The sequence below is a fragment of the Ruegeria sp. C10 genome (assembly GCF_056537805.1).
In genome coordinates this window covers 630,717-686,366 of the sequence record NZ_JBQFSC010000001.1, presented here as the reverse complement: position 1 = coordinate 686,366, position 55,650 = coordinate 630,717, and the positions used below count along the sequence as shown (strand labels likewise).

56 protein-coding genes and 1 riboswitch (2 of these 57 running past the window's edge) are annotated in these 55,650 nt (G+C 57.1%); of the genes, 16 read left to right on the top strand and 40 right to left on the bottom strand.

Going from position 1 to position 55,650, the window contains the following annotated elements:
• Nucleotides 1-898, bottom strand: the 5' portion of a protein-coding gene (locus ACR0DE_RS03075) for a threonine/serine dehydratase (protein WP_480751767.1). Its footprint begins 14 nt before the window's first position; only the first 898 of its 912 coding nucleotides appear in the window; the start codon lies at nt 896-898; its stop codon lies beyond the left edge, outside the window.
• Nucleotides 899-976: 78 nt separating this feature from the next.
• Here ACR0DE_RS03075 and ACR0DE_RS03070 point away from each other — a divergent pair, with 78 nt between their 5' ends.
• Together ACR0DE_RS03070 and ACR0DE_RS03065 are read left to right on the top strand one after the other, a co-directional pair.
• Nucleotides 977-1,819: an LOG family protein gene (locus tag ACR0DE_RS03070; RefSeq protein WP_480751765.1), complete on the top strand. Its 843-nt coding sequence runs from the start codon at nt 977-979 to the stop codon at nt 1,817-1,819.
• A 3-nt stretch (nt 1,820-1,822) separates the two neighbouring features.
• Nucleotides 1,823-2,920, top strand: a complete 1,098-nt coding sequence (locus ACR0DE_RS03065; protein WP_480751762.1) for a cystathionine gamma-lyase — start codon at nt 1,823-1,825, stop codon at nt 2,918-2,920.
• Here ACR0DE_RS03065 and ACR0DE_RS03060 read toward each other — a convergent pair whose 3' ends face one another.
• Complete coding sequence (locus tag ACR0DE_RS03060; RefSeq protein ID WP_170694016.1) at nt 2,921-3,304, bottom strand: hypothetical protein; 384 nt, start codon at nt 3,302-3,304, stop codon at nt 2,921-2,923.
• A 157-nt stretch (nt 3,305-3,461) separates the two neighbouring features.
• On the opposite strand from ACR0DE_RS03060, the gene ACR0DE_RS03055 reads away from it, so the two are divergent.
• From ACR0DE_RS03055 to ACR0DE_RS03045, 3 genes are all read left to right on the top strand, one after another.
• Nucleotides 3,462-4,379 carry a DnaJ C-terminal domain-containing protein gene (locus ACR0DE_RS03055; RefSeq protein WP_480751760.1) on the top strand — a complete coding sequence of 306 codons (918 nt, stop codon included), beginning with the start codon at nt 3,462-3,464 and terminating at the stop codon, nt 4,377-4,379.
• Entirely contained in the window at nt 4,376-4,720 is a 345-nt protein-coding gene (locus ACR0DE_RS03050; RefSeq protein WP_170611369.1) for a hypothetical protein, read from the top strand. Before ACR0DE_RS03055 ends, ACR0DE_RS03050 begins: the two co-directional genes overlap by 4 nt.
• A 63-nt stretch (nt 4,721-4,783) precedes the next feature.
• Nucleotides 4,784-6,442: a U32 family peptidase gene (locus ACR0DE_RS03045; RefSeq protein ID WP_480751757.1), complete on the top strand. Its 1,659-nt coding sequence runs from the start codon at nt 4,784-4,786 to the stop codon at nt 6,440-6,442.
• Nucleotides 6,443-6,445: 3 nt separating this feature from the next.
• Here ACR0DE_RS03045 and ACR0DE_RS03040 read toward each other — a convergent pair whose 3' ends face one another.
• From ACR0DE_RS03040 to ACR0DE_RS03020, 5 genes are all read right to left on the bottom strand, one after another.
• On the bottom strand, nt 6,446-7,069 hold the full coding sequence (locus ACR0DE_RS03040; protein WP_170406837.1) for a cytochrome P460 family protein: 624 nt from the start codon (nt 7,067-7,069) through the stop codon (nt 6,446-6,448).
• Nucleotides 7,070-7,294: 225 nt separating this feature from the next.
• The gene (gene rlmN / locus ACR0DE_RS03035; protein ID WP_170562225.1) at nt 7,295-8,482 is read right to left on the bottom strand and encodes a dual-specificity RNA methyltransferase RlmN; all 1,188 of its coding nucleotides are present in this window, start codon (nt 8,480-8,482) and stop codon (nt 7,295-7,297) included.
• 77 nt (nt 8,483-8,559) lie between these two features.
• Nucleotides 8,560-8,880, bottom strand: coding sequence for a lysozyme inhibitor LprI family protein (locus tag ACR0DE_RS03030; protein ID WP_480438911.1), 321 nt, complete (start codon nt 8,878-8,880; stop codon nt 8,560-8,562).
• A gap of 157 nt (nt 8,881-9,037) precedes the next feature.
• Entirely contained in the window at nt 9,038-9,208 is a 171-nt protein-coding gene (locus tag ACR0DE_RS03025) for a hypothetical protein (RefSeq protein ID WP_170399076.1), read from the bottom strand.
• Nucleotides 9,209-9,384: 176 nt separating this feature from the next.
• Entirely contained in the window at nt 9,385-9,918 is a 534-nt protein-coding gene (locus tag ACR0DE_RS03020; RefSeq protein ID WP_170399079.1) for an invasion associated locus B family protein, read from the bottom strand.
• A gap of 179 nt (nt 9,919-10,097) precedes the next feature.
• Between ACR0DE_RS03020 and ACR0DE_RS03015 the strand changes: the two genes are divergently transcribed.
• Complete coding sequence (locus ACR0DE_RS03015; RefSeq protein ID WP_480751754.1) at nt 10,098-11,096, top strand: asparaginase; 999 nt, start codon at nt 10,098-10,100, stop codon at nt 11,094-11,096.
• A 3-nt stretch (nt 11,097-11,099) separates the two neighbouring features.
• On the opposite strand, the gene ACR0DE_RS03010 is transcribed toward ACR0DE_RS03015, so the two are convergent.
• The 8 genes from ACR0DE_RS03010 to hutI all read right to left on the bottom strand — a co-directional run bounded on the left by ACR0DE_RS03010 (nt 11,100) and on the right by hutI (nt 18,387).
• On the bottom strand, nt 11,100-11,420 hold the full coding sequence (locus tag ACR0DE_RS03010) for a YciI family protein (protein WP_480751752.1): 321 nt from the start codon (nt 11,418-11,420) through the stop codon (nt 11,100-11,102).
• Between the two features lie 22 nt (nt 11,421-11,442).
• A complete protein-coding gene (locus tag ACR0DE_RS03005) occupies nt 11,443-11,871 on the bottom strand; it encodes an SRPBCC family protein (RefSeq protein WP_170399086.1) in 429 nt (142 codons plus the stop codon).
• Nucleotides 11,859-12,188: a metalloregulator ArsR/SmtB family transcription factor gene (locus ACR0DE_RS03000; protein WP_170399088.1), complete on the bottom strand. Its 330-nt coding sequence runs from the start codon at nt 12,186-12,188 to the stop codon at nt 11,859-11,861. Before ACR0DE_RS03000 ends, ACR0DE_RS03005 begins: the two co-directional genes overlap by 13 nt.
• Nucleotides 12,189-12,227: 39 nt before the next feature.
• Nucleotides 12,228-13,106, bottom strand: coding sequence for a phosphoserine phosphatase SerB (serB, locus tag ACR0DE_RS02995; protein ID WP_480751750.1), 879 nt, complete (start codon nt 13,104-13,106; stop codon nt 12,228-12,230).
• Between the two features lie 68 nt (nt 13,107-13,174).
• The gene (gene hutU, locus ACR0DE_RS02990) at nt 13,175-14,857 is read right to left on the bottom strand and encodes a urocanate hydratase (RefSeq protein ID WP_170818383.1); all 1,683 of its coding nucleotides are present in this window, start codon (nt 14,855-14,857) and stop codon (nt 13,175-13,177) included.
• A gap of 1 nt (nt 14,858) precedes the next feature.
• Nucleotides 14,859-15,650: an N-formylglutamate deformylase gene (hutG, locus tag ACR0DE_RS02985; RefSeq protein ID WP_170399094.1), complete on the bottom strand. Its 792-nt coding sequence runs from the start codon at nt 15,648-15,650 to the stop codon at nt 14,859-14,861.
• Complete coding sequence (gene hutH, locus ACR0DE_RS02980) at nt 15,650-17,185, bottom strand: histidine ammonia-lyase (protein WP_480751747.1); 1,536 nt, start codon at nt 17,183-17,185, stop codon at nt 15,650-15,652. Before hutH ends, hutG begins: the two co-directional genes overlap by 1 nt.
• Nucleotides 17,182-18,387, bottom strand: coding sequence for an imidazolonepropionase (gene hutI, locus ACR0DE_RS02975; RefSeq protein WP_480751745.1), 1,206 nt, complete (start codon nt 18,385-18,387; stop codon nt 17,182-17,184). Before hutI ends, hutH begins: the two co-directional genes overlap by 4 nt.
• An 81-nt stretch (nt 18,388-18,468) precedes the next feature.
• On the opposite strand from hutI, the gene ACR0DE_RS02970 reads away from it, so the two are divergent.
• The 3 genes from ACR0DE_RS02970 to ACR0DE_RS02960 all read left to right on the top strand — a co-directional run bounded on the left by ACR0DE_RS02970 (nt 18,469) and on the right by ACR0DE_RS02960 (nt 22,131).
• Nucleotides 18,469-19,824 (top strand): formimidoylglutamate deiminase, encoded by a 1,356-nt coding sequence (locus tag ACR0DE_RS02970; protein WP_480751743.1) that lies wholly within the window; start codon nt 18,469-18,471, stop codon nt 19,822-19,824.
• A gap of 6 nt (nt 19,825-19,830) precedes the next feature.
• Nucleotides 19,831-20,535, top strand: coding sequence for a GntR family transcriptional regulator (locus tag ACR0DE_RS02965; RefSeq protein WP_170399103.1), 705 nt, complete (start codon nt 19,831-19,833; stop codon nt 20,533-20,535).
• A 78-nt stretch (nt 20,536-20,613) separates the two neighbouring features.
• Entirely contained in the window at nt 20,614-22,131 is a 1,518-nt protein-coding gene (locus ACR0DE_RS02960; protein ID WP_480751741.1) for a malonate--CoA ligase, read from the top strand.
• Between the two features lie 3 nt (nt 22,132-22,134).
• Here the strand turns inward: ACR0DE_RS02960 and ACR0DE_RS02955 are convergent, their stop codons facing one another.
• From ACR0DE_RS02955 to glyA, 11 genes are all read right to left on the bottom strand, one after another.
• On the bottom strand, nt 22,135-22,863 hold the full coding sequence (locus ACR0DE_RS02955; protein WP_170596724.1) for a metallophosphoesterase family protein: 729 nt from the start codon (nt 22,861-22,863) through the stop codon (nt 22,135-22,137).
• A 124-nt stretch (nt 22,864-22,987) separates the two neighbouring features.
• Nucleotides 22,988-24,583: a phosphoglycerate dehydrogenase gene (serA, locus tag ACR0DE_RS02950; RefSeq protein WP_170399107.1), complete on the bottom strand. Its 1,596-nt coding sequence runs from the start codon at nt 24,581-24,583 to the stop codon at nt 22,988-22,990.
• Between the two features lie 58 nt (nt 24,584-24,641).
• On the bottom strand, nt 24,642-25,796 hold the full coding sequence (locus ACR0DE_RS02945) for a phosphoserine transaminase (protein ID WP_480751737.1): 1,155 nt from the start codon (nt 25,794-25,796) through the stop codon (nt 24,642-24,644).
• 198 nt (nt 25,797-25,994) lie between these two features.
• Nucleotides 25,995-28,850, bottom strand: coding sequence for an aminomethyl-transferring glycine dehydrogenase (gene gcvP / locus ACR0DE_RS02940; protein WP_170596853.1), 2,856 nt, complete (start codon nt 28,848-28,850; stop codon nt 25,995-25,997).
• Between the two features lie 111 nt (nt 28,851-28,961).
• Entirely contained in the window at nt 28,962-29,327 is a 366-nt protein-coding gene (gene gcvH, locus ACR0DE_RS02935) for a glycine cleavage system protein GcvH (protein ID WP_170393732.1), read from the bottom strand.
• A gap of 17 nt (nt 29,328-29,344) precedes the next feature.
• Nucleotides 29,345-30,439 carry a glycine cleavage system aminomethyltransferase GcvT gene (gene gcvT / locus ACR0DE_RS02930; RefSeq protein WP_170732594.1) on the bottom strand — a complete coding sequence of 365 codons (1,095 nt, stop codon included), beginning with the start codon at nt 30,437-30,439 and terminating at the stop codon, nt 29,345-29,347.
• Between the two features lie 16 nt (nt 30,440-30,455).
• On the bottom strand, nt 30,456-30,878 hold the full coding sequence (locus ACR0DE_RS02925; protein ID WP_170776276.1) for a universal stress protein: 423 nt from the start codon (nt 30,876-30,878) through the stop codon (nt 30,456-30,458).
• Between the two features lie 75 nt (nt 30,879-30,953).
• Nucleotides 30,954-32,327 (bottom strand): alanine/glycine:cation symporter family protein, encoded by a 1,374-nt coding sequence (locus ACR0DE_RS02920; protein WP_170393738.1) that lies wholly within the window; start codon nt 32,325-32,327, stop codon nt 30,954-30,956.
• A gap of 25 nt (nt 32,328-32,352) precedes the next feature.
• Nucleotides 32,353-33,297 carry a lipoyl synthase gene (lipA, locus tag ACR0DE_RS02915; RefSeq protein ID WP_480751733.1) on the bottom strand — a complete coding sequence of 315 codons (945 nt, stop codon included), beginning with the start codon at nt 33,295-33,297 and terminating at the stop codon, nt 32,353-32,355.
• Nucleotides 33,298-33,311: 14 nt separating this feature from the next.
• The gene (gene lpdA / locus ACR0DE_RS02910) at nt 33,312-34,691 is read right to left on the bottom strand and encodes a dihydrolipoyl dehydrogenase (protein ID WP_480751729.1); all 1,380 of its coding nucleotides are present in this window, start codon (nt 34,689-34,691) and stop codon (nt 33,312-33,314) included.
• Nucleotides 34,692-34,702: 11 nt separating this feature from the next.
• Nucleotides 34,703-35,956: a serine hydroxymethyltransferase gene (gene glyA, locus ACR0DE_RS02905; protein WP_480751727.1), complete on the bottom strand. Its 1,254-nt coding sequence runs from the start codon at nt 35,954-35,956 to the stop codon at nt 34,703-34,705.
• Nucleotides 35,957-36,103: 147 nt separating this feature from the next.
• Here glyA and ACR0DE_RS02900 point away from each other — a divergent pair, with 147 nt between their 5' ends.
• From ACR0DE_RS02900 to ACR0DE_RS02885, 4 genes are all read left to right on the top strand, one after another.
• A complete protein-coding gene (locus tag ACR0DE_RS02900) occupies nt 36,104-36,706 on the top strand; it encodes a helix-turn-helix domain-containing protein (RefSeq protein WP_480751725.1) in 603 nt (200 codons plus the stop codon).
• 62 nt (nt 36,707-36,768) lie between these two features.
• Nucleotides 36,769-37,728: a dihydrodipicolinate synthase family protein gene (locus ACR0DE_RS02895; RefSeq protein ID WP_480751723.1), complete on the top strand. Its 960-nt coding sequence runs from the start codon at nt 36,769-36,771 to the stop codon at nt 37,726-37,728.
• Entirely contained in the window at nt 37,719-38,651 is a 933-nt protein-coding gene (locus tag ACR0DE_RS02890) for a 4-hydroxyproline epimerase (RefSeq protein WP_480751720.1), read from the top strand. Before ACR0DE_RS02895 ends, ACR0DE_RS02890 begins: the two co-directional genes overlap by 10 nt.
• On the top strand, nt 38,648-39,166 hold the full coding sequence (locus ACR0DE_RS02885; protein ID WP_480751717.1) for a putative molybdenum carrier protein: 519 nt from the start codon (nt 38,648-38,650) through the stop codon (nt 39,164-39,166). The genes ACR0DE_RS02890 and ACR0DE_RS02885 overlap by 4 nt, the downstream gene beginning before the upstream one ends.
• Here ACR0DE_RS02885 and ACR0DE_RS02880 read toward each other — a convergent pair.
• Genes ACR0DE_RS02880 through thiB form a run of 3 tightly spaced genes read right to left on the bottom strand, consistent with a single transcriptional unit; the run spans nt 39,154 to nt 42,336 of the window.
• Nucleotides 39,154-39,846 (bottom strand): thiamine ABC transporter ATP-binding protein, encoded by a 693-nt coding sequence (locus ACR0DE_RS02880; protein WP_480751714.1) that lies wholly within the window; start codon nt 39,844-39,846, stop codon nt 39,154-39,156. The two genes, ACR0DE_RS02885 and ACR0DE_RS02880, sit on opposite strands and share 13 nt — an antisense overlap.
• Nucleotides 39,833-41,380, bottom strand: a complete 1,548-nt coding sequence (locus ACR0DE_RS02875; RefSeq protein WP_170635730.1) for a thiamine/thiamine pyrophosphate ABC transporter permease ThiP — start codon at nt 41,378-41,380, stop codon at nt 39,833-39,835. The genes ACR0DE_RS02880 and ACR0DE_RS02875 overlap by 14 nt, the downstream gene beginning before the upstream one ends.
• Nucleotides 41,356-42,336 carry a thiamine ABC transporter substrate binding subunit gene (thiB, locus tag ACR0DE_RS02870; protein ID WP_480751711.1) on the bottom strand — a complete coding sequence of 327 codons (981 nt, stop codon included), beginning with the start codon at nt 42,334-42,336 and terminating at the stop codon, nt 41,356-41,358. Before thiB ends, ACR0DE_RS02875 begins: the two co-directional genes overlap by 25 nt.
• Nucleotides 42,337-42,368: 32 nt before the next feature.
• A riboswitch (TPP riboswitch) is annotated at nt 42,369-42,474 on the bottom strand.
• Nucleotides 42,475-42,653: 179 nt separating this feature from the next.
• Between thiB and ACR0DE_RS02865 the strand changes: the two genes are divergently transcribed.
• Nucleotides 42,654-42,884, top strand: a complete 231-nt coding sequence (locus ACR0DE_RS02865) for a type II toxin-antitoxin system CcdA family antitoxin (RefSeq protein ID WP_170511663.1) — start codon at nt 42,654-42,656, stop codon at nt 42,882-42,884.
• Nucleotides 42,884-43,183, top strand: a complete 300-nt coding sequence (locus ACR0DE_RS02860) for a CcdB family protein (RefSeq protein ID WP_480751709.1) — start codon at nt 42,884-42,886, stop codon at nt 43,181-43,183. The genes ACR0DE_RS02865 and ACR0DE_RS02860 overlap by 1 nt, the downstream gene beginning before the upstream one ends.
• A gap of 70 nt (nt 43,184-43,253) precedes the next feature.
• Here ACR0DE_RS02860 and ACR0DE_RS02855 read toward each other — a convergent pair whose 3' ends face one another.
• The 4 genes from ACR0DE_RS02855 to ACR0DE_RS02840 all read right to left on the bottom strand — a co-directional run bounded on the left by ACR0DE_RS02855 (nt 43,254) and on the right by ACR0DE_RS02840 (nt 46,764).
• On the bottom strand, nt 43,254-43,664 hold the full coding sequence (locus ACR0DE_RS02855) for a universal stress protein (RefSeq protein WP_170393765.1): 411 nt from the start codon (nt 43,662-43,664) through the stop codon (nt 43,254-43,256).
• A 13-nt stretch (nt 43,665-43,677) separates the two neighbouring features.
• Nucleotides 43,678-44,985: a TRAP transporter large permease gene (locus ACR0DE_RS02850; protein ID WP_170393768.1), complete on the bottom strand. Its 1,308-nt coding sequence runs from the start codon at nt 44,983-44,985 to the stop codon at nt 43,678-43,680.
• 160 nt (nt 44,986-45,145) lie between these two features.
• On the bottom strand, nt 45,146-46,195 hold the full coding sequence (locus ACR0DE_RS02845) for a TRAP transporter substrate-binding protein (RefSeq protein ID WP_170393770.1): 1,050 nt from the start codon (nt 46,193-46,195) through the stop codon (nt 45,146-45,148).
• A 68-nt stretch (nt 46,196-46,263) separates the two neighbouring features.
• Entirely contained in the window at nt 46,264-46,764 is a 501-nt protein-coding gene (locus tag ACR0DE_RS02840; RefSeq protein WP_170393772.1) for a TRAP transporter small permease subunit, read from the bottom strand.
• Nucleotides 46,765-47,380: 616 nt separating this feature from the next.
• On the opposite strand from ACR0DE_RS02840, the gene ACR0DE_RS02835 reads away from it, so the two are divergent.
• Nucleotides 47,381-48,862, top strand: coding sequence for an aminotransferase-like domain-containing protein (locus ACR0DE_RS02835; protein ID WP_170393774.1), 1,482 nt, complete (start codon nt 47,381-47,383; stop codon nt 48,860-48,862).
• Nucleotides 48,863-49,172: 310 nt separating this feature from the next.
• Here the strand turns inward: ACR0DE_RS02835 and ACR0DE_RS02830 are convergent, their stop codons facing one another.
• The 7 genes from ACR0DE_RS02830 to ACR0DE_RS02800 form a co-directional block, all read right to left on the bottom strand.
• Nucleotides 49,173-50,447 (bottom strand): hypothetical protein, encoded by a 1,275-nt coding sequence (locus ACR0DE_RS02830; protein WP_170422523.1) that lies wholly within the window; start codon nt 50,445-50,447, stop codon nt 49,173-49,175.
• Nucleotides 50,448-50,493: 46 nt separating this feature from the next.
• Nucleotides 50,494-50,736 (bottom strand): hypothetical protein, encoded by a 243-nt coding sequence (locus ACR0DE_RS02825; protein WP_170393778.1) that lies wholly within the window; start codon nt 50,734-50,736, stop codon nt 50,494-50,496.
• A gap of 144 nt (nt 50,737-50,880) precedes the next feature.
• Complete coding sequence (locus ACR0DE_RS02820) at nt 50,881-52,110, bottom strand: AGE family epimerase/isomerase (protein WP_480751707.1); 1,230 nt, start codon at nt 52,108-52,110, stop codon at nt 50,881-50,883.
• A 170-nt stretch (nt 52,111-52,280) separates the two neighbouring features.
• Nucleotides 52,281-53,312 (bottom strand): putative sulfate exporter family transporter, encoded by a 1,032-nt coding sequence (locus ACR0DE_RS02815; protein WP_170596697.1) that lies wholly within the window; start codon nt 53,310-53,312, stop codon nt 52,281-52,283.
• A gap of 69 nt (nt 53,313-53,381) precedes the next feature.
• Nucleotides 53,382-54,389, bottom strand: coding sequence for a phosphate acetyltransferase (pta, locus tag ACR0DE_RS02810; RefSeq protein WP_480562262.1), 1,008 nt, complete (start codon nt 54,387-54,389; stop codon nt 53,382-53,384).
• A 193-nt stretch (nt 54,390-54,582) separates the two neighbouring features.
• Nucleotides 54,583-55,293, bottom strand: a complete 711-nt coding sequence (locus ACR0DE_RS02805) for an aspartate/glutamate racemase family protein (protein ID WP_170509055.1) — start codon at nt 55,291-55,293, stop codon at nt 54,583-54,585.
• Nucleotides 55,290-55,650, bottom strand: partial view of a GntR family transcriptional regulator gene (locus ACR0DE_RS02800; RefSeq protein ID WP_170422533.1) — the 3' portion only. The gene runs 344 nt beyond the window's last position; only the last 361 of its 705 coding nucleotides appear in the window; the start codon falls outside the window, past its right edge — the gene reads right to left on this strand; the stop codon is at nt 55,290-55,292. The genes ACR0DE_RS02805 and ACR0DE_RS02800 overlap by 4 nt, the downstream gene beginning before the upstream one ends.

The following is a 55,650-nucleotide window of genomic DNA, read 5'->3' as shown; positions in this document are numbered from 1 at the left end:
GATCTGGCGCGATGTTCCCGCCGCAAATCAGCACTGCGACACGCTCACCCGGCTCCGGCTGGTAAGCGCCCGAAATCAGTGCGGCAAGCGCAGCAGCCCCTGCTGGTTCAACCAGTATTCGATGCGTCTGCCACAGAGCATTCTGGGCTTGCGATATCGCATCGTCAGAAACCAGAACCGAACTCATGCCTTGGGCCAGCCGAAAGCAAATATCACCAATTCTCCGTGCGCCCAGTGCGTTCGCTGCGATGCCCGAAACGGAAACATCAACCGGTTCGCCCGCAGCCAACGCCGCATTCAGCGCGCAAGAGGTTTCCGGTTCGACCGCCACGACTTTGCGCGCACCCTGAAACCATGCCAAAGCTCCGGCAATCAGCCCACCGCCGCCCACGGCCACCAATACTGTGTCCGCCTGCAAGCCCTGCGCGTCCCATTCAGCAAAACATGTCCCCTGCCCTGCCACCGTCGCTGGCGCATCATAGGCATGGATTTGCATTGCGCCGGTGCTTTCCTCATGCGCCTGCGCCATGGTCAGTGCATTGGCGTATTCACCCGAAACAACACTCAGATCAGCCCCGATCCGCTTGATCAGCGCAATCTTGGAGGGACCTGCAAGTTCGGGCACAAAAATCTTCGCTGGATAGCCCAGTGATTGCGCGGCATAAGCCGCTGCCGCACCGTGGTTGCCACCGGAAGCCGCCACGACGCCTGCCGCAGGCACATCCATGCTGAGCAGGGTATTGAACGCCCCGCGCGCTTTGAAGCTGCCGGTGTGCTGCATATGTTCAAGCTTCATTTCAATCGGATAGCCCAGAATATGGCTTTCCATCACCGGTGTGACCTGCGCGTGTCCGGCAATGCGATCCCGCGCTGCCAATATTTCACTTTTCCAATCCATTCTTGTCTTTCCGTGACTGGCACTCTGCCCGCGAACCCTATAGCTGTTTTGGAAACACGCAAGCAGGGAACCCCGCATATGAGAGAAGATCGCCTCAGCCCCTTTCGCGACGCACAGACCGACCGCTCGACCGCAAGCGAAGTACCGGATACCCCGCAAACGCGGTCTTCAGCTTATCGCCTTGCCTTCGCTGATGATGACTTCCTGTGCCGGGATGAGCTGCGCCCCGTTCGCCTGCAACTGGAACTGCTGAAACCCGAAATGATCATGACCGAGCGTGAGATCACCTCGACCATCGTCATGTTCGGTGGCGCGCGCATTCCGGAACCGGCCCAGAAACACACGGCGCGGACCGAGACCTTGTCCGGGCTGTCGAAGTACTATGATGAGGCGCGCGAGTTTGCGCGTCTGATGACAGAGAAATCAAATCATACAGGCTGCCGTGAAAATGTAATCGTCACGGGTGGCGGCCCCGGAGTGATGGAAGCGGGCAACCGTGGTGCTCAGGATGCAGGCGGGTGTTCCATTGGCCTGAACATCGTGCTGCCGCACGAGCAGGCACCGAACCTCTACGTAACGCCTGATCTCAGCTTCAACTTCCACTATTTTGCCATCCGCAAGATGCACTTCCTGATGCGCGCCCGCGCCATCACCATCTTCCCAGGTGGCTTCGGTACGATGGATGAGTTGTTCGAATCCCTGACCCTGATCCAGACCGGTCGCATGGAGCGTGTGCCCTTCCTGCTGTTCGGGCGTGAATTCTGGGAGAAAGTCATCAACTGGGAGGCGCTGGCAGACGCGGGCACCATCTCGGACGAAGATCTGGACCTGTTCCGCTTTGTCGACACCGCGCAAGAGGCGGTCGAGATCATCGAGAACTGGGAACCCGCGCCCCCACGCGATGAAATTCCGGGGCGCTGAGCCATGAGCCCGAAGACCGGAGAAATGTTGCACCTGCGCGGGAATACCCTGAACAAGGGCGAGCCTGTGGCCCTGCCGTTGACCCAAAGCAGCATGTACCATCTGCCCGGCGCGCCGGATGGGCATGCCAGCTATGGCCGGGTCGACAACCCAACCTGGGTACATCTGGAACACGTTCTTTCGCATCTCGAAGATGCGCCTTGCCTCAGTTTTCCCTCAGGTATGGGCGCGATTTCGGCGGCCCTGTTTGCGACGGTCAAAGCCGGGTCGCGCCTGCTGATCCCGTCCGACGGATATTATGTGACACGCCTTTTGGCTGATCAGTTTCTATCAAATCTGGGTGTCTCGGTTGTTGAACGTCCAACCACTGCCTTTTCCGAAGGCGGCTTTGATGGATTCGATGTGGTGTTTCTGGAAAGCCCCTCGAACCCCGGTCTGGACATGCTTGATCTGCCGGTAATCGCCGAGGCCGTGCGCGCGGCCGGCGGCATCACCATCGCCGACAACACAACGATGACCCCTTTGGGCCAACGCCCACTGGATCTTGGCGTCGATGTGGTTGTGAGTTCAGACACCAAAGCGATGGGTGGGCATTCTGACCTGTTGATGGGCCACGTCGCCAGCCGCAATACGCAAATCTTGGAACGAGCGGAAGAATGGCGTCGCGTCTCTGGTGCGATTCCAGGGCCACATGAAGCGTGGTTGCTCCATCGTGGTTTGGAGACGCTGGATGTGCGGTTTGATCGGATGTGTAGCTCAGCACAAATACTGGCTGAACGGCTGGCGGCGCACCCGGCCGTGAAACAGATCCGCTATCCCGGACTGACCGATGATCCGGCGCACACATTGGCGACGGCTCAAACCACGCGCTTCGGGTTTCTGCTAAGCATCACGCTTGAGACCGAGACCAAAGCCGAACAGTTCATCAATAGCTGCCCACTGCTGCGTCCGGCTACATCCTTCGGCGGCGTCCACAGTTCGGCCGAGCGGCGCGCCCGTTGGGGGGATGCTGTCGATCCTGCTTTCATCCGCCTGTCCGTGGGGTGCGAACCGGTGGACGAGTTGTGGCAGGCCATCGAGGCCAGTTTAGACGCGATATGACTATTTCTTAGGGTCGCGCAGTTCGGGAAACACGTAGATCGGCAGCACAATACTGCCGATCAGAGCGCCCAACCATACCAGCAAGGTTGCGGCCAACAGATTTGAGATACCGCCAATGGTCAGGCCGGATGTGATCAGATCGGTGACCAGAAGGCCAACAAAGGTCACGATCAATGCAATTCCGCCCTTCAGCGCCGGTGCCTTCTTTTCTCCCAGCTTCAGGATCAGCGGTTCGGCTATCACTTGGACAAGAGTAAATACGATCACCACGACGATGAAGGAAATCGGTCGGATCGCAAACTCTGAAAGCAGCAAACTGGCCAATAATAGCCCGATGGCGTTCCCAGCCAGCAAAGCCAGCACCGATTTGAGCTTGCGCGTCATGGGGCGATCTCCGTCAATGATCAATCTGAAACACATTGATATTAGCAGAGCATAACGGATTTACGAGACAATTCAGCCGTCTCTTCTTTTTGACCTGTTGAAATCAATTGATAAAATACCTTCATCAAGGCCAAACCCCACATCGACGAGAGGCAAGATGAGCGACGATCCCTATTCCGTTCTTGGCGTCGCCAAAGACGCGAGCGATGCTGAAATCAAAAAAGCCTACCGGAAGATCGCCAAGGAGTGTCACCCTGACCTCAAGCCGGGCGATGCCGAGGCCGAAGCAAAGTTCAAAGCGGCAGCCGCCGCCTATGATCTGCTGAAAGACCCCGAGACGCGCAAACGCTACGACAATGGCGAGATTGATGCTTCGGGTCAGGAACGTCCGCAGCAGCAGTATTATCGCGACTATGCAGAGGCTGCAGGCAATCCCTATCGCGGACGCGCGGCCGAGCAGGACGATATGTCCGACATCTTTGCCGAATTCATGCGGGGACGGGGGGGATATGGTCAAAGAACCCAAGAGTTCCACGCGCCGGGCCACAACCTGAACTACTCGCTGCAGATCAGCTTTCTTGACGCCGTTTTCGGAGCCAGCCAGAAATTGACCCTGCCAGATGGGAACCGGATTGAAGTGAAGATACCTGCGGGTATCACGACCGGGCAAACCATCCGCCTGCGTGGCAAAGGGGCCCCGGGGTACGGCGATGGGCCTCCCGGCGATGCGCTTGTGACGATCTCGGTTGCGGATCACCCGGTGTTCGACCGTCAGGGCGATGACATCCACATCACGCTGCCCATCACCATTGATGAGGCCGTTCTGGGTGGCAAGGTTCCCGCCCCCACCATCGACGGTGGCGTCAATGTCAGTGTCCCAGCGGGGACCAGCAGCGGCAAAACCCTGCGCCTGCGTGGCAAAGGAGTCAAGAAACGCGGCTCGTCCGAGCGGGGCGATCAGTTCATAGAACTGACCGTCGCAATGCCAGACAAGGTAGACGATGAATTGAAGCACTTCATGGAGACATGGCGCGAAACCCACGGCTATGATCCGCGCAAAGGAATGCCGTCATGAGCCGCACATTGACCGAAGCCGAACTGATCGACGCCATCACCCGCCTGACTTCGGATCGCCTGACCGAATATCTGGCCGCTGAGATCGTGATCCCCGAGCAATCGGAGCAAGGTCTGCGATATCAGCGTATCGACGTTGCACGTCTGGAACTGGCATGCGAACTGCATGACCAGTACGACATGGAGGCCGATGCACTGTCGATGATGATCTCTCTGATCGACCAGATGCATGGGCTGCGCGCCGAACTGCGCGAGGTTTTGAACGCAGTCGAGGCGCAACCGGAACCGGTTCGCCAACAACTGATCGAAGTGATCGGAACAGCGCGATTCCGTCGCAGTTAACGGGGTTTTGGGAGCCGGGATTTTGGCGTAGAAGGCGCCCTTGATCCTTAGCCCGGTATCCCCATGACCCAGTCCAGATCCGAATTGCTGATGCCTGCGGGCAATCTGCGTAAGTTGAAACTCGCTATCCTGTATGGCGCGGATGCGGTCTATCTGGGCACACCGGATATGTCGCTGCGCACTAAATCCGAGTTCTCGCTGGAAGAGGTGATCGAGGGGGTCGAGTTCTGCCACAACCATGGCCGGCGCGCGTACCTGACGCTGAACCTGTTCTCGCACAATAAGGACATTCCGAAGCTGGACGAATACATCGACACTGTCCGCACGGTGAAACCTGACGGGCTGATCATCGCCGACCCCGGAGTGTTCCAATACGTCCGCGAACGCGCGCCGGAACTGCCGCTGCATATCTCGACGCAAGCCAATATCTGTTCGTGGTTGTCGGTGAAGTTCTGGCAGGATCAGGGGGCCGAGCTTGTGGTTCTGGCCCGCGAAGTCTCATACCCCGAATTGGTCGAGATTCGCGAGAAATGCCCCGATATCAAGCTTGAGGCGTTTGTGCACGGGGCCATGTGCATGACCTATTCGGGCCGCTGCCTACTGTCGAACTTCATGGCCGAACGCGGGGCCAATCAGGGCAACTGCGCCAATTCCTGCCGCTGGAACTATGGCCTGAAACTGCGCCTCAAAGATGGCACGCATCAGGAGCTGCGCATTACCTATGAAAACGCTGACCTATTCGAATTCCTGCTGGAAGAAGGCTGTCGCCCCGGTGATTTGATGCCCATCGAAGAGGATGATCGGGGATCCTACATCCTCAATTCCCGCGACCTGTGCATCATGCCCAAGCTGGATGAATACTTGAAGATCGGTGTCGACAGTCTGAAAGTCGAAGGGCGCGGCAAATCGGAATACTATGCCGCCATCGTCGCGCGCGCCTATCGTATGGCCATCGACGACTATCACGCCGACCCCGAGAACTGGGACCCGAAGCCCTATATGCGTGAACTCGAAACAGTCGGGAACCGCGGCTACACGCTGGCTTTCCACGAAGGCCGCCTGACCAATTATGCACATGATTACGAACACACAGCCTCGATTGCGCAGTGGGAATATGCCGGGATCGTCACCGAGGTGACCGAGGATGCCTTTCTGGTCGAGGTGAAAAACAAGCTGGAACCGGGGGATGTATTGGATTTCGTCTCTCCGATTTCGCGCGAGACGGTTCTGCTGCGGGTCTATGACTTTGAACGCGCTCATGATGGGGCGCGGCTGGACGTTGTGCATGGCAGTACCAAAACCATCATCCGCCTTCCCTTCACCCTGTTCGATCACGAGGATATCGACGATCTGCGCGCCCGTTTCCCGGTCTACTCCGTCCTGCGCAAAGAACGTGCCCTGACCGACGAACACTGGAGTCGCATTCGGTTTGACAAGCTGGTGCAGGGGCTGGAAACCTCAGGTCGCGACAACCCTAAGGCCTATACCCGCCGTCGTGACGAGCTGGTCGAGAAAATCGGCGAAGACGGCAATGAGCGCCGCTTCAAAACCAATCGAATCGGAACCGAGGGATGTTGCGGCAAAGGCTGCAACGGCTGTTTGATCTTCTGGCAGGATGAGAAATACGCGCTCGCCCGCGAGGTCCTATCCAAACGCAAACAGGGTGAGCAACTCAGTCGTCAGGAAGCGACCGAGCTGAAGCTGCCTGACCCGGCGGCCTGAAGATCACTCTGCGACACGATACTCTTCGGGTACGTAAAACGTATAGTCCCGGTCCGCGACGGCCTCGTGGCAGACATGGCAGTAATCGACCTCTGACGCGCGAAAGCCCATCGTATCACCGAACAGCGAACCGTCCGGCATCACCATGATATAACGCCAGTCGGCTGTTTCTTGGTTGGTGCCTTCTGGCAGTTTCTCCATCACGAACAGGGCACCGGGATGGATATTGCCCTCATCTGTGACAGTCATACTGTCTTTGGCCAGGACCGAGCCTGCAGGCAGCTCTTCGCCTTCTTGCAATGTGCCGTAGTTGTGGGCCATGCGGTTCGCATAGCTGTTGACATAGCGCTGCCCATGCGTGGCCGAGATGTAGGGCGCATCGTTGAACAAAGGCCAGTTCTGATAGTTTCGGATCAAGTCCATCTGTGCCGCCGCATAACCCCGCGACATGCGTCGTATCAATGACTGATAGTGTTTCTGCGCTTGCTCCTTGGTCAGATCGGCTGGGTTTTCAATCGCCAAATGCGCATCCTGATCTTTGGTCTGAGCAGATGCCGCGTGGAGAACAAATCCCGAGATCGCCAGAACAGCCGCGATACCCAAGACTTGCCGGTGACTTACAATCATATTGTGGCCTCCCTGACTGATCAGTTCGCCTAAATGCCGCTTTGCTTCAGAAAAATGGTAGCGGCCTTAATTGGTGTTACCAGCACCGCCCCGGCAATCTCACCACCTTGTGTCTGTCGGTGAGTTCCCCATCCAGAGCGGGTCTGCGCCGAAGATACCAAATTTTGAACAAGGAAACAGCACTCAATTCATTAAGTTTTTCGCGTGAAGCCACGGCCCATGCCCTTAACGGTTTAGCCCGGCTTCAGCCTCGATCTGCTTTCGCGATTTCCGGGCCCGTTCGGTGGCCGATTTTAACTGGCCACAGGCCGCCATGATATCCTCACCCCGTGTTTTGCGGATGGGTGAGGCATAGCCCGCCTGATAGATGATGTTCGCAAAGGCGCGGATACGATTGTTCGAGCTGCGCTTGTAGGGCGCGCCCGGCCATTCGTTGAACGGGATCAGGTTGATCTTGGCCGGGATGTTATGGCGCTTGATATGTGCGATCAGGCGATGCGCGTCTTCGTCGCTGTCGTTCACGCCATCCAGCATCACGTATTCGAACGTGATCCGTTCAGAATTCGAGGCGTTGGGATAGCTGGCCAACGCTTGCAGCAGTTCCTCGATATTCCAGCGCTTGTTGATCGGAACAAGTACGTCGCGAGTTTCATCAGTGGTAGCGTGGAACGAGATCGCCAATAGGCATCCAATTTCTTCAGCCGTGCGCGCGATCTCGGGTACCACACCCGAGGTCGAAAGCGTGATGCGGCGACGGGACAGAGAAATCCCCTCGGGGTCCATCGCGATCTTCATTGCGTCACGGACGTTTTCAAAGTTGTAAAGCGGCTCGCCCATACCCATCAGCACGATATTTGACAGCAGGCGTGTTTCATCTTTGGGCGCACCCGGTGTTGGCCATTCCTCAAGATCGTCACGCGCCATCATGACCTGCCCGACAATTTCGGCCGCTGTCAGGTTGCGCACCAATTTCTGCGTGCCCGTGTGGCAGAAGGAACAAGTCAGCGTACAGCCCACCTGAGATGAGATGCATAGAGTTCCGCGATCATCTTCAGGGATATAGACAACCTCAACCTCGTGCCCGCCCGCGATACGGCACAGATATTTGCGGGTGCCGTCCTCTGAGACCTGACGGGTCACGACTTCGGGGATTTCGATTACGAACTGCTCGGCCAGTTGCGTGCGATAGGCCTTGGCCAGATTGGTCATCTCACCAAAATCACGCACACCCCATTGGTAGATCCATTGCCAAATCTGCCCCGTGCGCATCTTCGCCTGCTTTTCGGGCGTGCCGTGTTCAATTAGCGCCTCACGCAATTGATCGCGGGTCAAACCGACAAGGTTCATCTTCCCCTCGGGCAGTTTGCGGGGGATGGTCATGACGTCTTGAGTGATCGGCGCTTTGGGCGACATTGGCGTATCTCGGTGGATTCTGGCTTGGGATGCGCCTCTATATAGGAACACACGTAAAGATCAAAAGAATTCGTGCTTCAATTTGCGTAACGCAACAATTCGTCAACCCGCGCCCGGCCAAGGTCAACCCGACAGGCTGTGATGGCGATCCCCGTACCCGATCCTCCGCCGAACGAAGCGCCTACCGCTTCGCACTGCGCATCGCGATAGGCCACCCACGCGTTTTGCGAGGCCTCCAGCGCAGGCACAGCGACGACCCGTCCGGTGACCTCGTCCAGTTCTTGTGCGGAGCCAAGCGCCAGCGAATAGCTGGAGTCTATCGCAGCGTTTACCCGCAACTCCATATCCGAAACACAAGATCCAATTTCCACCTGCGAACCGGCGTCAATACACTCCATAGTTGGATCCGCGCTTGCGGATATCGGAAACATCAAAAAAACAAACGCCCATCGCATCCATCAATCCTCCAGACAGAGATATCTGTCTATCACAGATCAAGATGCGCGCCCAATCAAGATGGGCCACTAAAGCAGAAACTTAAGTGGCCCACTGTTGTTAGTTTACTGCGGGCGGGATGTAGCAATCTTCTGCATCCAGGGTCTTTACGGGATCTTCCGGACCACATTGCTCACCCGTTATCGGATAGGTTTCCGATCCTTTCTCACAACCTGCAAGGATCACCGCAGACGCCATCAAGAGCACTGCCAGGTTTTTGCTTAAGTTCATTGCCGACTCCTCAACAAATTCTGAACTAAGTAGTTCAGAAAACGGGGACGCAGGCTTTGACACGGATCAAGAAACACCGCTCTACGTAGCGTAAATTTCTGAAAACACACAGGATCGGACCAAACAAATAAAACCCCGCCGGAAAGCGGGGTTTCGGAATTTGATCTGCTTGTGGCTTAGTTCGTGCAGCGCGTTTCCGCGTCTTCAATCGCGGCCGTAAAGCCCAGCAACGAGAAAGTGTCCTTGGTCTGCGTACCACGTTCCGAACGGGCGGTCAGCACCGCCTCACTTCCGCGCTTCATCGCTGTGACGATCTTGGCATCATCCGAGGCGGTCGCAGGCCATGCCCACTCACCATCGGTGAACAGCTCGAACTCGCTGCCATCGACAACCAAATTGACAGTAGAACCAGACGCAAACGGATAGCCGCCGGTAAAGGTCACCTGCCCTTTAACCTCGGCATTCGGACGATAGAACACAAACAGCAGGATATCGCTGCGCCGAACGGAAACGACCCGGCCACCGCGTGTGTTCACGGTCTCTTTCGGGGCAGATACGCTCCAGCATTCGGTTGGGTCGTCCTCGACAAACACGCTCCAGTCCGTTTTTGCAGCGACGCGATTGGTACTGGTTGCCTGCTGAGCAATTGCCGTTGTCGCCATTCCTGCCATGCACAGGCCCGCGATCACGCGGACGAGCTTTAATCCCATCGGTTCAGCCTCCTAGCCCGACCTATTACCTCATACCCATCGGAAATACGTGCGAACTCTGCCGGTTCGTCTGTTCAGTTGCGTATTCCGATGATTGTCGACATACACACACTAACGCAGGTTTCGCCACAGGCGAAAGGGCGATTGGCAGATTTTTGCGCATGATTGATGGGGTGGACATGACACAAGCCGTACCAATGACAGAACTCTGGCGCGGGTCACTGTTGGAAAGCCTGCATATGGGCCATGCAGTGATCTGTGACGATAGTGGTCAGATCGTGCGCAGCTGGGGTGATCCAAACGCGGTGATCTATCCCCGTTCCTCGGCCAAAATGATCCAGGCCCTGCCGCTGATTACCTCGGGTGCGGCTGCAAAATACGGTTTGAACAGCGAGCATCTGGCTCTGGCTTGTGCCTCGCACAATGGTGCACAAATCCATACGGATCGTGTTTCCGCCTGGCTGGATCACCTCGGTCTGTCCGAGCCTGACTTGCGCTGTGGCCCGCAGGAACCGCAGGACATGGCGGCCCGCGACGGGCTGATTCTGGCTGACGATACGCCTTGCCAGATTCACAATAATTGCTCAGGCAAGCATTGCGGTTTCCTGACTTTGACGCAGCATATGGGGGCCGGGCCGGAATACTTGGAAATCGACCATCCAGTTCAGCAGGCCTGCCTGTCCGCCATCGAGGAAACCACTGGCGAGACCAGCCCAACCTATGGGATCGATGGTTGCTCCGCCCCAAATTTTGCGACGTCTCTGGTGGGACTTGCGCGATCGATGGCTTGGTTTGCCTCTGCCGCAGACCGTTCGGACCGCTCCAGCGAAGCAGCGGTACAGCTCACAGAAGCAATGGTGAAACATCCCGAACTTGTCGCAGGTGAAACTCGCGCTTGTACCGAGTTGATGCGAGCGATGAACGGGCGCGTTGCAATCAAGACAGGGGCCGAGGCCGTCTTTGTTGCCATCATCCCTGAACAGCGAATGGGCGTTGCGCTAAAAATCACTGACGGCACTACCCGCGCCAGCGAATGCGCCATCGCCGCGATTCTAGTGCATTTAGGTGTGCTAGAGGCCGATCACCCGGCCACCCGCAAATTCATGAACGCCACGCAATACAGCCGCCGCGGGTTGGAATGTGGTGTAATCAAACCCTCACCGGGATTCCCCGGCTGAGGCTTACATCTCGATCTCGTGCACCTCGGCCACTTCGACCGAGCCCGAGCCATTCACGACCATCGGGCAGCCTTTGGCCATCTCGGTTGCAGTCTCAATGCTGTCGGCCTTCACCACCGTGAAACCTGAGGCCGGATTTGATCCGCCATTGTCTTCAACCCCTCCGCTGCTGACAGTGTAGGACTGGCCTACAGGATTTCCCGGAATCTCTAATGAGTCGCCGATTTCCTGAAACCAAGCGCCCCAAGCGGCCATGGTCGCCTCGATCTCGGCGGGATCGGTTGGGGTGTGACCCCCGTGATAAACAAACAAATATTGGGGCATATCGCTCCTCCCTGATGAAAACCTATTTGCAAAGTGCTTCGAGTTTGCGCAGCGACGATGTCCAGCCTTCGTTGTGGTTCGTGGCCGACTCGGCATCGACAAGTTCACGGTGATCAACCACCAGCCGTGATCCGCTGTTGGTCGCGGTAACCGAAAAGGTCACATGGCTTTCCGCACCGCGCTGGTCCTGATCGTCATGCCAAGCCCACGTAAATCCAACAGATTTTGGTCGATCGATATGGGTAACATGACCCGAGACTTTGAACTGCTGACCCTCGCCATTCTGCATAACCGAATACCAGGGACCAATGCGCGAAAAGTCGAGATCATGTTCCGGTACATGCAACCCTTCGGGCCCCCACCACTGCAGAAGTTTCGCACCATCGCTGACCCATGCGAACAGGACCTCGGGACTAACGGGAAAATCTCGTTCCAGTTTCAGGTCGGCCATGAATTTTCCCTTTCAATAAGCTCTTCCAAACGGTCGAGGCTGCTTTCCCAGAAATGTCGTTTCGAAATCGTCCATTCGGCTATCGCGCGCAGCCCCTCGGGCTGCACCGAATACATCCGTTGCGTGCCGTGTACCCGCTGCTGCACCAACCCGGCCTCGCGCAAAACCTTCAAATGGCGCGAGATCGCGGCCCCTGACATGCCCTTGCCTTCTATCAAATTACCGACGGGCAGTTCGCCTTCGTCCATCAGTTGCTCGACAATCGAGAACCGAGTGGCATCAGACAAAGCGGAGAATGTGACCAGAAGCGTATTCATGGCTTTATTTAACACAATAGTTAAATTAAAGGAAGCCCCTTAGAGGCCTTGAAATTCTGACCTGCCATAGCCCTGTAGATACAACAACGCTGTCAGATCGCCGTGATTTATGCGGACATCACATTCGGCAGCGACCGAAGGCTTGGCGTGCAACGCGACACCCGTCCCCGCCCGACCCAACATTCCCAGATCATTCGCTCCATCGCCGACGGCAATCACGTCAACCTCGGAGATACCTAGGCGTGTTGTGATCTGCTCCAATGCCTCTATTTTGGCCTGTCGCCCAAGAATGGGCCGCTTCACGTCGCCGGTAAGCTTGCCATCCTCAGCCAGCAATGTATTCGCCCGGTTCTCATCAAACCCTAGCGCTTCGGCGACCTTAGCCGTAAAAGCCGTGAACCCACCCGACACCAGCGCTGCATAGGCCCCATTCGCGCGCATCGTGGCAAGTAGCACCTTACCACCGGGCATCAATGTGATCCGTTCATCCAGAACCTTGCCGATCACGCTTTCATCCAGCCCTTTCAATAAGCCCACACGCTCAGTCAGCGCACCTTCGAAATCCAGCTCGCCGTTCATTGCGCGCGCGGTGATGTCCTTGACCCGATCACCGACACCAGCCTCATCCGCCAGTTCATCAATGCATTCCTGTTGGATCATGGTGCTGTCCATATCGGCCAGCAGCATCTTTTTCCGGCGACCGTCGGCTTTTTGCACGACCAGGTCCACGCCCATCTGTTGCAACTCGTCCCAGACGTCCCAGCGATTGTCGGGAGTTTCTGGCAGGGAAAACTCGGCCGCCTCATCGAGGCTCAGCCAGTTCGCATCACCCCCGCCCCATGCATTCCGCAACGACTCAACCAGCGTCGCCTCTAAAGAAGGGGCCGCAGGGTTGGTCAGCAGAGTAGCTACATACATGTCAGGCCTCCGATTAGCGCACCTGCGGGATATCGCAGGTGCAGCATTTTCACCAGAGGCAGATTGATCTAACCGAGAATACCAGGCAGGCGCAGCCCATGTTCGAGGGCGCAGTCCTTGGCGATCTCATACCCCGCATCTGCGTGACGCCAGACGCCTGAGGCAGGGTCGTTCCACAGAACGCGCTCCAATCGCCGCGCGGCATCATCGGTCCCATCGGCGCAGATCACAACACCCGCGTGCTGACTAAAGCCCATGCCCACGCCGCCGCCATGATGCAGCGAGACCCAGGTCGCACCGCTGGCCGTATTGATCAGAGCGTTCAACAGCGGCCAATCCGACACTGCGTCCGAGCCGTCCAGCATCGCCTCGGTCTCGCGGTTCGGGCTGGCGACCGAGCCCGAGTCCAGATGGTCTCGGCCAATGACAACCGGCGCTTTCAACTCACCATTGGCCACCATTTCGTTGAACGCCAACCCAGCGCGATGACGATCGCCAAGGCCGATCCAGCATATACGTGCGGGCAGACCCTGAAACGCAATGCGTTCCTGCGCCATATCCAGCCAACGATGCAGATGCTCGTTCTCAGGGAACAGCTCCTTCATCTTGGCGTCGGTCTTGTAGATATCCTCGGGGTCACCCGACAATGCACACCAGCGGAACGGGCCGATGCCCTTGCAGAACAGCGGCCGGATATAGGCGGGCACAAAGCCGGGGAAGGCAAAGGCATTCTCCAAGCCTTCATCCTGCGCCACCTGACGGATGTTGTTGCCGTAATCCAACGTCGGAACGCCCGCGTTCCAGAAATCGACCATTGCAGCGACATGCTGTTTCATTGAGGCACGGGCGGCCTTTTCAACCGCTTTAGGATCAGTTTCGCGCTTGTCCTTCCACTGCGCCATGCTCCAGCCAATCGGCAGATACCCATTGATCGGGTCATGGGCGCTGGTTTGGTCAGTGACGATATCGGGGCGCATGCCACCGGCCTGCATCCGCGCATAAATTTCGGGGAACACCTCAGCCGCATTGCCTAGCAGACCCACAGATTTCGCCTCGCCCGCCTTGGTCCAGCGGTCGATCATCTCAAGCGCTTCGTCGAGAGTCTCGGCTTTTTCGTCCAGATACTTGGTGCGCAGGCGGAAATCGATAGAATCCGGATTGCACTCGACCGCCAAACAACTGGCCCCGGCGAACACTGCCGCCAGAGGCTGTGCGCCACCCATGCCGCCCAGACCGCCGGTCAGAATCCACTTGCCAGTCAAGTCGCCGCCATAATGCTGACGGCCAGCCTCGGCAAAGGTTTCGTAGGTGCCCTGTACGATGCCCTGCGTACCGATATAGATCCACGAACCGGCCGTCATCTGGCCGTACATCATCAGCCCCTTCTTATCGAGCTCGTTGAAGTGATCCCAGTTGGCCCAGTGCGGCACGATGTTTGAGTTGGCGATTAGAACCCGAGGCGCATCCTTATGGGTGCGGATGATCGCCACCGGTTTGCCCGACTGGACGATCAGGGTTTCATCCTCTTCCAGATCTTTCAGCCCCGCGACGATCCGGTCGAAATCGTTCCATGTCCGCGCCGCGCGACCGATGCCGCCATAAACCACCAGCTCGTGCGGGTTTTCGGCCACATCCGGATGCAGGTTGTTCATCATCATCCGCAACGGCGCTTCGGTCACCCAGCTTTTTGCGTTCAGTTCGGGGCCGGTGGGCGGATAGATATCGCGGGTATTCTTGCGAGGATCGGTCATGTCAAAGCTCCAATGCAGTGTCTTGGATGGCGTCGAGAATATCCACCAACCAGCGACGCAGGCGCTTGGCTTTCGCCTCGTCAAACGCCCACGGAGGGGTTTCGGCGGACAGATAGGTAGATTGCGCCAGCTCCATCTGGATCGCGTGTTGGCCTTCATCAGGACGGCCATAGTGGCGGGTCGTCCAACCCCCTCGGAATCGCCCGTTCAGGACGGTGCTGTAAGGGGAGGAATGCGAAAATTCATAGGCCGCGGCCTCAATGCCGGGGGCACAGGTCGCGCCACCATCCGTGCCGATGTTCATATCCGGCAGGGTGCCTTCAAAGAGGAACGGAATCTTGCTTCGGATCGAGTGGCAGTCAAACAGGATCGCAACACCGTGTATTGCCCGCACCCTTTCAAGCTCTTGCTCAAGCGCGTTGTGATAGGGCGCGTGGTAGGCGGTTCGACGTACCTCGATCTCATCGACTGAGGGCTCCTGCCCCTCGGTCCAGATCGGCTGACCGTCAAAATCGGTCAACGGCACCAGAGTTGTTGTGTTCTGCCCAGGATACAATGATACGCCCGCAGGGTCTCGATTAGCGTCAATGACATAGCGGTGGATATGGGATTGCACGACCGTCGCGTTGGCAACGAGCCCATCGTAGAGCTGATTGATATGCCAATCCGTATCCGCCAGCGCCTGCCCATTCGCATTCAGTCGCGCAGCAATGTCGTCGGGCACATACGTGCCGCCATGCGGCTGTCCCAGCACGATGGGCCCATCGCCACGCTGAACACTGAAAACCTGCATCACGACAGCTCCGGCATGGGCATTGCAGCTGCCTGCAAAATAGTTCCGCTTTCGACTAGGGACTTCGCGGTTTCCAATTCAGGCGCCAGATAGCGATCATCGCCAAGCGACGGGATATCGTCGCGCAAACGCCCAACCACGCTGGTTAGCGCTTTGCTGGTCGCAAGAGGTGCGCGGAACTCGATGCCTTGCGCGGCGCAGAGCAGTTCGATCCCCAGAATATAGTTCAAATTATCAACCATCCGGCCTAAACGCCGCGCCCCGTGGGCAGCCATCGAGACGTGGTCTTCTTGATTGGCCGATGTAGGTGTGCTGTCGGTCACACATGGGTTGGCCAGATGTTTGTTCTCGCTCATCAACGCAGCCGTCGTGACCTCGGCGATCATCAGACCCGAGTTAAGCCCCGGCTCGGGCGTCAGGAAGGGCGGCAGATCAAAGCTAAGCGCCGGGTCGACCATTAATGCGATCCGACGCTGTGCGATCGCCCCGATCTCTGACAGGGCCAAAGCAATCATATCGGCGGCAAAGCCTACCGGCTCGGCGTGGAAATTCCCGCCCGAAACGATTGCATCCGGATCGGTCAGAACCAGCGGATTATCAGTGGCCGCGTTGGCCTCAGTTACAAGAGTTGCGGACGCCTGCCGGATCACATCCATCGCTGCGCCGGTCACCTGTGGTTGGCATCGGATGCAATATGGATCCTGCACTCGCGTATCCCCATCACGGTGACTTTCGCGGATCTCAGAGCCCTCCAGAGTGGCCCGCATCGCCGCCGCCGCTTCGATCTGCCCACGATGCCCGCGCAACGCGTGAATCTCGGGTTGCAGAGGGGCGGTGGATCCCATGATCGCATCAGTTGAAGCCGCCGAAATCACCAGCGCATTTTGTGCTGAACGCCAACCTTCGAACAATCCGGCCAGAGCAAAGGCAGTCGAAAATTGCGTCCCGTTGATGAACGCAAGGCCCTCCTTTGGACCAAGTTGAATCGGCTCTAGCCCAGCTGTTTTCAGAGCCTCTGCACCCGGCATAACAACACCGTTCACCTCTGCCTCGCCCTCACCGATCACCACAGCGGTCATATGGGCCAGCGGCGCAAGATCGCCAGACGCGCCGACCGAACCCTGTGCCGGGATCACAGGTGTCACACCACACGCCAGCATCTGTTGCAGCAATTCGACAAGTTCCCAGCGGACACCCGAAGCACCTCGGCCGAATGACAGCAACTTCAGTGACATCATCAGCCGCGCCAGACGACGCGGCACTGCCGGACCCACCCCGCAACAATGGCTGAGGATCAGGTTGCGCTGCAGGGTTGAGGTATCTTTGGCCGCAATCTTGTGACTCGCCAGTTTGCCAAAGCCGGTGTTGACGCCATAGACGGGCTCGGTCCCTTCGGCAGCCTGCGCAATGCGGGCAGCAGCGACCTCAACCTTGGGTTGGCAGGTGGCGTCCAGCGAAATGGCGGCTTCGGTCCAGTAGATCTGGGCAAGCTGTTCCAGCGAAACCTGACCGGGGACAAGCAACAGAGGTGTCATTCCAGACCTCCAAAAATACGTTTATGCAGAGGGTTGAAACCGATGCGATAGGACAGTTCTGCAGGGTGAGTAGCATCCCAGACGGCCAGATCAGCGCGCAATCCGGGCGCGATCACGCCGGTATCATCCAGACCCAAAGCACGGGCCGCGACGCGGGTAACACCTGCCAATGCTTCCTCAGGCGTCATGCGAAACAAAGTGCACCCCATGTTCATTGTTAGCAGCAGAGAAGTCAGGGGTGAGGACCCCGGATTGCAATCGGTCGCCAGTGCCATGGGAACATTCTTCTGGCGCAACAATTCAATCGGCGGAGCTTGCGTTTCATGCAGCGTATAAAACGCGCCGGGCAGCAGGACCGCGACCGTTCCGGCCCCAGCCATGGCGGTAACGCCGTCGGCGTCCAGATATTCGATATGATCAGCGGATAGCGCTCCGTAAGCTGCCGCCAGCTTAGCCCCACCTAGATTTGAAAGTTGCTCAGCATGCAGCTTCACCGGTAGGCCAAGCTCTTGCGCGACAACAAAAACCCGTTCGATCTGTGTGGGATCAAATGCAATGCCTTCGCAGAACCCATCGACCGCGTCCACCAGCCCTTCGGCATGAGCCGCGCGCAGTGTCGGAATGCAGACCTCGTCAATATAGGCGTCATCCCGACCCGCATATTCTGGCGGAACGGCATGTGCGCCAAGAAAACTGGTGTTGACCCGAATAGGGCGCTCCCGCGCAATACGGCGCGCCGCGCGCAACATACGCAGTTCGGTTTCGGTATCGAGCCCATAACCCGACTTCACCTCGATGCAGGACACACCTTCGGCCAGCAATGCGTCCACGCGCGAAAGCGCGCCTGCAAGCAGCTCTTCTTCTGTTGCTGCCCGCGTGCCGTTTACGGTCGACAGGATGCCTCCACCCGCGCGGGCAATTTCTTCGTAGGTCGCGCCCTTCAGGCGCATTTCGAACTCAACCGCGCGGTTGCCGCCAAACACAACATGAGTATGAGCATCAATCAGAGCAGGCGTGATCAAGCGGTCACCATAGTCGTTCTGCGGCCACTCGGCATATGACGGCGGCATTGCCGACCGAGCGCCAACCCAAACGATTTCCGACCCATCGATGGCAATCGCACCATCCTCGATCATCCCATAGGGTTGGTCGCCCCCCATGGTGGCTACATGTTTGCTACGAAGAACAGTTTTTTTCGTCATGGCGATTCTTTTGGGCTCCCCCTGCGCTTGTTTTTTTCGTATACGGCTAAAAATATAAAGTCTACACAAAATGGAATTACGATGACGGTTCATGCCAAAACGGCCCTGTTAGGCTCTGAGTGGGTGCACAACCTACGAGTCGAAATCGAAGACGGTCGGATCGCTGCGCTGAAATCAGGGACCGAGCCAAAACCCGAAGACACTCGGGTCGACGTGTTGCTGCCCGCTTTGGCGAACCTGCACAGCCATGCCTTTCAACGCGCCATGGCGGGCATGACCGAAACGCGCGTAGCAGGGCGCGAAAGCTTCTGGACCTGGCGTACCTTGATGTACCGATTTCTGGACCGCCTCACTCCTGCACAGATCGAGTCCATTGCCGCATTGGTCTATATGGAGATGCAGGAGGCCGGGTATGCTGCGGTCGGGGAATTCCACTACGTCCACCACCAACCCGGCGGCACGCCTTATGCGCAGTTGTCTGAGCTGAGTCAGCGCATCTTCTCGGCGGCCAGCCAAACCGGGATTGGATTGACACATCTACCGGTGCTCTACACCTATGGCGGCGTCGCGCAAGAGCCTCTAACCGGCGGTCAATTGCGGTTCGGCAATGAGGTGGAAAGGTTCCTGCAGCTTGTCGAGGACTGTAAGCCGCTGATGCCTTATGCAGACAGCCAGATCGGCATCGCACCGCACTCTCTGCGTGCGACCTCGCCTGATGACCTACGGCAAGTGCTGAACGCTACCCCGCGAGGCCCTGTGCACATCCACATCTCTGAACAAGAGAAGGAGGTCACGGATGTAGAAGCCGCTCTGGGTCAACGACCGGTAGATTGGCTGCTGAGCAACGTGGATGTGAACGAACGATGGTGCCTGATCCATGCAACTCATATGACAGACGATGAAACCCGCGCTCTTGCCCGATCCGGGGCTGTGGCCGGTCTGTGCCCGATCACAGAGGCCAATCTGGGGGATGGTATTTTCAATGGTGCCGTCTACAACGAGCAGGGCGGTGCCTTTGGTGTCGGTTCAGACTCGAATGTGCGTATTTCACTGCCCGAGGAATTGCGTACGCTGGAGTATTCTCAACGTCTGCGCGACAAGGCCCGCACTGTGCTGGTACGTGGCGAAGGCTCGGTCGGTCAAACGCTGTATACCGGAGCCGCCCGCGGTGGCGCACAGGCGCTGGGGCGCGACGCCGGAGAGATCGCAATAGGTCATCTGGCCGATCTGGTTGCGATCGATCGAAGTCACCCCACTCTGTGTACTTTGCGCGACGATCAATTGATTGACGGCCTGAGCTTTGCCGCGCCTGACGGAACAGTGACCGACCTTTGGTCTGCCGGGCGACATCAGGTGCGCGGCGGGCGCCATATCGCCCGCGATGCGATCCTGAACAATTATCGTGCCGCGATAAATGACCTTTTGGAAGACATCTGAACTGATATGACCCAAACCAGCGACACAACCAGCTACAAAGACATTAAGCAAACCGTCCTGCGCCGCATCCGCTCGGGCGAGTTGCAGCCCGACGCTCTGCTTCCCAATGAGCAAGAATTAGCGGTCGAGTTTTCGTGCACCCGCACCACAGTCAACAGAGCACTGCGGGAACTGGCGGATGAAGGGTTTCTTGAACGGCGCCGAAAGGCAGGCACCCGGGTTCTTAGCGCACCGCAGCGACAGGCGCGTTTCACAATTCCACTGGTCCGAGATGAAATCGAAGCGGCGGGCGGAACCTATCGCTACGCTCTTGTGTCATGTGAAACGCAGATCGCCCCAGACTGGCTGGCGGCCCGGTTAGCCCTACGTGCTGATCAAAGTGTGATGCACGTGCGATGCATGCATTTCTCCGGCAATTCGCCGTTTCAGTTCGAAGACCGCTGGATCGTGATAGACAGCGTACCTCAGGTCACGCAGGCAGATTTCTCTAGCGTCGGACCTAATGACTGGCTGGTGCAAACTGTCCCGTTCACCAATGTCGAGTTGACCTTTCTGGCCAGCCGCGCCGATACCACTTTGGCCGGTTTTCTGGACGTTCCCGAGGGTGAACCCGTTTTTACTGCCGAGCGTATCACATGGCTGCAGGGTCAGCCGGTAACGTTTGCCAAGATGTATTTTGCAGCCGGATATCGGATGACAACCGAGTTCTGATTGTCCGGGCTTTACGCTTCCCCAATTCCACGACAGATTTGCTGCAGAATGTGCGCGTCTGCTGGAAAGGATATCGGGATGGGCAATCCGCTTTATGATCGTTTGCTGGGCATCCATGCAGGCAAGGATACGCCATTTTTGCGCCTTCCGGATGGTCAGACTCTAACCCATGCCGCGTTTCTGGACACGGCGGCCCGTCTGGCGAACGCCCTGACTGGTCTTGAGCTGGAACCGGGTGATCGCGTGGCTGTGCAGGTAGAGAAGTCCGCCGAAGCACTGGCGCTTTATGCTGCCTGCGCGCAAGCCGGGCTGATCTTTCTTCCGCTGAACACTGGCTATACGACGCTAGAGCTGAGCTATTTCATAGAAAACAGCGGCGCTTCACTAGTGGTGTGCGATGAGGCAAACGAGGCAGGGCTTGCCGAGATCGTGCAAAAGAACAATGCCCGGCTTGAAACGCTGAACGCCGACGGTTCAGGCAGCCTGATGCGACGCGCCCTAGGCATGCTTCCGGCCTTTCAGCCGGCCCACCGATCAGAAGATGATCTGGCTGCGTTTCTATATACTTCAGGCACGACGGGGCGTTCGAAAGGGGCAATGCTGACGCAGGCGAATCTGCTGTCGAACGCGGAGACCCTTGTGCAGGAATGGCGATTCACAGATGATGACGTGCTGTTGCACGCGCTGCCGATCTTTCACACGCATGGACTGTTTGTTGCGACAAATGTCGTACTCGCATCGGGCGGGTCGATGATATTTCTGCCGAAGTTCGACCTGGAAGATATGTTACGCCTGATGCCACAGGCAACGGCGATGATGGGGGTGCCGACGTTTTACACCCGCCTGCTAAGCGACGACCGCTTCGCCCAAGATCTGACTCAGGATATGCGGCTGTTCATCTCAGGTTCAGCGCCTTTGCTGGCAGATACCCACGTTGAATTTGAAGACCGTACAGGTCATCGCATTCTGGAACGCTATGGCATGACCGAGACGAACATGAACACTTCTAACCCCTATGACGGCGAACGCCGGGCGGGAACGGTCGGGTTTCCCCTGCCGGATGTTGAACTGAAGGTCACAGACCCCAAAACAGGTCAAACCCTAGCAGATGGTGAGATCGGCATCATCGAGGTGCGCGGTCCCAATGTGTTTCAGGGCTACTGGCAAATGCCCGACAAAACCGCCGCAGAACTGCGTGAAGACGGGTTCTTCATCACTGGCGATCTGGGTCGGATCGACGAGGACGGCTATGTCCATATCGTCGGGCGCGAGAAAGACCTGATCATCTCGGGCGGGTATAATATCTACCCCAAAGAGATCGAGCTGCTGCTAGACGAGCAACCCGGCGTGCTGGAAAGCGCGGTAATTGGCGTCCCGCATCCGGATTTCGGAGAAACCCCGGTTGGCATTCTGGTTCCTGCCCCCTGTCACACGCCAGATATCGAGGCCATCATGGGTGCGGTTCGGGACGCGCTCGCCAGGTTCAAACATCCCCGCCAGTTGATCTTGCTGGACGAGCTCCCCCGCAACACAATGGGCAAGGTGCAAAAGAACATCCTGCGTGACCGCTGCAAAGACCTTTTCACCAAGACCTGATATTCAAGGCAAAAGCGCAACGCGACCCTTGTCCGTCAACAACCAGCAATCCTGTCCTTCGAACACCGCAACGCCAACCGGGCGGCCATACCCTGCGCCGCTATCCAGGTTGATGCGATTGCCGTAATGCGTTGATTGATCCACCGGCGTATGCCCATGGACGATCAGTTTCGGATGCGGACCTCGGTGGTTGTGAAAGGTTTGCCTGATCCAGACCAGATCATTTTCCCGTTGTTCGTTCAGCGGAATACCGGGCCGAATGCCCGCATGGACAAAAGCAATCTCGCGCGTTTGATGCATGGCGATGAGCCCTTGCAGAAATATCCGATGCGCATCGGGAACCGCACCCCGCGCTGTTGAATGCAGATCCTCGAGCCGTGTCTGCTGATCAAAGAACACGCCATAGCTTTGTAGTGTTTCGACACCACCCAACCGCTCGTGCAGCCAATGATACCCGACCAACATATGCGGATCGTGACGCGGGACATCTTCGAGGAACCATGAAAACATCCGGTCATGGTTGCCCAGCAGAGTGATCCAGCGCTTGCCCGCATCGCGACCAGCGATCAGCCGATCCAGAACGCCCCGGCTGTCGGGGCCCCGATCAACGTAATCGCCCAGATACACGATCTCGGCATCGGGGCCGCCATCGCGTTCGATCAGCGCCAAGGAGCGCTCGAACTCATCCACGCGGCCGTGCAAATCTCCAATTGCGTAGATCGGATTGGTCATCAGCTTCCCCTCGGGCAATGGTGATTGCCGCACTTCTGGCGCAAAATCAGCACTTTGAAAAGGCGATGCCCACGCTTTGGACAAGCGCGGGCATCAATCTGTCACAGAAGTTCAACAGCGACCGTCAGGCCACGTCAAACTCCAACGGTTTGATCTGAGTAAACAGACCTGTCTCGGCGAGTTTGGCGCGCGCCTCGGCTGGTACCGGTTCATCAACATAAAGCAACGCAATCGCCTCGCCGCCGGCTTCGGATCGTCCAAGAGTAAAGTTCGCGATGTTCACATCGTTCTCGCCCATGGTCTGTCCTAAAGCACCAATGATGCCCGGCACGTCTTCGTTAGTCGTATAGAGCATATGCGCCCCGATCTCGGCATCGATATTGATGCCCTTGATCTGAATAAACCGCGGCTTGCCGTCACTGAACACCGTGCCACCGATTGAGCGTTCACGCTTTTCAGTCACCACAGTGACCTTGATATAGCCTTCGAACGCACCGGATTTGTCCTGATTGGTCGTCGAGATCTGGATGCCACGCTCTCTCGCGACAACCGGGGCCGAGACCATGTTCACCTCGGGATTGAATTTCTTCATGATTCCGGCAACGACCGAACAATTCAACGCAGCCAGATTCATGTTCGCAGCGACACCGTCATAGAGGATGTTGATTGCCTTGATCGGCTCATCCGTCATCTGACCAATGAAGCTGCCCAGATGCCCGGCCAGCTTGATCCACGGCCCCATGACCTTGGCCTCCTCTGCCGTCACACTGGGCATGTTCAGTGCGTTCTCGACCGCTCCGGTCAGCAGGTAATTCGAGATCTGCTCGGCCACTTGCAGCGCCACGTTCTCCTGCGCCTCAGTCGTGGCCGCACCCAAGTGCGGTGTGCAAACCACATTGGGTAGGTTGAACAGGGCGTTCTCCTTGGCCGGTTCCTCACTGAACACGTCAAAGGCCGCACCGGCGACATGACCCGATTGCAACGCCTCGGCCAGCGCGTCCTCGTCAACCAGACCGCCACGGGCGCAGTTGACAATGCGCACGCCTTTCTTGGTCTTGGCCAGGTTCTCACGGCTCAGGATATTGCGCGTCTGATCGGTCAGCGGCACGTGCAGAGTGATAAAGTCAGCGCGGGCCAGAAGCTCATCCAATTCGACCTTTTCCACACCCATCTGCGCGGCTTTCTCTTCGCCAAGGTAGGGATCATAGGCGACGACCTTCATCTTCAGACCCAAAGCACGCTCGCATACGATGCCACCAATGTTGCCCGCACCGATCACGCCCAGGGTCTTGTTGGTCAGCTCAATCCCCATGAACTTGGACTTTTCCCACTTGCCCGCATGGGTCGAGGTACTGGCCTCGGGGATTTGCCGCGCCACGGCAAACATCATCGCGATGGCATGCTCGGCGGTGGTGATCATGTTGCCGAAAGGTGTGTTCATCACGATCACGCCTTTTTTCGAGGCCGCATCCTTGTCGATATTGTCGGTGCCGATCCCGGCACGACCAATAACTTTTAACTTGTCTGCCTTCTCCAGAATGGTTGGCGTGACTTTGGTGGCAGAACGGATGGCGAGGCCGTCATACTGACCGATCACCTCGGCCAGTTTGTCTTTGTCCTTTCCCAGATCGGGCATGAAATCCACGTCGATGCCACGGTCGCGGAAGATTTGTACGGCGGTTTCGCTCAGCTTGTCAGAGACGAGTACTTTGGGAGCCATATTTTTGGTCCTTGAACATTGTGGAAGGTCCGGGCCGGATGCGGCCCGGTAGAAAAGGTCAGGCAGCTTCGGTTTGCGCTGCAATCTCGGCTTCAAAAGCCCATGCAAGCCAGGGCAGCATCGCCTCGATATCTGATGTCTCAACCGTGCCGCCGCACCAGATGCGCAGACCCGCAGGGGCGTCGCGATAGGCACCGATATCAAGCGCAATGTTTTCGGCCTCAAGCCGTGTGGCGACGGCTTTGGCAAAAACGGCACCATCTTGAATGCGCGTATCGGTGAACTTCAGACAGACCGACGTATTTGATTGAGTTGTCGAGTCTTCGGCCAGATTGGCGATCCAGTCATTTTGGTCGCAGAACGCATGAACCGCGCCAGCATTGGCATTCGCACGAGCAATCAGCCCCTGCAAGCCTCCGACTGAACGCGCCCAGTCCAACGCGAAAAGGTAATCCTCAACCACGAGCATTGAGGGTGTGTTGATCGTCGCGCCGGTGAATATCCCATCAATCAGCTTGCCACCTTTGGTCAGGCGGAAGATCTTCGGCAATGGCCATGACGGGGTGTAACTCTCCAAGCGCTCGACCGCGCGCGGAGACAGGATCAGTATCCCATGAGCCGCCTCTCCGCCTAGAACCTTCTGCCAGCTGAACGTTGTCACATCCAACTTGTCCCATGGCAAGTCCATCGCGAACGCAGCGGATGTCGCGTCACAGATCGTCAGACCCTGACGATCATCAGCAATCCAGTCGCCATCTGGGACCCGCACACCCGAAGTCGTTCCGTTCCATGTGAACACCACATCGTTGGCGAAATCGACGGACGCGAGATCAACGATTTGCCCGTACTCGGCGGTTTTCACTTCAGCGTCGATTTTCAGTTGCTTGATCACATCAGTCACCCAACCCGCGCCAAAGCTTTCCCAGGCCAGCATTTCAACTTTGCGCTTACCCAGCAAAGACCAAAGCGCCATCTCAACCGCACCGGTGTCCGAAGCTGGTACAATGCCGATGCGATAATCCGCTGGAATGCCTAGAATCTCTCGCGTGCCTTCAATGGCCGCCTTCAGCTTGTCCTTGCCAACCGCAGCCCGATGCGAGCGGCCCAAGGCGGCATCCGCCAGTTTGGTCAGATCAAATGTGGGGGGTTTGGCACAGGGGCCCGAGGAAAAACGCGGGTTGGCCGGCCGCGTCGCCGGTTGTTCGATAGTCATGTGTATTACCCTTCCAGATACACGCCCCTCGTTGGGGAGGGGTGTCCCACGCACAGAGGTATGGGTCGTTTGCACCTGCAGCAAGCGTAAAAGACGCTTCATCAGCGGAAAACGACACTGGAAATAGGCTCAGATCGGAACACAGGTTTCCGATGGGCGAAAACCCCCGCCAGTTGGCGGGGGTTTATTGATTAAGGTTTATTCAGCTGCGTCCATGTATTCGGTCATTGGCGGGCATGTGCAGATTAGGTTTCGGTCTCCGTATGCGTTGTCGACGCGGTTGACGGGGGACCAGTATTTGTCGACGCCCATGGAGCCCGGGGGGAAGCAGGCCTGTTCACGGGTGTAGGGGCGGTCCCAATCGCCGACCAGATCGCGCACCGTGTGGGGGGCGTTTTTCAGCGGGTTGTTTTCCGCGTCGATCTTGCCGTCGATGATGTCCTGTGCCTCGGAGCGGATGGACAGCATGGCGTCGCAGAAGCGGTCCAGCTCGTCCATGGGTTCCGATTCCGTGGGCTCGACCATCAGGGTGCCGGCCACCGGCCAGGACATGGTGGGTGCGTGGAAGCCGCTGTCCACCAGACGTTTGGCAATGTCATCGACGCTGACATGGGCCGCCTCGTCCAGCGGGCGGGTGTCGAGGATGCATTCATGCGCCACGCGACCCGTTTCCGAGGTGTAGAGGATCGGGTAGGCATCCTTGAGCCGCGCCGCGATGTAGTTGGCGTTCAGGATCGCCACCTTGGTCGCCTGCGTCAGACCCGCGCCGCCCATAAGCAGCACATAGGCCCAGCTAACCGGCAGGATGGACGGAGACCCAAAGGGCGCCGCCGAGACCGGACCCACGGCAGTGCCGTATTCCGGGTGGCCGGGCAGATGCTCGGTCAGATGCGCCTTGACGCCGATCGGACCCATGCCGGGGCCACCGCCGCCATGGGGGATGCAGAAGGTCTTGTGCAGGTTCAGGTGGCTGACGTCACCGCCGATGTCTCCGGGACGCGACAGGCCGACCATGGCGTTCATGTTGGCCCCGTCGATATAGACCTGACCGCCGTGATCATGGGTGATCTGGCAGACCTCCTGCACGGTGGTCTCGAACACGCCATGGGTCGAGGGGTAGGTGATCATGCAGGCGGCCAGATGATCGGAGTGCTTTTCAGCCTTGGCGCGGAAATCATTCAGATCAATGTTGCCATTCTCATCCGCCTGCACAGGCACAACCTGCCAGCCGACCATCTGCGCCGAGGCCGGGTTGGTGCCATGGGCCGAGGTCGGGATCAGGCAGACGTTCCGCTGCCCTTCGCCGCGGGCGAAGTGATAGTTGCGGATGGTCAAGAGGCCTGCGTACTCACCCTGCGCGCCCGAGTTGGGCTGCTGGCTGATCGCGTCATAGCCGGTGATCTGGCACAGCTTGTCGTTCAGATCGTCGATCATCTCGTGATAGCCCTGCGCCTGATCTTCGGGGCAGAACGGGTGCAGGTTGCCGAACTCGGGCCAGGTGACCGGGATCATCTCGATCGTGGCGTTCAGCTTCATGGTGCACGAGCCCAGCGGGATCATCGCCCGGTCCAGCGCCAGGTCGCGGTCGGCCAGACGGCGCATGTAGCGCGTGATCTCGGCCTCGGCCCGGTTCTTGTGGAAGATCGGGTGGGTCAGGTACTCGCTTTCGCGCAGCGCGTAATCCGGCAGGCGATAGGCCACGTTCGAGCTGTCATCCTTGCGGTCGATGCCGAAGGCCCCCCAGACCGCCTCGATGGTCTCGGGCCGGGTCTGTTCGTCCAGGCTGATGCCCACTTTCGTGTCGCCGACCTTACGCAGGTTGACGCCCCGGGCCACAGCGGCCTCCATGACCGTTTTCTGCAGATGGCCAACCTCAACCGTGATCGTGTCGAAGAACACTTCCGGCTCCACAGCAAAGCCTGCCTCTTCCAGACCGGCGGCCAAACGCGAGGTCTTGCGGTGCACCGATTGCGCGATGGCCTTGATGCCGTCGGGGCCGTGATACACGGCATACATCGAGGCAATCACCGCCAGCAGCGCCTGCGCAGTACAGACGTTCGAGTTGGCTTTCTCACGCCGGATGTGCTGTTCGCGGGTCTGCAGCGCCAGGCGGTAAGCCTTGTTGCCCCGGCTGTCGATGCTGACACCGATGATCCGGCCCGGCATCGAGCGCTTCAGCTTGTCGGTGGTCGCCATATACGCGGCGTGCGGGCCACCATAGCCCATCGGCACACCAAAGCGCTGGGTCGAGCCGATGGCGATATCCGCGCCCATCTCACCGGGCGACTTCAGCAGCGCCAGCGACAGGATATCGGCGGCGACGATGGCAATCGCCTTGTGTTCATGCAGGGCCGCAATCTCGGCGGTGAAGTCGCGCACATGGCCATGGGTGCCGGGGTACTGGAAGATGGCGCCAAAGACCGCGCCCGCATCCAGCGTGTCCGGATCGGCCACCTGCACCTCGATGCCCAGAGGCTCGGCGCGCGTTTTGATCACCGCGATGGTCTGCGGGTGGCAGTTCTTGTCGACAAAGAAGGCCGCGTTGTTGGCCTTGGACCGGCCACCGCGCTTGGCCATCGCCATGGCTTCCGCCGCAGCAGTCGCTTCGTCCAGCAAGGACGCGTTGGCCACGTCCAGCCCGGTCAGGTCGCTGACCATGGTCTGGAAGTTCAACAGCGCCTCAAGTCGGCCCTGGCTGATCTCGGGCTGATAAGGCGTGTAGGCCGTGTACCAGGCCGGGTTTTCCAGAATGTTGCGCAGGATCGGCGCCGGCGTGGTGGTGCCATAATAGCCCTGACCGATCAGCGAGGTCAGAACCTTGTTCTTGCTCGCCACCTCTTTCATGTGAAAGAGCGCATCGCGCTCGGTCATCGCCGGACCCCAGTCCAGCGGCTCTTTCTGCCGGATCGCGGGCGGGACGGTGGCGTCGATCAGCTCGTCCAGCGTCTTGAAGCCGATCACCTTGAGCATGTCGCGCATCTCGGTCGGGCTGGGCCCGATATGGCGGCGGTTGGCGAAGTCATAGGCTTCGTAATCGGTCAGTTTGAAGGCCATGTGTGCGCTCCTCAAGGATAGGTCAGGCCCGGCGGAGACGGCAGGAGCCTCCGGCGGAAGTATTTGGAAACAGATGAAGGGGCGGGGCCGCGCACGGACCCGCCGCCTGAGTTAACCGATGAAGGCCTTGTAGCCGGCCTCGTCCATCAGGTCTTCGAGCTGCGAGGCGTCCGCGATCTTGATCTTGTAGATCCAGGCCTCGCCTTCGGGGTCTTCGTTCAGCGCGCCGGGATTGTCGGCCAGTGCCTCGTTCACCTCGGTGATCTCGCCGTCGACCGGTGCGTAAAGCTCGGACGCCGCCTTGACGGATTCAATCACGCCGATCTCGCCGCCTTTTTCGAACTCGTCGCCTGCTTCCTGCTGTTCCACGAACACCACGTCACCCAATTGCTCGGCGGCGTGTTTGGTGATGCCCAGCGTGGCGGTGTCGCCGTCAACGCTCAGCCATTCATGCTCTTCGGAATAATAGGTTGCCATGTCTCTCTCTCCTGACTTCAACGCTTGTAATTCTGTTTGACGAAGGGCAGCGCCACGATCTCAGCCGGTTGCGGCTTGCCCCGGATGATCAGGTTCACCTTCTCGCCCGGCTCGCCATGGCCTTTGCTCACATAGCCCATCGCCACCGGTCCACCCACCGTGGGGCCAAACACGCCCGAGGTGATCTGACCGATGCTGTTGCCCTCAAGGCACCGCACTTCCACACCCTGACGCGCAGGCGCACGGCCTTCGGGCTTGATGCCCACCAGCTTGCGCGCGGGACCTTCGGCCAGTTCCTTTTGCACGCGGGCCGCGCCCGGGAAACCGCCCTCTTCCTTGCGGCGCTTTTGCATCGCCCAGCCCAGCGAGGCCTCGACCGGCGAGGTGCTCTGGTCGATGTCATTGCCATAAAGGCACAGACCTGCCTCCAGCCGCAGGCTGTCGCGCGCGCCCAGACCGGCCGGCTCGCAATCCTCATGCGCCAGAAACGCCTTGGTGATCTCGATCGCCTTGTCCTCGGGGATCGAGATCTCGTAGCCATCCTCGCCGGTATAGCCCAGCCGCGAGATACGGCACTCAACACCGTTGATATCGGCAACCGTGGTTTCCATGAACTTTAGATCCCGCGCGGCGGGGCACAGTTCGCCCACAACGTTTTCCGCCGCAGGGCCCTGAACCGCCACCAGCGCGCGGTCGAAAATCTCGATCACTTCAACGCCTTCAAGGTGCTCACGCATATGCGGAATGTCCTGATGCCGCAGCGCCGCGTTCACCACCACAAAGTAATGATCGCCCGCATTCGACACGATCAGGTCATCCATGATCCCGCCTTCTGCGTTCGTAAAGAACCCGTACCGCGCCTTGCCTTCCTTCAGCGTCGCATAGGCCTGCGGGCAAAGCGCTTCCAGCTTCTCACCCACATTCTCGCCCCGCAAAATCACCTGACCCATATGAGACACATCAAACACCGCCGCCTTCTCACGACACTGCTTATGCTCCCCCATAATCCCCAAAGGATACTGAACAGGCATCTCCCAACCCGCAAAATCAACCAACTTACCTCCCAACTCAACATGCAAAGCGTGCAAGGGAGTGCGTTTTAATTCGGTCATCAACTTAACCTTTCAATCAGCGGGACTGGTCGCGAACAACCGTGACGGTGCAATGCGCGTTGCGCACGACACGGGCCAGGTTCGGGCCAATCTCATAGTTCGGAAAATCGCCTTTGGTCGAAGCCATGACGATCAGATCAAAACCCTCTTTGTAGGCGAGCTTCAGTATCTCACGATAGACGCTGCCTTCTTCGATATGGATCGCCACATCAGATGCACCGTTGTGATCCAGTATGGCCTGCACCGCATTGCGCACGTGGTCTTTTGCGCCTGCGCCATAGTTGGCGGGCAGGTTCGGCAACTGGATGATCTCAGGAATGACGGCAATCGCGTGCAATTCGGCACTGTAGAACTTTGCTTGTTCTTGTGCGAGCGGCAGGGCGTTCTTCCACGAACGGTCGTCGGTGTGATCAATCGGCAGCAGGATTTTCGTGGCCATCACGTCTCTCCTCGAGAAATGGAATTCTGTTTGAAGCCGGGGGGCCGGGATGGCCCCCCGTATTTTCATCCGAGATTATTCGGCGGGTGTGCCGCCTGGCTCTTCGGACTTGCCACCTGAGGCAAAGAACTCTTTCGTCAGTTTGAAGACGATCGGGCTCAGCAGCGCCAGGGCGATCAGGTTCGGAATGGCCATCATCGCGTTCAGCGTATCGGCCAGCAGCCAGATGAAGCCCAGATCCGCTGTTGCGCCAAAATAGATCATGACGATCCACAGGACGCGGTAGGGCATCAGGGATTTCACGCCCAGCAGGAACTCAACACATTTCTCGCCATAGAAGGACCAGCCCAGAATGGTGGTAAAGGCAAAGATCGACAGAGCGATGGCGATCAGATACCCACCGATACCCGGCAGCGACAGTTCGAACGCGTGACTGGTTAATGCTGCACCGGATTCACCCGATGTCCAGGCACCCGACGAGATGATAGCAAGACCGGTGATGGTGCAGACGATGATCGTGTCGATGAACGTACCCAACATCGCGATCAGGCCCTGGTTGACCGGACCTTTGGTCTCGGCTGCGGCGTGTGCGATCGGAGCGGAACCCAGACCGGCTTCGTTCGAGAAGACACCACGTGCCACACCAAAGCGGATCGCGGCCCAAACGGCAGCACCCGCGAAACCACCTTCGGCGGCCGACGGGGTGAAGGCGTAGGTGAAAACAAGCGACAGAGCGGAGCCGATGTTACCGATGTTGATCAGTAGAACCAGCAGGCCTGCGACGATGTAGGCAATCGCCATGAACGGAACCAGTTTACCTGCAACCGCACCGATGCGGGTGATGCCGCCCAGGATCACGGCCGCGGTCAGAACCATCAGGACAACGCCGGTAACCGAAGTGTTCAGGCCGAAGTTCGACTCCAGAACCTGTGCAACACCATTGGCCTGTACACCGTTGCCGATGCCGAACGCCGCGATTGCGCCGAACAGGGCAAATGCAACACCCAGCCAGGCCCATTTCGCGCCGAGGCCGTTTTTGATGTAGTACATCGGGCCGCCGACATAGTTACCAAGCTCGTCTTTTTCGCGGTATTTCACCGCGCAGACAGCTTCGGCATATTTGGTGGCCATGCCCACCAGGGCGGTCATCCACATCCAGAACAAGGCGCCCGGACCGCCCAGGAAGACAGCAGTGGCCACACCAGCGATGTTGCCCGTACCGATAGTCGCAGATAGCGAGGTCATCAGCGCGTTGAACGGGCTGATCTGGCCCTCGCCCTGACCTTCGCGGCCTTTGAACAGCAGGCTGAAGCCTGTGCCAATGCGCAGGATCGGCATGAACTTCAGGCCGACCTGCAGGAAGAAGCCAACGCCGAGAATGAGAACCAGCATCAGCGGCCCCCACACGACGCCATTGATGGCCCCTACGATTGAATTTAACGCTTCCATGGTTTCCCTCCCATTTGCGTTAGGTTTATGCCCTGTTCGCCAAAGCCCGCTGGCGGGCCTGCTTGAGGGCGGCAAAGTCTTCGTCCGCGTGGAACGATGATCGGGTCAGCGGCGTTGCCGACACGTGCAAAAAGCCCTTGGAACGCGCGATCTGTTCCAGTTGGGCAAATGCTTCCGGTGTCCAGAACCGGTCAATCGGATGGTGTTTAGGGGTCGGTTGCAGGTATTGGCCGACGGTCAGGAAATCGACATTGGCCGCGCGCAGGTCGTCCATGACCTGACGGACATCGTCCAGACTTTCGCCAAGCCCGACCATCAGGCCAGATTTGGTAAAAAGCTCCGGGTTCGCGCGTTTGGCATCATCCAGCAGACGCAGCGAGGTGTAATAGCGTGCACCAGGTCGCACAGTTGGATAAAGGTGCGGCACAGTTTCCAGATTGTGGTTGAAAACGTCCGGCGCCGCTTCAAATACGAACTCTGACGCAGTGCCTTTTCCAAGAAAATCGGGTGTCAGAACCTCGACAGTGGTACCGGGGTTCTGATGGCGCACGGCACGGATGGTCTGAGCGATATGCTCGGCCCCACCATCTGCCAGATCATCGCGATCGACCGAGGTGATCACTACATGACGCAGGCCTAGCTTCTTGACCGCTGCCGCAACACGGCCAGGTTCAAACACATCCAGAGCATCCGGGCGACCCGTTGAGACATTGCAGAACGAACAACCCCGCGTGCAAACCTCACCCATGATCATCATGGTGGCGTGGCGCTTGGACCAGCATTCGCCGATATTGGGGCAGGCGGCTTCTTCGCAGACCGTCGCCAGATCATGCTCGCGCATGAGGCGTCGTGTTTCATAGTATTCAGCGCTGTCGCCCTTTTTCTTGCGAATCCACTTGGGCTTGCGCGGGATGACACTGTCGGCCTTTTTGGCTTTTTCCGGGTGGCGAGGACGAAGCTGGATGGTCATCTGGCTGGTCTCCCTTATGCGTGGATCGCGCGGCCCAGGGCGTCGAGGCAGGCTTCTTTGACGGCCTCGCCCATGGCCGGGTGCGCATGGCAGGTTGCAGCGACTTCGGACACCGTTGCGCCCTTTGTCATCGCCAAAACCAATTCGGCGATCAGATCGCCGCCATGGGCGCCGCAGATATGTGCACCTAAAATCTTGCCGCTCGGGTCAGCCAGCACCTTGACCGCACCGTCGGTTTCACCGGTCGAGCGCGCGCGCGAGTTCGCCAGAAAGGCGAATTTGCCAACGGAATACTCGGCTCCGGCCTCTTTCAGTGCTTCTTCGGTCAAACCGACTGAGGCGACCTCGGGGTCGGTGTACACAACGCCGGGGACAGTGTTGTAGTCGACATGACCGGTTTCGCCTGCCAGCATCTCAACACACGCAACACCATCTTCTTCGGCCTTGTGGGCCAGCATCGGTCCTGGAACGCAGTCGCCGATCGCGTAGATGCCGGGAACGGACGTTTGGAACGTGTCATTGACCTCAACGAAGCCGCGCTGGTTTACAGCGACGCCAAGCACCTCCAGACCAAGGCCGCGGGTGACAGGGCGACGCCCGACAGCGATCAGAACCTTGTCGGCCTCGATCACTTCTTCCTTGTCCTTGCCGACGCGATCCACGGTCAGGGTTAGCCCAGCATCAGACTTCTCGACCGATTTCAGCGCGCGGCCCAGTTGGAATTTCAAACCGCGTTTGGACAGGGCGCGCTGCGCCAGTTTGGCAATCTCACCATCGATGCCGGGCAGCACCCGATCCAAATACTCGACAACGGTGACCTTGGCACCCAGTCGCGCCCAGACCTGACCCAGTTCCAGACCGATCACACCTGCACCGATAACCACCAGATGTTCCGGCACGGATTCCAGCGCAATAGCGCCGGTTGAGTTGAGGATGTCCTGCTCGTCAATCTGGATTCCCGGCAACGAGGTCGGTTCAGATCCGGTTGCAATCAGGATATTTTTGGCCTCGTGGACAACATCTCCGACCTTGACCTGTCCAGCGGCGGGGATGCTGGCCCAACCTTCGATCAGATCGACACCGTTTTTCTTGAACAGAAAGGCAATGCCCTTGGTCAGATCGCCTACAATCTTGTCCTTGCGGCCCATCATTGCGGGTACATCAATGCTGGCCCCCTCGACCGCAATACCGTGGGAGGAGAGATGTGCAAGTTCGGCATACTTAGCCGAGGAGGTCAGCAACGCTTTGGAGGGTATGCACCCCACATTCAGACAGGTTCCGCCAAGAGCACCACGCCCTTCGACGCAGGCAACTTTCAGGCCCAGTTGTGCTGCGCGGATCGCGGCGACATAACCACCCGGACCGCCCCCGATGACAATAAGATCGTAAGTCATTTGGTCTTCTTTCAGTAGATCGGGTGGCTTGCGCAGAGCGCGCGGACCTTTTCACGGGTTTCCTTTTCGACGGACTCGTCACCGTCAGACGATTGTGCCAGCGCGTCCAACACATCACCGATCATGTGGCCAATCTGTTTGAACTCTTCTGGTCCAAACCCACGGCTGCAGCCTGCGGCAGTACCAAGACGGATGCCGCTGGTGACAGTGGGCTTTTCGGGATCACCCGGAACGCTGTTTTTGTTGCAGGTGAATCCTGCACGCTCTAGCGCCGCTTCGGCGTCTTTGCCGGTTACGCCGACTGGGCGCAGATCAACCAGCATAAGGTGGTTTTCAGTGCCGCCCGAAACGATGTCGCACCCGCGCGCCATCATCACGTTGGCCAGTGCCGAGGCACTGTCGACAACGCGCTGCATATATTCTTTGAATTCAGGCTGCAGCGCTTCACCAAATGCGACTGCCTTGCCTGCGATCACATGCATCAGGGGGCCGCCCTGCAGACCCGGGAAAACAGCCGAGTTGATCTTTTTTGCCAGCGCTTCATCGTTTGTAAGAATAATCCCACCGCGCGGACCGCGCAGCGTCTTGTGCGTAGTCGACGTAACAATGTGTGCGTGCCCGATGGGCGAGGGGTGCAGGCCGGTCGCAACCAAGCCCGCGATGTGGGCCATGTCTGCCAGAAGCCACGCGCCAACTTCATTGGCAATGGCGCGGAAGCGTTCGAAATCGATCTTTTGCGAATAGGCCGATGCGCCTGCAATGATCAGTTTGGGCTTTTCGGCTTTCGCCAATTCTTCAACCTGATCATAGTCAATCAGCCCGGCCTGGGTCAGGCCATATTGAACCGGACGGAACCACTTGCCGGACTGGGCAGGTTTTGCGCCATGGGTCAGGTGACCCCCAGCATCCAACGACATACCAAGAATCGTGTCACCCGGGCTGAGTAGTGCCAGCTTAACCGCCCCGTTGGCTTGCGCGCCCGAGTGCGGCTGCACGTTTGCATATTCGCAGCCAAACAGCTTCTTCAATCGATCAATGGCTTCGGCCTCAACCTCATCCACATATTCACACCCGCCATAATAGCGGCGACCCGGATAGCCCTCGGCGTATTTGTTTGTAAGTACGGAACCCTGCGCATCGATCACTGCCTGAGAGACGATGTTCTCGGAAGCGATCAGTTCGATCTGTTCAGCCTGGCGTGTGCCCTCGCGTGCGATCGATGCTGCGATGACGGGATCAGCCTCGGTGAGCGGTTTTGTGAACATGATCTCCTCCTGTAATCTCGTTTCCAGTGTACGAAATTTTGTTTCCTATAGTGGAATTAGTGTACGCAAGGCAACAAAAATTTCATCACAGTAAAGTTGTTTGGCTCGGGGGAAATGAGTAAGCTTTGATAAAACAAGGAGATTCCCATGTCTGAGGACAACCTGAAAGATGGTGCCGGACCGGAAGAACAGGACGAGGGGGCGGCTTTGGGTCGGTCGATCCGGGATGCACGCCGCGCAAAAGGCTGGACATTGGAGGAGGCCGGGCGCGAAGCGGGAATCGGTCGATCAACACTTTCAAAGATCGAAAACAACCAGACACGTCCAAGTTTCGAGATCGTGCGGCGGCTGACACAGGCCTTGGACATGAATACGCCACAGCTGTTCTTGCAGTCCGCCCAATCGGGAATTTCGGGGCGACGTGATTTTACGCCGAAAGGGCAAGGTGAGATAAGAAATACGCCGACCTACATGCACGAATTGCTGTGCTCGGACCTGACCAGTAAGCGAATGCTTCCTTATATCGCGACGATAAAAGCGCGTGACATATCAGAATATGAGAACTGGATCAGGCACACAGGCGAAGAGTTCATGTACGTTATCAGTGGCGAGTTGATATTCGTATCCGAGCATTACCGCCCCTTACCGATGAAACCCGGAGATTCTCTGTACTACGATAGCGGTATGGGGCATGGCTGTATTTCTACGAGTAGGGAAGACGCCAGGGTCTTGTGGGTTTCGCTGGAATGACACGTTAGGCCACGGCGCTTTCGCGCAGAATACCAATACCAACCTGAGCAAACGGATATCTCATGGACCGGACTATTTTCACTGGAACGATGCCTGCCCTTATGACGCCGTGTAAGGCCGACAGGACACCTGACTTTGACGCGCTGGTCGAAAAGGGCAAAGAGATGATCGCGGCCGGCATGTCCGCTGTCGTCTATTGTGGCTCGATGGGGGATTGGCCGCTTCTGACGGATGCCCAACGGATGGAGGGCGTGGAACGACTGGTCGACGCTGGCTTGCCGGTTGTCGTGGGGACGGGTGCCATCAACTCGAATTCCGCTGTGGCGCACGCAGCACATGCACAGAAGGTCGGCGCGGCAGGGTTGATGGTTATCCCTCGGGTTCTGTCACGAGGCTCATCGGTTGCCGCGCAAAAGAACCACTTCAAGGCTATTCTTTCTGCGGCACCGGACGTGCCTGCGATCATCTACAACAGCCCTGTCTATGGGTTTGCCACTCGTGCGGATTTGTTTTTTGCACTGCGGGCCGAGCATCCGAATTTGGTTGGCTTTAAGGAGTTCGGGGGCAAGAGCGACCTGCGCTATGCCGCCGAACATATTACATCGCAGGACGATCAGGTCACTTTGATGGTCGGCGTCGATACTGAAGTCTACCATGGGTTTGTGAATTGCGGCGCCACCGGATCGATCACCGGGATAGGAACGGCACTGCCCAAAGAGGCATTGTTGCTTGCGGCGCTTTCGAAAAAGGCAGCAGAGGGACATGCAGAAGCACGGTTGCGCGCGCGGGAGTTGGACGAGGCATTTGGCGTTCTGGCAAGTTTTGACGAAGGCACGGATCTTGTTCTTTACTACAAGCATCTTCTGGTGCTGAACGGCGAAGAGGAATACCGCCTGCATTTCAATGAAACCGACGTGTTATCTGACGCCCAGCGAAATTACTGCGAGCAACATTACAATTTGTTTAAGTCGTGGTTTACCGATTGGGTTCGTCAGGGTGGAGTCATTGCGGAATGCATGTGATTGACAGCCATACCGGTGGAATGCCCACACGGGTCATTCTGGACGGGGGGCCTGATCTGGGTTCAGGATCACTGGCTGAACGCGCCAAGCGACTGGCAACGGAACATGAGCGGTTCTACAAGTCTGTTCTACTGGAGCCACGCGGCCAGCCCGGCATGGTCGGGGCGCTCCTTGTCGAACCGGTCAGTGCTGAATGCAAAGCGGGCGTGATCTACTTTGACGCGGATGCGGTACTGGGCATGTGCGGCCATGGGACGATCGGGTTGGGCGTGACATTGGCGCATCTTGGACAGATCGAGGTTGGCGCGCACCGAATCGAAACTCCGGTAGGTGAGGTTAAGATTGATCTGCTGGACGCCAACACCGTGCAGGTCACCAACATTGAAAGCCGCTGCGTTCATCAGTCCGTGACGGTCGAGACTGCACCGCATGGCCCCGTCACCGGCGATGTCGCTTATGGCGGCAATTGGTTCTTCATTGTCGAGCCAAGCCCGATCCCGGTTGTGCCTGAGAACATTCGCCCGCTGACCGATATGGCTATCGCAATTCGCGAAGCCTGCATTGCGCAAGAAGTTGGTGGCGAAAATGGCGAGCCGGTTGATCATGTGATCTTTCAGGGCATCTCACCGAATGCAGGTATCCATAGCAGAAACTTTGTTCTGTGCCCCGACGATGACTATGACCGTTCGCCATGCGGCACCGGCAGCTCGGCCCGGCTGGCCTGCCTCGCGGCCAGTCGGCGCTTGTCCGCTGGGGAAGAAATCGTTCAGGAAAGCATCATCGGAAGTTCGTACAGGCTGTCCTATCAGCCGGGGCAGGGCGGGGGCATTGTCCCTCAGCTAACTGGCCAGGCGCATGTGATGGCAGAGGGTAAGCTTTTCTTTGCGCAGAATGATCCGTTTCAATTTGGTATTGCGCGTTGACGCAAGGAGACGAGCAAGACGGAATCCCACTCGGGCGTTGTGTTCAGAAAATCGTATCAGGTGGACAAACCGGCGTAGACACTGCCGCATTGGAGTTTGCCCGCGCAAACGGCATCCCTTACGGCGGCTGGGTGCCGAAGGGTCGAACGAATGAGGATGGGTTGATTCCGGCGCATCTCAGCGGGCTTGTTGAAACGAAGTCTGAAGATGTGGCTGAACGGACAAGGCTCAACGTCTTTGCCAGTGACGCCACGCTTGTTTTTATCGACGGGTCAGACAGTCCCGGCACGCGGAAAACGGTTGAGTTTGCAGTTGATGCTGAAAAACCGCATCTGGTGGTGGATATCAGAAAAGGAAAGGCCGATTGCGCGCAACAGATACGTACTTGGCTGAGCGCCAACCCTGTAACAGTTCTGAACATTGCAGGTCCGCGCGCTTCGGAGGCCCCCGAGATTGGTCCGCGTGTGAACGAGGTGCTGGACGCTTGTCTGGATCAGTTCATTCAGCCCATGTAATCGCGCAGCGCTGGCGGAGGATTGTTGAAGAGTGTCTCGGTCTCAGCAGGTGGATGTGCGATTTGATCCGCAACCAATACGGTTTGGTCGGTTATCCGAAGCGCATCCCGTGGGTCGTGGCTGACCATAAGCAGGGTGGTTTTGGTCTCGGCAACCAGTTCTGCGACCAGATCCAGCATCTCAGTTTTCAAGGCGGGTCCCAGCGCTGCAAAAGGTTCGTCGAGCAATAACACCTGACGCTTTTGCACAAGGATCCTCGCCAGCGCCACGCGGCTTTGCTGACCACCTGACAATTCGGCGGGCTTTCTGGCCGCCTTTCCCTGCAGGCCAACGCGGCCGAGGGCCGATTGAATGTGGTGTTGGTCGTCTGCAGTCAAACCTCCATTGGGCCTTAGGCCCAGGGCGACATTCTGTTCGGCGCTCAGGTGAGGAAACAGGTTTCCGTCCTGAAACAGCATTGCAATCGGTCGACTGCCTGGTGGTAATGTCGACAGGTCATGATCCTTCCAGTGGATGTGCCCACTTCTCAGGTCTCGAAAACCGGCGATAGTTTCAAGAAGTGTTGATTTTCCTGCCCCCGACGGACCGATGATCGCAACGCTGGATCCGGCCTTGACCTCAAAGTCAGCGCTTAATTGGAAATTGCCATTTGCAATGATGCAATCGTCAAGCTTCAGCATGCCAGCGACCCCCTCGATCCAGAACCCAGAAAACACCCATCGATAGTATAAGCAGCAGCAGCGCGCCTCCTGCTGCGGCCTGCATCTGGTAGGCGCCCATCAGGCGGTAGATTTGCAGGGGCAGCGTTGCGATCTGGGCATCTGCAAACAGGGCGATCACACCCAGATCACCCATGGACAGTGCCGCCGTCAGGCCCGCGGCAAAACCGACCTGGGGGCGCAGGCGTGGAAGCATGACACGCAAGAAAAAGGACCAGTTGTTCATGTTCAGGGCCAGTGCCAACCGCCCGTGCCGTTCCAATACATCACGCGCTGCGGGAACCAAAATTCGAAGGGCGAAGGGCAAGGCCATGACCGCGTTCACAAGCGCGGTTACCGGCAACGCAAGAGTTGTCGGATTGGCCAGCGGGCGGATCAGAATAAAGAGACCCGTACCAATGACCAAGGGCGAGGCGGCGAGGCCAAGAAGTCCGCCAAGTTCGACGATGCCGAACCGGCCTGTCGCGACGGCTGTCGCCATGGGCAGTGCCAGCAGTAATAGGAGCATGGTACTGGCGGCGGCAACACAGATTGAAATTATAGCGGCACGGAACACCAAAACCGGCATCTCAAACAGCCCAGCGATACCCGAAATCGTGACGGATGCCAGAGGTAGCAGCAGGAACGCGGCGGCGATGATAATCCAAAACGCATCCAGCAGTGGTCCTCGGCCATCCCAGCGCCGGATCTCACGATTCAGGCCGGTACCGAACCCGTCGCCGCGCGAGAACTTCAAGGCTGCCAACGCAGCCGCTGCAGTCAGGACAAGTTGCAAAGCGGATAATAAGGCGGCGCGCCCTAAGTCAAAATCATATGTAAAGGCCTGATAGATCGCGAGTTCAATCGTGGTGGCGCGCGGCCCTCCACCCAGCGTCAGGGCCACCGCAAAACTGGTCAGGCAAATGGCGAAGATCACGGCCAGCACTCCGGGGAGAATGCGGCGAAGCATTGGCAGTTCGATCAAACGGAACATTGCCATTCCTTCGCACCCAAGTTGCGCCGCCAGCCGGAAACGCTCGGCAGGGATCTCCTGCCAACCCTGCAAGATCAGGCGTGTTGCCAGAGGTAGATTAAAAAATACGTGGGCCAGAACGACACCGTGCAGCCCATAGATTCGAATGGGCGGCAGACCGAAATAGCCCAACGCGTCCGAAATCCATCCTGCCCTGCCAAAGACCTGAAGCAATCCCAGAATGGCGACGATGACCGGCAGGATGAAAGGTGCACCCAACAGCGTGATCAGGACGCGCCTACCGGTGAACCGGCGGCGGGCCAGCGCGCGGGCGACCGGAATAGCCAGACCAGCGCTGAACACTGCAGAGAGTGTTGCTTGCAACAGGGTGAAGCGTAAGGCTGCCCAGTCGGCTGGACCAAACCCACCGCCAGAATCAGCGCGCACCGCCACCATGAACAGTGTGCCCAATATCAGCGCGGCAACGATCGCTGCAGCACTGACACCAGGAAGCGGGTTTACTGGCTGAGTGCGCCCAACCATTCCGAAAGCGCCTGTTCCCGCGCGATGGCGGCTTGGTCCTGATCAAACAGCAAGGACTTCTGAGGGATCGTTAGAGTTTCAAAACCTTCGGGCAGACCGGAAGATGGGGTTACGGCCGGGTACATCCAGTTGGTCGTTGGAATGATCGTCTGAAACGCGTCAGACACCATGAAGTTCAGAAACTGATCTGCCAGCTCGGGCTGATCGGAATTGGCTAGCTTGGCCGCAACCTCGACTTGCATATAATGGCCTTCGTCAAAGGCTGCCGCTGCTTTGCTGGCATCTTCCTCGGCAATCAGGTGATAGGCTGGCGAGGTCGTATAGCTTAGAACCATGTCGGCCTCACCTTCAAGGAACAAGCCATATGACTCGGACCAGCCCTTGGTCACCGTCACGATATTGTCGGCAAGGTCAGCCCAGATTTCTTGGGCTTCATCGCCATACGCGGCCTTGACCCACAGCAGAAGACCCAGCCCCGGCGTCGATGAACGCGGATCCTGAATGATGATCTTGATGTCACTATCTGCCAACTCGCGGAAGCTGTTAGGAGCGGCAAAATCTGCATTGTGAACAAATGCAAAGTAACCCCAGTCGTAGGGGGCAAAAACTGTGTCGGTCCACTCGATGGGCAGAGCATACTCGGCAGTGATTGAATGAGGTGCAAACAGGCCGGTTTCTTTAGCTGCCGATATCAAGTTGGTATCCAAACCCAATACAATATCGGCGTCGCTGTTTTCGCCTTCCAGCCGAATGCGTGACAGCAGTGCCGCGCCATCTTCGACGCCGACAAGGTTCAGGTCGCATTCGCATTGCGCTTCAAACGCCTCTTCGACCTTCGGGCCGGGGCCCCAGTCCGAAACGAAGCTGTCGTAAGTATATACGGTCAACGTGGGCTTATCGGCTGCCACAGCCGAAGTCGCAGTCAGTATTCCCGCAGCAATTGCCAGATGTTTCATATCATCCTCCAATGCGGCGAGAGGGTAAGGATGGATGAAACCTGTACCTTTCCCTCCGCCGGTTCTAGCCGGTTCAGGTTCAACGGGTTTGCCAATTGGCATCTCAGCGCGGTCTTTAGCGCACCCCGAGGTAGGGTCGTGATTAGGGGGATGAGAGGATGATTTCAACCGAAATCGTTAGGTTCTCGTTCAATAAGCATTGAATGAAATACCATAAGAACGAGCCACGAAGCCAGAGAATTCCTTTAGGAGATATGCGCATATTTGACGCGCATATAGTATATTGATATTCTCAGGCACATGGAGACCAAGACAGAATGAACGCTCAACCACGCAAACCGACCAATCTATCACTTGATAGCGCTTTGCTCACCGAGGCCAGAGCGCTGAACGTGAACCTGTCGCGTGCCGCCGAAGAAGGAGTGCGTGCCGCCGTTGCCGCTGCGAAGGCCGCGCAGTGGAAGGCTGAAAATGCCGAAGCGCTGCAAAGCTCAAATTCATATGTTGAACAACACGGGTTGCCCTTGGACGGCTTTCGCCAGTTCTGATGCCGAAATACGATGTATTCCCCAACCCATCCGGCGATGGCTATCTTCTGGATGTGCAAACCGATCTTCTGAGCGATCTGAATACCCGCATGGTGGTGCCGCTTTTGTCAAAAGCACGTGCGCCGAAACCAGCGACCCGCTTCAACCCTGAGTTCCTGATAGATGGTGAGCAGGTTGTAATGGTGACCCAGTTCATGGCTGCTGTTCCTGTGGGACTCCTCAAATCACCCGTGGGTCATCTGAAAGATGATTTCGAGCAGATCACCGTGGCCGTAGACATGCTGATGCAAGGTTTCTGAACGACAATGGCTGGCCTCATTGGCCAGCCATCTTGCACGCATAACACCTGTCAGGTGTTATGCTTCTGCTCTACTTGTCGCGCAGTACCACGACACTGCAATGTGCATGACGGACCACACGTGCCGCCGTTGAACCGATCAGATAGTCCGAAAGGCCCGGTTGGTGTGACGCCACTACTATGCAGTCCACTTTGTGTTCCTCGGCCCAATCCAGAATGGAATTTGTTGGATGACCTGTAACAACATGGGTGCCGATCTTCGGAGACTCCATCGATGCGTTCAGTTTGTCCTCAAAATCAGAAACGCTTTTCTGAACCTGCTCGGGTGGAAAGTACGACCCGATATACGAAGGTAGTTCTTCGAGAACGGACAGCACCGATACTGTCCCGCCATCCGACAGCAAGCGGCTCGCTGCATCCAGAGATTTGGCACAGTCGTTGATGTGATCAGGGGCGACTGGAACGAGGATATGGTTATACATCTGTACCTCCGGACTATTTCAGGATGTTGGGCAACCAGGTGGCGATCTGCGGGAAGATGAAGATCAGGGTCAGGCCAACGAACTGGAGCGCCACAAACGGGCCAACCGAATTGTAGACATCCCCCATGCTGACATCTTTGGGCAGAACCCCTTTGATCCAGAACAGCACAAAACCGAACGGAGGTGTCAGGTAAGCGATTTGGATGTTCACGATGAACAGCGCGCCAAACCACAGCTTGTCGATCCCCAATTCGTCGATAATCGGGATGAACAGTGGTGTGCACAGCATGATGATGGCCCAATCATCCATCACCATACCCAGGACGAGGATGATCAGCATCATCATCAGCAGGATGCCGGTTGCACCGCCGGGCATGGAAAGAACCAGATTGGTCAGCAGGTCCTGGCTGCCAAGCGTGTTGAACACATTAAGATAGACGGTGGCACCAATCAGAATCCAAAGCCCCATACCGCTGAGCTTCAAGGTGGACACCAACGATTCCCTCAGCACCTCCCAGGTCAGTTTGCCGTAGATCAGGTTGATGACAAAGGCGCCTGCGGCACCAAATGCGGCAGCTTCCGCCGGTGTTGCGATACCGCCCCAGATGACGCCCAGAACGATGATGATGAGTAAGGCAAACGGCCAGATGCTGAGAACGGCGGTCAGTTTTTCGGTGCGGGTGAATTTCTGATCAGCGGGCAGGGCGGGGCCCAGCTCGGGCTGGATTTTACAACGTACGCCGATGTAGATCGTGTAGAACGTGGCCAGCATCAGGCCGGGCAGCAACCCCGCCATGAACAGGTCACCGATCGAAACCTTGGCGAGCAATCCATAGAAGATGAACGGAACGCTTGGTGGGATCAGCGCACCCAACGCACCGCCTGCCGCGATACAACCGATCGCGATACGGCGATCATATTTGTAGCGCATCATCGAAGGATAGGCGATCTGACCCATCGTGGTGGTCGCCGGTGGCGTGATGCCGGTGATTGCAGCAAAAACAGTACAGACCTGAACTGTACCCATCGCGAGACCACCATGAATGTGGCCGATCAGCTTGTAAACGGCATCATAGGCCGTTTCGGCTATCCCCGAAAATCTTATGAGTGAGCCCATGAACAGGAACAAAGGCACTGTGACCAGTACCGAATTCCAAGGCGTTGAATAGAATGCACTGGGCACGGACAACAGCGCGCGAGGTTCGAAAACCAGGGCAAATAGAACCGCTGTTCCGCCCAAGCCGAACGCAACCGGCAGCCCCATGAAAAGGATCCCAAACAGTATTAAGAAATACAGCGCTGTAATTAGTTCGAGGCTCATGATCTTTAGTTTCCCTACCTAGTGGCCGTTCGCGCGGTCTTTGCCGGGTTGCGTGTCAGCAGTGCTTTTAACACTGACATGCGCCCGTCTGGTCCGCTGGCCCGACGATCGGGCCAGCGAAAGAGTTTTAGCTATATTGGAAAGATGACATTGCGCGGGATTATTGCGCGTTCGCCTTGTCTTCCAGGAACCTCTTGAAGATTTCCACGCCTTTGGCGTTGCCCTCGGATGCGGCCGCAACCTGCGGCCAAACTTCGGCAATGGATTTCTCGCGCATACGAGCAACTTCTTCATCGCTCAGCTCGATTACTTCACCACCGGCATCGCGCAGGATTTGAAGCGCTTCTTCGACACCTTCCGCATGCATGCGGCTGGTTTCGAAATAGGTTTCTTCGAAAACTCCGTTGATCTTTTCGCGCTGCCAGTCGGTCAGTGCGTTCCAGCTCTGCAGGTTGATGAAGATCTCCTGGTGCTGAGCAGGGTTCCAGCCGGGCATGATCGCATAGTCGATTACTTCCTGGAACGACATGTCATCGATGCCGCCTGTATCCCAGTAGGTGCCTTCGATGGTGCCCAGTTTGATTGCGGTGTAAATCTCACCACCGTTCATCGAGACCGGCGCGCCGCCCATGGTCGAGTGGAAGATGGCCTGGGGTCCACCGGCGCGCATCTTGCGGCCTTCCAGATCTTCCAGTTTTTCGACCCGGAACTTGGTGAACATTGCGTTCGGTCCCTGGTTGGTCCAGCCTGCCCATTGCAGGTTCCGCGCGTTGGCGGCCTCTTGCACGATGTCACCAACGCGGTAGTCGGGGTTGCCCCACATCACTTCCCACGCTTCTTCGGTGTTGTCGGCGCCCATGGCCATGCCAAACGCCAGCATGCCTTCGGGCATGTCGCCACCATAGACTGAACCCCAGCCCGCGTAACCATCGGTCAGACCAGCCGCCGCTGCGCCAAAGGCCTCTGCACCACTGACCAGCGCCCCTGCGGGCTCAACACGGATTTTGACCGTGCCTTCAGTCGCTTTTTCAACTGCTTCAACCCAAGGGATCAGGCCATTGTCCCAGCCGGCATCGGTCTGGTCAAATGCGGGCTGGAAGGTCCACTCGGTTACTTCATCCGGCGGCCCATCTTGTGCGACGGCAATGCTTGCGGTCACGGCTATGGCGCCTGCCCACATGGTTGTGTGCACAAACCTGTTTGGTTTCATGTTAATTCCTCCTCGTTAGTGGATCAGTCTGTTTTCGTTTGTATTTACAGGCGCCCAGAACAGCGTGCCTAACTGCGCCCGAAGATCGTTTGCAGATCGCGGAGCAAGTGTTTCAGGACCACCAAGAGAACCATTGCACCGCTGAGTGGGATCGCAAATTTGATCGGATAAATCGGGATCGGAATGGATGTCGGGGTCTTCTGATTAAGCATCAGAGACAGCGATGCGGCTTCGTAACCCTTCCAGATCAATGCGACCAGAAACAGGATTGCAATCGGTGCCGTCAGGACATCCAAAATCGCTTTTGACCGCTTGCTAGCGTTTGCATAAAACAGGTCGAGTTTGACGAAACTGTCATGCTGCAACGCATAGACGCCGCCGGTGCAGGCCAACAACACCATCGCAGCTTGCAATGTGGTGCCGATCCACTGGGAGGGCGCGTTCAGTACATAGCGCATGAATACGTCCGACACGCCAAACGCCATGCAATACAAGATGAGAAACCAGCCTATGCGGCCCATGACTTCTGAGATTGCGCTTGTCAGCTTTTCCAGACCGCGCATCAGCATGCCAACCTCGTTGTGTTTTTCATGGATCTGGTTCTCCCTCAAAAAATCTGTGCGCTGAATTGATGTACCGGACCCTTCGCGTCGGGGTTCGGACGGACATCAGAGAAACGTCTGCTGAATCGCTGTTCACAGAGTCGACGCATATCCCACTCCTGCAAAACCATGCGAACGGTCTCCCTCCCTAGTCGCATCGAACGGCCCGGGTGATCCCTAATTTCGACATGGAACTTCCCGGATCGCTACAGCAAACGCGAAGGAGTTCGACTGAGAAAGATACAGTTGTTTGTAATAATGGGTACAGATTTCATCGCGCCAAGTGACTGTTCGATGCCGCGATTCAGTCCCGAGCGTTAAGATGTTACAAGTTCAACAATGGCAGCGCAGGTTGCTTAAGCACATCTCAGGTCAGTATAAGTACTTTAAAAACATAGCGTTGGCTGAAGTCTCTTTTTTGAGTTATCATCAACCCGCTTTTAGTAAGAGCGCTATTGCTTTCAGCATTGCCAGTACAGAATTGGGAAATTTGGCGTCGTTTCCACTTTGCATGGAGCACTTGAAAACATGGATACAGTTTGCAAATCGCGTCGCAGAATTTGCGACTAGAGCCTGACAGGACATGACACAACGGTTGAGCATCGACAAAACTCAGTCCAGCGGTTTGCGAGATCAGATCGTCTCGCAGATTTCACGACTCATTTTTGAAGGTTTGATGCCGTCTGGACTAAAGCTTGCCTCATGTCGGGGGTTGGCGCGGGATCTCGATGTTTCGATCAATACGGTCGTCGCGGCTTATCGAAAGCTTGAAGAAGAGCAACTGATCGAGGCCCGGCCCCGCTCGGGTTATTATGTCTGCTCTGACGTAGGGATTCGCACGGACGGTGATGCGATTGGGCGAACCAGCACCAGACAGCGCACATCGATTGGCCAGAAACTGAACAAACTGCGCCGCACCGAAGAGATCGAAACCATCCAGCGCCCAAATGACTGGTACAAGTACGACTATCCGTTTGTGTGCAACCAAATCGATGATGGCGCATTCCCGGTTGCGGATTGGCGCGAATGCACTCGGTTGGCCATGAATCGAAAGCATCTGAAAATCTGGTCTGCAGACGGGCTGTACGAGGATTGCTTTGAACTTATCGAGCAGGTCCGGCAGCGCATCCTGCCCCGTCGCGGTATTTTTGAACCCAGCGATTCAATCCTGATCACATTGGGTTCGCAAAACGGGTTGTTTATCACCAGCCTGTTGTTCGGCGGGCGCGATAAAACTGCGGTTATGGAGGATCCGGGATATCCGGATGCACGCAAGATCCTTCAGGCAAATTTTGGGAATGTAAGGTTTCAACCCATTGATAGCGAGGGTTTGATCGTCGATGAACGTCTGCGCGAGGCTGACCTGGTATTCGTAACCCCCAATCGCCAGCACCCAACCACCGTTACGATGTCCGAGCGCCGCCGCAAGGCCTTGCTGCAGGCCGCTGAAGAGTATGATTTTTACATAGTCGAAGACGATTACGAATGCGATGTGGATTACCGGCATTCTACTTTGCTGCCGCTGCGCAGTCTGGATGACACGGATCGACTGATCTATTTGGGCAGCCTTTCCAAAGGTCTTTCACCAGGTTTGCGCCTGGGGTATCTGGCGGCTGCGCCAGAATTTATTGACGCCGCGCGCGATTGCCGGGGAATGATGATGCGCCATCCACCGATGATTCTTCAGCACACTGCTGCCGCGTTTATTAACTTGGGGTACTATGATGGCTTGTTGCGCAGGGTTCGCCAGAATTATGAGCTGCGCTGGCATCTGGCTGATACGACGATCCGTGAAAAGCTACCCCATTTCCTGAAAACGGGCGAATTTGGCGGAACGGTTTTTGTGCTTTCTGATCCCGAGGCCCGGTTGGATGCCATGACGATATGTCAAGCCGCCCTAAAACGCGGTGTTATTGTGGAGCCGATCGGGCCCTGTTTTTCAAATAAAACCGCAGGGAGATACCACTTTCGTCTTGGCGTCTCGTCAATCCAACCCGGTTCTATCCGAAAAGGGATTGAGCTGTTGTCCGAAGTGATTTCAGACCTACGCGCAACAAACTCGTAATGTACCAGGGCGGGGGGCAAACCAATAGTCCGCAAGCTTAAAAAGATTGATCGATGGTTCAATCTCCGACAGCTGAGTTTTCCCCCCACAGCATACGTGACACCAGGCTGGCTAGAAGGCTCAGGACGTACCAAGTCAGCAGAAAGCCGACGCATTCCAGGGCGAATGACCCCCATTTGTAGAATAGGTCAGCAATAACAAAGGCGATAAGTAGCCAGGGGGCTTCCTGCCGCAAGAATGACTTTACGCCTTGTGATTTAATCGCTCTGTGCATGATGTATACCCCTGAATTATAAATGGTTATAATGTTTTAGACGATAACGGGCGGATGGCGACGTGGTGCGTCATAGCGCTGCTGTGCGAACCAGGTCATGGTTGGTTCGATGTCAGTTTGGGTGTTCCCGCCCTGTAGCGTGTACCCGGCTGCCAGCCAGGTGAAGCCATCATCGGCAACCTCGGCACAGTTGGTGTAGTCGCCCCATTTTCCCAGACCCGGAGTGTCTGTGCCCCGTCGAGCGAGGGCCAGCCGCCAAGTCAGATCGATATCGTCGTATGAGCCAACAACATGGCTCGGATGCAAATTCCCACCACCCGCAAAGACCGAAAGCCCTACATCACCAACCCGGTTTACAGCTGTTGAGGGGTAGGCGAACGCGATCTGACTGTTCCAGATATCTGGTTCGTCAATCAATGACATGGTTGCTTCGTCAATGCGGACGGTCCTGACGAAAGGGAGTGGCCTGTTGGTCTGACGATTAGCTGTCCACATAAAGCCCAGAACGCCGCGTCCCAGCCAACCAGCCATAATGCGTGGATCAGTGCGCGACATCCAGTCGCCACCGGTGGTCAGCGCGGAATAATTGCCTGCGGACCAAGGCGTGACATCGATGTCGAATTCATCTACGTCCGAGGCGTTCTCGGCCCATCTGAATACGCGGATCTGCGAGTTCGTGTTGTGGCTGGCAAAGTACATCGCGCCGCGTGCGCCTTGTACGCAGCGCAGAGAAAAGTTGTCTTCTGTTTCGAATATGTCGAATGATAGCGTTGCCGCGGTCGCCAGTTCGTCCAGTGAAATCCGCAGAATGACCGAGCGGGTAAACTGGTTAGCCCCGGCCGAGAACACATTGGTGCCCGCATACATATAGTTTTCGGACAACGAAACGTGGTTATAGTCGAACCACTCATTGTTCCACGCGGGATCAAGCCCAGCGGGGGTGAAATCCCAAATGTTCCATGTGTCGTTCCCCAAGGTGCGCCCTTGTTTGACCGCAACCCGCAGTGTGTTGGTGCCCCCCTGTTCGATATATTGAAGCAGCCAGATTAGCAGATCCCGGCTTGGGTCGTAAATCGTGGTCTGGTCACAGCAAAACCCCCCGTCAACAGGTGGGAACAACGTGAAAGGGCTCATGTGAGACCAGCTTTGGCCGCCGTCCAGTGACCGACTTGCATACCAGTTGCCAGTGGCCAGAATCTGGCCTCCATTGCTGGAAACTGTCGGCTCGCCCACAGTAGAGGTTTGGCCGTTAGTATCGAAATCCGTAAGGTTTATTGTGTTGAAAATCCTTGGCTGATGGGTCGAGGGCATAGCAGCCTCCGTAATCTACTCATGTCAAAAAAATGTGCGTAATTGATTAGTAATCCAGTTCCGTCGGATCAGCGTCATTGCCGGATTGATCCGAATTATCTTCTTCCAAAGCAGGCCCGCCCTTTTTGCGAGTTTTTGAGACGCGCTCATCGCGTTCACTCAGCATTTGCGGGGTCATGAGGCCTGACGCCCCGGCCCGCTCGCTCAGGGCGGAATGGGCCGATGGTTGTGGTCTCACCTCAAGTGTGCCCTTTCGGGTCGTTCGCTTTCCACGTGCTTGATTTGCCATTCAACTCTCCTATCCGTTCGTCAAGAAACGCATCCGAACTCGCAGGTCGTCGGATGGTGTTGAATGCATTAAACATAGCAGATTTGCCCCGACTCTTCAATTGAGCCGGCTCGATGCGGGTCTCGCTCTGCTTGAATCCGCGCGCTAAAGCGGCACCATCCGCGATAAGCGCCCCGATAGCGGGAACAGGCAAGCCTGCAATGAATGATAGATATCCGGTTTGCCGTCAAAGATGGATGTCACGATGTCACCGGATTCATCCACCGCCGGGAACCAGCCGCCATGTTGGTGATCCACGAACGTTTCATTCGCAAAGGTCCAGAGTTTTCTGTACCAAAATTCATCCTCTTGCCTTTTATCCAGTGCGATCAGGGCTCCAACCGCACCAATGGCTTCAGCTACTGGCCACCAGAACCGCGACGCATTTGCGACCCGACCCCCAAAATCCAGCGTATATGCCATGCCGCCGCCGGCCAGCCATGCATCCTTGAGGGCCTGCTCAATCAATCGTCGCGATGACTCGGGCGCGCCCGAGTTTGGTCGGCCTGATAAATCCCAATGCTGCAGCTGAAGTCGCCCAAGCTCGAACGAATGGCCCGGGGTCGTGCCTGCGGGACGAAACATCGGGTCACCGGCATAGCCTCGGTCAATCTGCCAATCTGAAGTGAAATGCTCGGGCAAGCGCCAGTTTTCAGCAGGTGCGATCCGGCCAATAAAGAAATCCAGAATACGACCGGCGCGGGTAAGATAGATTTCGTCGCCTGTCGCCTCAAAAGCTGCAAGCAGTGCCTCAACTCCGTGCATATTCGCGTTCATTCCGCGATATGTGGAAAACGGCGTCCAATCGCGGTTCCATTCGTCGCGGAACAACCCGGTCTCATCATCCCAGAAATGTGTATCAAGGATATCCCGGATTTCGGTCAGCAGTTTGTCAGCTTCCGGGTGCCCTATCTGTTTTGCGCTTGAGGCAGCGAGCAGAACAAAGACATGCCCGTAGGCAAGTTTGCGATCATCCTTGATGTTGTCGCCATCCAAAGCCCAAAGGTAACCGGCGTGATCCCGGTCTTTGTGGTGGCTGTTGAGGTAGGCCATACCGTGATCGATGATCCGCTCTGCGCCTTGAAATTCAATCAGATGCCCCAGAGCGTAAGAATGCACTAGGCGTGTAGTCGTGTGCAGTTCCTGCAATGTGTTTGGCAGCGGGCTGCCATCATGGTCGAGGATGAAAAATCCTGGCTCGGTCCGACAACTTGCGCTGAAAAACGCCAACTGTCGCATAGCCTGATCTTTCAACCACGTGCGGTGTTCAGTTGTATCAAGCCAAAAGCCCGGTTCGGAATGCGGGCCAGGTGGCAGAGGCAAGGTGTTGTCCATATTCTTCATCTCGCTTGAGGAATCATTCGGAATCGAACGAAAAAGCGCCGCAAAGCGCCAGTCGCCAATGAACCAAACACCGCGAACGAAGGCAATCGGCAAACCCGCACCGGACTGTCAGGGGTTGCCGTTCAGCCGTCGCAGTTGGCGGAAAACTCTTGGTAACTGCTTCAGGTTAATAGGTTAATCCCGGCCAGAATTACCACGGCGATGAACAACGTCTCCACTATGATGAGGGCGATTGCGGCTGCACCGACCGACAGGATTTGCTTAAGGTTTGTCTTCATCCCCACAGCTGCGATCGCAACAAGCAACAACCATCGAGAGCATTGGCTTAGAAATTCTGAAATCGCTGGCGGGATCAATCCGAATGAGGATGCCGCAGCGAGAACCAGAAATCCTAACACGAATCCCGGCAACAGCGGTGGACGTTTCCCGTCTTCGTCCATTTCAGCAAAGCCACGAATAATCAGTGAAGCGACCAAAACCACCGGTGCCAGCATCGCCACGCGGAACAATTTTACCAGCGTCGCTGTATCTCCGGTTTGTTCCGAGATCGAAAATCCCGCGCCGACAACCTGAGCCACATCATGGATGGTGCCACCCAGAAACACACCGCCCGCAATCTCGTTCATCCCCAATGTGCGTACCAGGATCGGATAGGCGATCATGGCGATGGTGGACAAAACGGTCACGCCCATGACCGTAAAAATCAGACGCTCTTCCGAGCGTTCGTCCTTGGGCAGGATTGCACTGATCGCCATTGCCGCCGATGCACCGCAAATTGCAACCGAACCGGCGGTCAGAAAGGCAAAGCGCCATTTGTGGCCAAAAAAACGAGCTACGGACAGGCCAAATCCTATGGTCAACAGCACTCCGACGATCACAAGGGCAATCAGGTCCCAGCCCAGACCCAGCATCAGGGTCATCGACACGCGCACACCCAGCAAGGCCACGCCAAGGCGCAGAAGTGTGCGTGCGGCGAATCCGATCCCCTCAACGGTTTTTCCTTCTTCGCCCAGAAAGCTGACCGCAATCCCCAAAAGAAGGGCAAGCAGCATGGCCGGGGTAGCATAATGCTCGGACAGGAACTTGGCGGCGACGGCAACGGTTACGGCGATCATGACGCCGGGAAAGAGCGTGCGAACACGCTCCTTGCTCCGCTCGGTGAGGGATAGGGCTGAAGGATCGGCGGACGCCATAACGGATGGTCCTTTGTTTGTAATGAATGGGTCGCGGGCCTGCGCGATAAAGCAGGCGGGCTGCCGAGTTTAGGGTTCGCGCGCCTGCAGGATGGTCACCGCGATGATCTGCGTCACATCTTCCGCGCTGCATCCGCGCGATAGATCATTGGCCGGTTTGGCGAGCCCCTGCAAAACCGGACCGATCGCCAGATAACCGCCCAGCCGTTGAGTCATCTTGTACCCGATATTTCCGGCATCCAGATTTGGGAAAATCTTGACGTTCGACTGACCCGCGACCGAGGACCCGGGGGATTTTCGCTCACCAATCGACGGCACGAAGGCGGCATCAAATTGCAGCTCTCCATCCACATTCAACTCTGGGTGTTTCGCCCGCAGAATTTCTGTCGCGTTGACGACCTTGTCCACCGCTGGGTGTTGGGCGCTGCCTTTTGTTGAGAAACTCAACATCGCGATCTTTGGCTCTTCCTGCAGCAATGCCCGCGCGGACACCGCTGAAGCGGCCGCAATGTTTGCCAGTTCTTCGGATGTCGGATCGATCACCAAGCCGCAATCTGAATAGAGCATGGCGCGAGCGCCCTCAGCGGCGGCCTCGGGTGGGTACATCAGGAAGAACGAGGATACCATTCCAACATCGGGCTTCATTCCAATAACCTGGATGGCAGTTCTGACCACATCGCCTGTGGTATGGACCGCCCCGCCCACGGTTCCTGTTGCGTGCCCCATTCGCACCAGCATCGCGGCATAGACCAGCGGCGATTCTGCGGCTTTGCGTGCCTTGGCTTCATCGACACCTTTGTGTTTGCGCAGAGAATAATACTCGGCCGCAAAAGCGTCAGTCAGTTCCGAATGCGCAGGATCATGGATGGCAATACCGTCCCCGGTTGAGCCACCCTCTGCCGCGAGCGCCGCTTTAACGTCGGCCTCAGGTCCAACGAGAATAATATTGGCCAGACCAGCCTTATGGGCGGCTAATCCTCCGGCAACAATGCGGGGATCGGTGCCTTCGCTCAGCGCTACAATTGGGCGGGTTTCCGAGGCACTGGCCGCCAACAGCTCGATCGGTGTTTTCGTCATGCGTCTCGGTTCCTGAACTGTTGTTAATCGGTGTCGGAACAGGTGCCTTGAGGTTAACGATGATCGTTTTGGCGCTGTTCCGATTTCGTTTCTTGATTGCTTGGTTCTGGTTCACCGTCAAGCTGTTGCCGATAGGTCCAGAATCGCCATCTGGCTATAGGCGGCGGCTACTCTGGACTTACTGTTCACTTGATCAGAACCTTGGCGGGTTTAGTCCGGCCTGAAACCAGTTGATGAAAGTAACAATAGAAAACACTGGCAAACCAGTCGCCTGCTGTATGTCCGCCGCGTAAGGGCACATGTTTGTACATTCCAGTACAATTGCACCAAGGTCGGGATTGCCCGCTTGCAGCGCAAGCGCTGCTTCGACATTGTCGTCGCGGGCTTTGTCCACATCCAGCGTCAATGCGTTTTCGAGAATAGCGGTTGTGAATTCGCTGCCGCCTTCGGTGGTGCCAATCGGAGTTCCGTCGGGGACCTGTGCCTTTCGCAGGTGCTCATCCGTAAGTGTTGAGGCGGAGATGGTTAGAATGCCGGCGCGCTTTCCTGCAGGAAGGATACGGTTCACCATATCGACCTGCATCATCGAGGACGTCGCGACCGGAACAGGAACCGCCTCGGCCAGTTCATCCTGAAACAGCGAAAGAAAGCCGCAATTGGTGGTGATCCCGTCTACCCCGTCTTTGACAAGTTCCCGTGCGGCATCGATGAACGCTCCAAGCATTCCTTCAGCACCTTGTCGGACCACAAGATCAGGCGAGGCGTTGCGCACGATGCGATAGAGCACGGGAAACGGCCATGTCCGAGCGTTGCCCATATCACCGGGAATACGTGGAAACTGTGCGTCCAACATCAGGATGCCGACAGATGCGCCGTATATGGATTTTCCGCCCTGCGCGATCATGACTGCGCCTCCTGAATGATGCGGGTCGAGATATCGTCCGACCCTTCCATATAGATGCTTGATATCCCATGGCGCACCGCGTCCTGCACCTGATCCATCCGCTTGTTGATATGGGTGCCCAAAGCCTGTGCGGCCTCATCAGCGTCGCGGTTCATCAAGGCCTGCATGACACGCTTATGCTCATCTTTTGAGCGCTGGACCCGGTCCAGACTCATGGAAATCCATCGGATATAGCGAATGCGCTCATTAATCCGTATCAGGGTTTGCAGCAATTCCATGTTGCCAGACAGCCGGGCGATGCCCAGATGAAACGCTTCATCTCGCGTGACGGCCTCTTCAACGGTAAGCCCGGTGATA

What these genes read in the sequence shown, in the direction of transcription:
- ACR0DE_RS02945 (WP_480751737.1), bottom strand. Translation starts at nt 25,796, where the DNA reads ATGACTATCGAACAACCGGCGACGCGGCCGGCCAACCCGCGTTTTTCC.
- pta (WP_480562262.1), bottom strand. Translation starts at nt 54,389, where the DNA reads ATGACGAAAACACCGATCGAGCTGTTGGCGGCCAGTGCCTCGGAAACC.
- glyA (WP_480751727.1), bottom strand. Translation starts at nt 35,956, where the DNA reads ATGTTCACAAAACCGCTCACCGAGGCTGATCCCGTCATCGCAGCATCG.
- ACR0DE_RS02805 (WP_170509055.1), bottom strand. Translation starts at nt 55,293, where the DNA reads ATGATCGCGCAGGGCGGAAAATCCATATACGGCGCATCTGTCGGCATC.
- ACR0DE_RS03010 (WP_480751752.1), bottom strand. Translation starts at nt 11,420, where the DNA reads ATGCCCCAATATTTGTTTGTTTATCACGGGGGTCACACCCCAACCGAT.
- ACR0DE_RS03040 (WP_170406837.1), bottom strand. Translation starts at nt 7,069, where the DNA reads ATGATTGTAAGTCACCGGCAAGTCTTGGGTATCGCGGCTGTTCTGGCG.
- ACR0DE_RS02830 (WP_170422523.1), bottom strand. Translation starts at nt 50,447, where the DNA reads ATGCCCTCGACCCATCAGCCAAGGATTTTCAACACAATAAACCTTACG.
- ACR0DE_RS03020 (WP_170399079.1), bottom strand. Translation starts at nt 9,918, where the DNA reads ATGGGATTAAAGCTCGTCCGCGTGATCGCGGGCCTGTGCATGGCAGGA.
- rlmN (WP_170562225.1), bottom strand. Translation starts at nt 8,482, where the DNA reads ATGTCGCCCAAAGCGCCGATCACTCAAGACGTCATGACCATCCCCCGC.
- ACR0DE_RS03060 (WP_170694016.1), bottom strand. Translation starts at nt 3,304, where the DNA reads ATGACGCGCAAGCTCAAATCGGTGCTGGCTTTGCTGGCTGGGAACGCC.
- ACR0DE_RS02895 (WP_480751723.1), top strand. Translation starts at nt 36,769, where the DNA reads ATGGACCGGACTATTTTCACTGGAACGATGCCTGCCCTTATGACGCCG.
- hutU (WP_170818383.1), bottom strand. Translation starts at nt 14,857, where the DNA reads ATGACCGATCCTCGCAAGAATACCCGCGATATCTATCCGCCCACCGGC.
- ACR0DE_RS03000 (WP_170399088.1), bottom strand. Translation starts at nt 12,188, where the DNA reads ATGAATACGCTTCTGGTCACATTCTCCGCTTTGTCTGATGCCACTCGG.
- ACR0DE_RS02820 (WP_480751707.1), bottom strand. Translation starts at nt 52,110, where the DNA reads ATGGACAACACCTTGCCTCTGCCACCTGGCCCGCATTCCGAACCGGGC.
- hutH (WP_480751747.1), bottom strand. Translation starts at nt 17,185, where the DNA reads ATGACACCTCTGTTGCTTGTCCCCGGTCAGGTTTCGCTGGAACAGCTT.
- ACR0DE_RS02850 (WP_170393768.1), bottom strand. Translation starts at nt 44,985, where the DNA reads ATGAGCCTCGAACTAATTACAGCGCTGTATTTCTTAATACTGTTTGGG.
- ACR0DE_RS02880 (WP_480751714.1), bottom strand. Translation starts at nt 39,846, where the DNA reads ATGCTGAAGCTTGACGATTGCATCATTGCAAATGGCAATTTCCAATTA.
- ACR0DE_RS03050 (WP_170611369.1), top strand. Translation starts at nt 4,376, where the DNA reads ATGAGCCGCACATTGACCGAAGCCGAACTGATCGACGCCATCACCCGC.
- ACR0DE_RS02970 (WP_480751743.1), top strand. Translation starts at nt 18,469, where the DNA reads ATGACGGTTCATGCCAAAACGGCCCTGTTAGGCTCTGAGTGGGTGCAC.
- ACR0DE_RS02865 (WP_170511663.1), top strand. Translation starts at nt 42,654, where the DNA reads ATGAACGCTCAACCACGCAAACCGACCAATCTATCACTTGATAGCGCT.
- ACR0DE_RS02900 (WP_480751725.1), top strand. Translation starts at nt 36,104, where the DNA reads ATGTCTGAGGACAACCTGAAAGATGGTGCCGGACCGGAAGAACAGGAC.
- ACR0DE_RS03030 (WP_480438911.1), bottom strand. Translation starts at nt 8,880, where the DNA reads ATGGAGTGTATTGACGCCGGTTCGCAGGTGGAAATTGGATCTTGTGTT.
- ACR0DE_RS02855 (WP_170393765.1), bottom strand. Translation starts at nt 43,664, where the DNA reads ATGTATAACCATATCCTCGTTCCAGTCGCCCCTGATCACATCAACGAC.
- ACR0DE_RS02840 (WP_170393772.1), bottom strand. Translation starts at nt 46,764, where the DNA reads ATGCTGATGCGCGGTCTGGAAAAGCTGACAAGCGCAATCTCAGAAGTC.
- ACR0DE_RS02875 (WP_170635730.1), bottom strand. Translation starts at nt 41,380, where the DNA reads ATGGTTGGGCGCACTCAGCCAGTAAACCCGCTTCCTGGTGTCAGTGCT.
- ACR0DE_RS02860 (WP_480751709.1), top strand. Translation starts at nt 42,884, where the DNA reads ATGCCGAAATACGATGTATTCCCCAACCCATCCGGCGATGGCTATCTT.
- ACR0DE_RS03065 (WP_480751762.1), top strand. Translation starts at nt 1,823, where the DNA reads ATGAGCCCGAAGACCGGAGAAATGTTGCACCTGCGCGGGAATACCCTG.
- thiB (WP_480751711.1), bottom strand. Translation starts at nt 42,336, where the DNA reads ATGAAACATCTGGCAATTGCTGCGGGAATACTGACTGCGACTTCGGCT.
- lpdA (WP_480751729.1), bottom strand. Translation starts at nt 34,691, where the DNA reads ATGACTTACGATCTTATTGTCATCGGGGGCGGTCCGGGTGGTTATGTC.
- ACR0DE_RS03025 (WP_170399076.1), bottom strand. Translation starts at nt 9,208, where the DNA reads ATGAACTTAAGCAAAAACCTGGCAGTGCTCTTGATGGCGTCTGCGGTG.
- gcvP (WP_170596853.1), bottom strand. Translation starts at nt 28,850, where the DNA reads ATGGCCTTCAAACTGACCGATTACGAAGCCTATGACTTCGCCAACCGC.
- hutG (WP_170399094.1), bottom strand. Translation starts at nt 15,650, where the DNA reads ATGCAGGTTTTCAGTGTTCAGCGTGGCGATGGGCCCATCGTGCTGGGA.
- serB (WP_480751750.1), bottom strand. Translation starts at nt 13,106, where the DNA reads ATGTATGTAGCTACTCTGCTGACCAACCCTGCGGCCCCTTCTTTAGAG.
- ACR0DE_RS02890 (WP_480751720.1), top strand. Translation starts at nt 37,719, where the DNA reads ATGCATGTGATTGACAGCCATACCGGTGGAATGCCCACACGGGTCATT.
- ACR0DE_RS03045 (WP_480751757.1), top strand. Translation starts at nt 4,784, where the DNA reads ATGACCCAGTCCAGATCCGAATTGCTGATGCCTGCGGGCAATCTGCGT.
- ACR0DE_RS03005 (WP_170399086.1), bottom strand. Translation starts at nt 11,871, where the DNA reads ATGGCCGACCTGAAACTGGAACGAGATTTTCCCGTTAGTCCCGAGGTC.
- ACR0DE_RS02925 (WP_170776276.1), bottom strand. Translation starts at nt 30,878, where the DNA reads ATGGCCACGAAAATCCTGCTGCCGATTGATCACACCGACGACCGTTCG.
- ACR0DE_RS02965 (WP_170399103.1), top strand. Translation starts at nt 19,831, where the DNA reads ATGACCCAAACCAGCGACACAACCAGCTACAAAGACATTAAGCAAACC.
- ACR0DE_RS02825 (WP_170393778.1), bottom strand. Translation starts at nt 50,736, where the DNA reads ATGGCAAATCAAGCACGTGGAAAGCGAACGACCCGAAAGGGCACACTT.
- ACR0DE_RS03015 (WP_480751754.1), top strand. Translation starts at nt 10,098, where the DNA reads ATGACACAAGCCGTACCAATGACAGAACTCTGGCGCGGGTCACTGTTG.
- serA (WP_170399107.1), bottom strand. Translation starts at nt 24,583, where the DNA reads ATGGCTCCCAAAGTACTCGTCTCTGACAAGCTGAGCGAAACCGCCGTA.
- ACR0DE_RS02955 (WP_170596724.1), bottom strand. Translation starts at nt 22,863, where the DNA reads ATGACCAATCCGATCTACGCAATTGGAGATTTGCACGGCCGCGTGGAT.
- lipA (WP_480751733.1), bottom strand. Translation starts at nt 33,297, where the DNA reads ATGACCATCCAGCTTCGTCCTCGCCACCCGGAAAAAGCCAAAAAGGCC.
- ACR0DE_RS02920 (WP_170393738.1), bottom strand. Translation starts at nt 32,327, where the DNA reads ATGGAAGCGTTAAATTCAATCGTAGGGGCCATCAATGGCGTCGTGTGG.
- ACR0DE_RS02845 (WP_170393770.1), bottom strand. Translation starts at nt 46,195, where the DNA reads ATGAAACCAAACAGGTTTGTGCACACAACCATGTGGGCAGGCGCCATA.
- gcvH (WP_170393732.1), bottom strand. Translation starts at nt 29,327, where the DNA reads ATGGCAACCTATTATTCCGAAGAGCATGAATGGCTGAGCGTTGACGGC.
- ACR0DE_RS02835 (WP_170393774.1), top strand. Translation starts at nt 47,381, where the DNA reads ATGACACAACGGTTGAGCATCGACAAAACTCAGTCCAGCGGTTTGCGA.
- ACR0DE_RS03070 (WP_480751765.1), top strand. Translation starts at nt 977, where the DNA reads ATGAGAGAAGATCGCCTCAGCCCCTTTCGCGACGCACAGACCGACCGC.
- ACR0DE_RS02960 (WP_480751741.1), top strand. Translation starts at nt 20,614, where the DNA reads ATGGGCAATCCGCTTTATGATCGTTTGCTGGGCATCCATGCAGGCAAG.
- gcvT (WP_170732594.1), bottom strand. Translation starts at nt 30,439, where the DNA reads ATGACCGAATTAAAACGCACTCCCTTGCACGCTTTGCATGTTGAGTTG.
- ACR0DE_RS02815 (WP_170596697.1), bottom strand. Translation starts at nt 53,312, where the DNA reads ATGGCGTCCGCCGATCCTTCAGCCCTATCCCTCACCGAGCGGAGCAAG.
- hutI (WP_480751745.1), bottom strand. Translation starts at nt 18,387, where the DNA reads ATGACGAAAAAAACTGTTCTTCGTAGCAAACATGTAGCCACCATGGGG.
- ACR0DE_RS03055 (WP_480751760.1), top strand. Translation starts at nt 3,462, where the DNA reads ATGAGCGACGATCCCTATTCCGTTCTTGGCGTCGCCAAAGACGCGAGC.